We start from the raw sequence: 57,671 nt of genomic DNA, 5'->3' as shown, positions 1-57,671 counted from the left end.
ATATCTTCCTGAAGTTCTAAAGCAATTTCAGCCTTAGCATCAAACTCTAAAGATTTCGAAATATACTTTTCTGCTTCTGGCTTATTACCTCTTTTTTCTGAAAGTTGCGCTAACTTAAGATAAGCTTCTGCCGGTGTTTTAAGATCCAGATAATTAAATCCTTCTAAAAACTTCTGCATTAAATCATCGACCTCTGAAGTTGCAACCTGAAATCTCACGGCTTCCTGAGCAAGCTCAAAATATAGATAGTTACGTATAATTAATTGAGGACTTTCTTTAGATTCCTTTATTGCCTGTTTGATAATTTTCCCTGAAACATCATCTTTCTCTTTATACGAAAAAACAAAAGCCATAGCAATACGATAATCAAGCTTGCTTAATTCTTCCAGTTTCTTTGCATGAATAAGAGATTTATCCAAACCTCCTCCCAAAACCGATGGTAATTCTAAATAAAGTTGAGCCAAAGCTCTACGACTTTCTATATGCCCAGGATCTATAGTTACCGCTTTCTCTAAATGTTCCTTAATATCTGGAATTAGAAAAGCCGCCTGAAATTTACTAATTTCCATAGCTTTCATCCCTAAGGCGCCGCCTAATTTAAAATTGTATAAAGCAGAATTAGGTTTTAAGTTCACCAAATCTTCATAGTAGGCTATTGCTTTATCCCACTTCTTGAAGTGACTATTAATATCTCCCAGATAAAGTTGTCCCAGCTCAGATTTCTTATAATTTTCTTCTAATATTCGCTGTGCTTTTACCAGTTCATAAGAATCCAGAAGAGCCTCCACTTTTTTAAAATTTTGCTGCCCCACAGCAGTTAAATTCATACTTAAAATAGCGACTAAAAAGAGTGATTTTATATCCAAACGTTAATTTTTTTAAGAAACCTGATAGTATTTTTAAGAAATCTTTCCAAAGGATTTTAACACAAAACCCACAATTAGGGGAAAAATACTAATAATTAGTAAATACAGGTCATTTTACAACGTACATATTAAAAATTATTATAATATTTGTGCTACAAACAATTTAAACTTTATTATTTATTATTCGAATTTAACACCTAGCCTATGCAAAATTTTACTTTGAGGATTAGGGGAACCAAATTGTTCCTTCTGTCCTTTGTACTATTTATGGGAGGTTTGTCGATGTATGGTCAAAGTGATTGCCCAACGCCGACAGGCACCCAAGACACTCAGTCTTTCTGCTATCTGCAAACTGTTGATGCAATTGTAACTGATGGTACAACAATTTACCGATCGGAAGACGGAACAACCCCTGTTCCAGATAACGAACTACTGGAGGATGGATTCACCTATTATGTAGGTAACGCTGACGGAACTTGTACAACAAGACTTCCCGTTACTGTTACAGTAACTTCTTCTCCAGCCCCAGTAACTGGATACGGAACTACTTTTTCTCCTGCTTTAGGATCTACTGCAGATTCTTATGATGTAGATGATTTAATCGCTACTTTACAAGATGATAACCCAGGGCAAACTCTTATTGTTTTTCAAGGACAGTTTGATGAAACTCCTTTAGCTGGAAACACCGAATTAATTGCAGAAAACTCTTACTTTGTCGGAATCGACAATGGAGGCTGTCCATCTGAAAGATTAGCAATGCGTTACGATCCTATCGTTGCAGTTGCTCCTACCGGAGATGCTGCACAAACTTTCTGTGACGGTGCTACTGTTGCAGATTTAGTTGCTCAGGGAACAAGCGAAAATACTACAGCTATCCGTTGGTATAGTACAGAAACTTCAAACCCTAATTTGGGTGATGATGTTGTATTAGTGGACGGAGAAACTTACTATGCTACCCAGATTATAAACAATGTTGGTTCAGCTTTACCTCCAACAGAAAGTGAAGAGAGATTTGAAGTTACCGTTACCGTTATCCCTCCTGTAAATGCTGGTGATGACGCTAGTACTGAGTTATGCTCAAATGACGCTTCTCTAGATCTATTTACTCTTCTTTCTGGAGATGCCGATACAGATGGTACATTTACTCTAGACGGCGCTGATATTAATGGTCAATTTGATCCTGCAAACTATACTGCTGGAACATATACAATTACATACACTGTAGCAGATGATTGTACTACAGATGATGCTACATTTACAATAACACTTACAGATCAACCAGAAGCTCCGGTTGTTGCAGACCAAGAGTTTTGTGAAACTGAAAATCCAACAGTTGCTGACTTAGCAGTTGATGCTGGTATTCTTATCTATGATGATGCTTCTTTAGCAACAGAACTGGACCCAACTACAGCTTTAGCAACTGGTACTTATTATGCAGTGGCTACTAATGGGCCTTGTGCTTCTGTTTCAACTGCATTTGAAGTTACAATTTCTGAGCAACCAGATGCGCCAGTTATCGCTGACATGGAATTTTGTGAAACAGATAATGCTACTGTTGCAGATTTAGGCTTAACAGATGTAATGATTTACGATGATGCTTCATTAACTACTGAACTTGATCCAACCACAGCTTTAGCAACTGGAACTTACTATGCAGTGGCTACTAATGGTTCTTGTGTTTCTGATACAACTGAATTCGAAATTACAATTTCTGAACAACCAGATGCACCTGTAATTACAGGAGCTGAATTCTGTGAAACAGATAATGCTACTGTTGCAGACTTAGGCTTAACAGATGTAATGATTTACGATGATGCTTCATTAACTACTGAACTTGATCCAACCACAGCTTTAGCAGAAGGCACTTATTATGCAGTTGCTACCAATGGGTCTTGTACTTCTGAAGCTACAGAATTTGAGGTAACTATTACTCCTGCTGTAGCAGCTGAAGCTGGTGATGATATGGCATTTGATGCTTGTATCAATGATACTGTAGATTTAACTGCATATTTAAGTGAAGATGCTTTAACAACTGGTGAATTTACCGGAACAGGCGTTACAGGTACTACTTTCACTGCTACTACTGCAGATACATATACCATAACTTACACGGTAGATGAAACAAACAGCTGTGTTACCACAGGTTCTTCAGACACTGCTACTTTTACAATTACCGTAAATTCACCTGTAGACGCTGATGCTGGAGAAGATATGGATTTTGACGCATGTGTTAATGAAACTGTAGACTTACTTTCATACTTAGCAGATAGCACAAATGATTCTGGTGAGTTTACAGGTGACGGTGTTACCGGTTCTTCTTTTACTGCAACATCTGCAGGAACTTATACGGTAACTTATACTGTAAATGATCAGGATAACTGTGTTACTCCAGGAACTTCAGATTCAGCTATATTTACTATCACTGTAAATACTCCATCTGATGCTGAGGCTGGTGATGATACAGAAATCGCAGCTTGTCTTAATGAAACTATCATTCTTGCTGATTATTTAAGCGATGATGCTATTACTTCTGGTGAATTTACAGGAGATATGGTAACAGACGGTATATTTACTGCAACTACTGAGGGAACTTATACTATTACTTATACGGTAGACGAAGATGATGCATGTGTTAACGGAGGCACTTCAGACACTGCAACATTCACAATCAATGTAAATGCTCCAACAGCTGCTGAAGCTGGTGATGATGCAGAAATCACGGCTTGTGTTAATGAAACTATCGATCTAATAACTTACTTAAGTGGTGACGCTAATACAACCGGTGAATTTACTGGTGATGGTGTTACAGGTACTAGTTTTACTTCTGCAACAGCAGGAACATATACAGTAACTTATTCAGTTGACGATCAAGATTACTGTGTTACTCCAGGAACTTCAGACACTGCTACATTTACAATTACTGTAAACGAGCCATCTGAAGCTGAAGCTGGAGATGATGCTGCATTTACTTTATGTGTAAATGAAAGTGTTGATTTATTTGAATACTTAAGTGACGATGCTATTACCTCTGGTGAGTTTACTGGAGATATGGTTACAGATGGTATATTCATGGCAACAACAGCTGGCACTTATACTATCACATATACAATAGATGAAGACGACACTTGTGTTACTGCTGGAACATCAGATACAGCTACTTTCACAATTACTGTAAACGCTGATGCTAATGCAGGTGATGATGTTACTGAAAATATTTGTGCAGCCGATACTACGGTAGACCTAAATACATTATTAATTGGAGCAGACGAAAACGGAGTTTTCTCACTTGAAGAAAACGACCTAACTGACGCTAACTTTGATATTAGTACTGTTGGTACATACGAGTTCACTTATACGGTAACTAATGATTGTGGAACAGATTCTTCTAGTTTAACAATTACAGTAAATGAAATTCCTGAAGCTCCTGCTACAACTGACGCAGAGTTTTGTGAAATCGAAGGTGCTACTTTTGCTGATCTTGACATCACTGGAGACAACATAGCTTTCTATTCAAGTGCAGATGCTAATCCAGATAACATGATCCCTGCAACTGATATCTTAACTTCAGGTACTTACTATGTAACTCAGATGAGTGCTGCTGGTTGTGAGTCTGAAACAGCAGCTATTACAATCACTGTTAACGATCCAGGAACTCCAACAATCGATCCTAGTGAATTCCAGATTTGTGAGTACGACGAAAGAACTGTTGCTTACTTAACTGATGGAATTACAAGTAGTGGAGATATCACTTGGTATGATGCTGCTGAAGGTGGAAGTGCTATAAGCGAGAGCGCTCTATTAGTAGACGGCATGACATATTATGCTAGTGCTTACAATAGCACTACAGGATGTGAGAGTGCTGAAAGATTAGCTTATACTGTAAACTTTACAGAATGTGCACTTGTATTCCAGGAAGGTATTTCTCCTAATGGTGATGGTCTAAACGACACTTTCGATATCCAATATCTAGAAGATGAATATCCAAATTACGAGATAGAAATCTATAATAGATGGGGTAATATGGTTTACAAAGGAAATGCTAGTACTCCAAACTGGGATGGTACTCCAACTGAATCTTCTCTTGGAGATGATGTACTACCTGTGGGAGTATACTTCTACGTGATTGAGTTTAATGACGGATCAACTCCTGCTAGACAAGGAAAAGTATACTTAAGCAGATAATCAGGATAAACACTAGAAAGAAATGAAAAATACAATCACAAAATATCTAATATTTATAGGCATTATCCTTTTTTCTGTAAAAGGTATGTCTCAACAAGATCCAGTGTTCACACAATACATGTATAACATGAGCGTAGTGAACCCTGCATATGCGACAGATGATCCTGGGATGTTAAATCTTGGGGGAATTTATAGAGCTCAGTGGGTAAATGTTGACGGTGCACCTCGCACCGCCAACTTCTTCGCTCACACTCCAATTAGTGAACGAATTGAACTTGGTTTAACAGTAGTTCATGACGAAGTGGGAGACTGGGTAAAAGAAAACAACATCACAGCAGATTTCGCCTATGTTTTACCAATAAGCCAAAACAGTAAATTATCTTTTGGTGCTAAAGCAGGGGTTACAACTTTCGATTCTAACACAAACGGAATTGTACTCCCTAATCCAGTAGATCCTGCTTTTGAAAATTACAGTGAAGCATTTCCTGTATTTGGTGTTGGTGCATTCTGGTTTAGTGACAACTATTATTTAGGTGTTTCTGCTCCTAACCTATTCACTGCTACTCACCTTGAAAATTCACAAGGTATTCAGGGAATTGGCGAAGAAGAAATTCACTATTATATTACTGGGGGTTACGTATTTGATCTTAGTCAAAATGTGAAGTTAAAACCTGCATTTATGGCTAGAGGGGTACAAGACTCTCCTTTATCTGTAGATGTAACAGCAAATGTTCTTTTATACAATCGCTTAGAAGCTGGTCTTGGTTATAGATTCGACGAATCTGTTACTGGATTAGTGAACTTTAAGATCACTCCTCAACTTCGTGTAGGATATGCTTACGATTATACTACTACGAATTTTGGGAACTACAACGACGGTACTCATGAGATCATGTTATTGTTCGATATAGATTTATTTGGTTTAAACAAAGGATACGACAAGTCTCCTAGATTCTTCTAAAAAAGATTAATATGAAAAACATTTATAGCACATTAATAATACTTCTTGTAAGCATCGCAGCTTTCGGTCAAAAGGCCGAAATTAGGAAAGCAGACAAGCTTTTCTCTCAGCGTGCTTACATAGATGCTGCCTCTGCCTATGAAGGCGTGGTAGACAAGAACCAGGAAGTTCTTCAGAATCTTGGAGACTCTTATTTCTACACGAATCAAATGCAAAATGCAGCTGAAGTTTACGGAACCTTGTTTTCTAGACATGAAGCTACTGTAGAACCTGAATATGAATTCAGATATGCTCACTCTCTTCGTGCAGCCGGCCAGGATGACGAAGCAGATAAGTACTTTGCTTCTTACTATGATAAGGATATTGATATTACAGAATTCGAGGAAAGTATTGTAGATTCTAGTAATCTTTATATCTACGAGCCTGAAATGTTACCAGCAGAAAATGCAGCATCTTCAGATTTCGGAATCTCTTATTTTGGAGAAGATAAAATCACTTTTGCTTCAACAAGAAATACTGCTCGTCCTATTTATCCTTGGAACAAGAAACCTGCATTAGATTTATATACAGGTGAAATTTCTGAAGAAGGTGAGATTAGCAATATTGTTCTTTTCTCTGATGCTATTAATACAGATGAGCACGAAAGTTCAGCGGTATTTAACGAAGAAGGAACTGTAATGTATTTTGACAGAACTAACGAAAAGCGTTTTAAAACTGAAGAAGGCCTAAGAGTAGCGAACATCAGAATTTATAAAGCTGAATTAGTTGATGGAGCATGGACAAATGTTGAAGCACTTCCTTTTACAAGTGAAGAGTTTTCTACAGAGCATCCTGCACTTAGCCCAGATGGTTCTACACTTTTCTTTGCTAGTGACATGCCAGGAGGGCAAGGATCTTTTGACCTTTACAAAGTGGCTATCAACGAAGATGGATCTTACGGAACTCCAGAAAACTTAGGACCTGGGATTAACACTGAGCATAGAGAGCAATTTCCTTTTGTTAGTGAAGACAACGTTCTTTACTTCTCATCAGACGGTCACTTAGGATTTGGTAACCTAGACGTTTACAAATCTGAAGGAGATTATACTGAAGCTGAAAACTTAGGAAGTTCTATCAACAGTCCTTATGATGATTTTGCTTTCATCATTAACGAAGGAGAGAAAAAAGGTTTCTTATCTTCTAACAGAAGTGGTAACGATAATCTTTATTCTTTCACAAGAACTAAGTATGTTAAGAAAACAAGACAAATTGATATTCCTCACGAAAATAGAATTTACTTCGCATTCGATAAATCTGAGGTTACTGAAGAATATCAGGAAGTTTTAGATAAAGTAATCGACATTCTTAAAGGTAGCGATGCAACTGAAATTAGAATCGCTTCTCATGCCGATGCTAGAGGTACTGAAGAGTACAACCTTAAATTGTCACAAAGAAGAGCTGATGCTACAAAAGACTACTTAGTAGCTCATGGTATTTCTTCTAATAATATTACGACTAAAGGTTACGGTGAGTCTCAACCAGTAAATGATTGTACTGAAGAGAGAGGATGTTCTGAAGAAGAATATGCTAAAAACCGTAGAAGTGTGATTACATTTACTACAATGGAAGTTGTAGAAGACTAATTACATTCCTAAGAACAAATTGAAAGCTCCGGTAAACCCGGAGCTTTTTTTATTTACAGACTTTTCGTAAACTAGCTCAAGGCAAGTCCTTGAGGAATTTATTAGAAAATATTTTAACTTAGAGACAAATCTCAGAGTATTTAATCTCGATTATCGAGTAAATTACAATAGACCTCCCTACGCGTCATCAACAAATCATCTATCATGAAAAAAGTTATCGCGTTTCTCATCCTTTCGATTATTAGTCTATGGAATATAACTGCACAGAAATTTTACGAAAATCAGTGGAACAAAGTTGAAGAACAGGAAATATTAGGGAATACCAAAACAGCAAACGACCTGGTTGAGAAAATTGCGACAAAGGCGAAAATCGATAAAAATGACGCTCAATCTATAAAAAGCCTTTTCTATCTTTCAAAATTTGCAATAGACTTACAAGAAAAATCGGCTACTGCAATAACCTCTGAAATCCAGAAAAGAATAGAAAATGTGGACTCGATTTCTAAACTCATCCTGTATTCTATTTTAGCCGATTTTCAATCGCAATATCTTCAGAAGAACGCTTACAGAATTCAGGATAGAACTAGTGTTGAAAATGACACTGCTAACTTTCAGTTTTGGAGTACAGAAAAATTTAATTCAGAAATAATAGAAAATTATCGAAAATCGATCTCAGAAAAAGAAAGCCTGGAAACCACCAATATCGATAAATATTCCTACTTACTAGACACGCTCCATGAGCCAACAATACACTTCAACAATATTTACCAATTGCTCATTAACCGAGCATTAAATTACGGAAAAAGGAACAACCGTTATCTTTCCAAAAATCCACTATCGTTTAAGATCACTAAACATCATTTAGTTTCAAGTGATAGATTTATAAAAACCGACTTAAAAACTTCAGAAGAAACAGATAAAGACTATTTCACTTTGAAATGCTATCAGGAACTTGAAAAATCTCTTCTAAAAAATAACGAAAATCAACTTCTAGCTTATTTTACTCTAGATCGCTATAAGTACATTAAATCGAAAATCGCTATTTCAGAAAGTGATTTTTTAAAAGCATTGAACGATCTATATCCTAAATTTGAAGATAAACTCACAAAAGATCTAATCGCTCTCGAAAAGGCACTTATACTAAAACAAAGAGCAAGCAAACAAGATTTTCCAGAAGATAACATCAATGCGATTTCACTCTCAGAAGAAATTCTCAAACATGGTTTCAATTCGTATTTAAAGAACAATGCACAGAATATTATTACAGGCATTAAGAAAAAAGAATTTAGCGTTCAGGTTAATCCTTATCAAAGTCCGCAGAAAAACTTTCCAATTTTTATTTCATATACTAATCTGGACTCCCTGCAATTCCAGATTTACAAATTGAATAAAACAGATTTCAATTTTTTGGATAAGCAAAATTTTTATGCTGAAGAACAAAAAATTAAACTCAAAAAACTATTAAAGAAACTCGATTCTGAAACTAAAGAGTTTTCAAATTGGATCAAGCTACCTAACAAAAGTCAGCACTTTAAAAGAACTACAGAAGCAATTGCACCTAAACTTGAAATTGGCAAATATGTAATCCTTCTTAAAGATAAAAGCCTCGACAATCTATATGCGTTAAAAACGATTCAGGTAAGTGAACTAAGTTTAATTTCCAATCAGAATGAAAATATAGATCTTAAAGTAGTTAATCGCGAAACTGGTGAACCAATCGAAAACGCAACGGTAAAAGCTATTCTTCATTCTAACAACAATACAAATTCTTATGAGCGAACTTCAGATAAAAACGGAAATTTAAGCTTCTCACCAGAAGTAGACCATCTAAGAAATATCGAATATCACATTACAAAGGATCAGGATGAAATCATTTTGGAAAATCGGAATTCTTACTACAGAAATACTTACGAAAACGAAGATGAAGAACGCGGATTCTTATTCACAGATCGAAGTATTTACAGACCCGGCCAGCAGATTTATTATAAAGGTGTATTAGTTTCTAAAAAAGGTGATTCAAGCAAAGTACTTTCCGGCAAAAAAATAGTGATTCGTTTTTTAGATGCTAACCGAAACGAAATTGAAAAAAGACAGGCGAAAACAAACAATTTTGGTAGTGTATCCGGAAACTTTGAAATTCCAACAGGCTTAAAAACCGGACAGTTTACAATCCAAATTCAAGAAGATAGCGATAAAGAAAGACCAAAATTTTATGCCACGAAAAGAGTTTCTGTGGAAGAATACAAACGACCTAAATTTAAAATAGCATTTAAACCTGTCACTCAATCCTTCGCTTTAAATGATTCTGTTAAGATTAATGGATATGCTGAAAGTTTCTCTGGAGCGCGCTTAAGTCATGCTAATGCAACTTATCGAATTCTTAGATTTGAGAATTACGGTTATACTTTTAGATACAGAAAAATTCATCCCCAAGAAATTGCCAACGGAGAATTAAAAACAGACGAAAATGGTGATTTTCAGATTAATTTTTTACCGAAAGCTGAAGCCTCCGAAATTCAAAACCCAGACCAGGTCTACACGTATAGTATTGAAGTTTCAGTAACCGATATTAATGGTGAAACACAATCTGAAGAAACCACAGTAAATGCCGGAAGCAAACTAAACATTCTTAGTATTTTGGATAATGGTATATCCTATAAAAAAAATGGAATAAATTTCATCCCAAAAGTCACCAATCTTAATTATGAAGATGTTGATTTGCCCGTGACTGTTGAGATTTACAAATTACAAGCTCCTGAAAGAATCTTAAACTTTGGTAATGACCTACCTAAACCAGACACTTTAAATATTAGCAAAAACGAGTATAAAAACCTTTTACCACATACTGCATATTTGAATGAAGGTGAAAAATCGAACTGGAAAAATGGCAAACTATGGTATGAAGCAACAGCAAGTTCTAATAAAAAAATTAAGCTCAAAAACACCAAAAAATGGCCTACAGGAAGCTATAGAATCATCCTAAAAACCAAAGACAAAAAAGACAATAAGATCGTTCAGGAAAAAATTATCGATCTAAAAGACAGGCGTTCAAAAAAGGCTTCAGATAATCAACTTTTTGAATACATAATCGCAAATAAAGATTTTACCGAAGATGGCTTTATTGAAATTTCTTTACTCACCGCTGCTAAAGATTTATATTTAAATCTGGAAGCTTACGTTGAAGGCAAGGCTATTTTTCAGCAATACGTCGATCTAAAAAAAGGAGCTAAAAACATCAAAATTCCGGTTAAAGATTATGTTGGGAAAGAAGTCAGCTTAAGATTCAGCAGTATTAAATATAATTCGACTTTTACAAGTACCGAGCGCATTCAGCTAAAAGACAAGAAATCGGAACCTGAAATTATTCTAAGCACTTTTAGAGATAAGATCGAACCAGGAAACAAAGAAAAATGGAGTTTAAAAATTATACAAAAAAACAACAATCAATTTGAAGTTCTTGCTGGGATGTACGATGCTTCACTAGATCAATTTAAAGAACATTCCTGGCCAGAGCACATTAATGTTGGTGGTAAGTATTACAGGCTTCCTAATTTAGATTTTCTGGAATTTTCTCCTGCAGATTTCAGTTTGCATAACCGCAACTATTTCTATTTTTCCTACGAACAACCAAGATTGCCCAAACTAGATTATTTTGGATTTAGCTACAATAACGCTCGAAAAGAAAATCGTGAATACCTGCTAAAATTATTGTTTAGAGGTAAGGATTTTACCACAGATTATTTTTCTAAAGGCGGAATTATAAAAGGCAAGGTTATCGCCATTTCAGATCGAAAACCATTGCCAGGAGTAACGATCACTATCGAAGGTTCAAACACTGGGACGCAAGCTAATTATGACGGCGAGTTTGAAATTAAAACCAAAAAAGAAGATCAATTAAAAGCATCGTTTATTGGATTTCAAGACGCATATTTCATAGAAAATAAAGATAAAAGCATCACTATTTTAATGGCCGAATCTACAGAAGCTTTAAATGAAGTGGTAACTGTTGGAAATTCTGTAAAGATTAGAGGTGTGGGTTCCGCAGCGGTAGAAGAAGTTGCTATGGACATTTCTAGAGATCAGGTTTTGGGCTATTCAACGCTGGATTCCATATCTGAAAATCAGAAAGAGCTTTCGGTTAAAGCCAGACAAAATTTGAATGAAACCGCCTTTTTCTATCCAAATCTAAAAACCGATAAAGAAGGAAATATCAATTTAGAGTTTACTTCTCCTGAAGCTCTAACCCAATGGCGACTAATGCTATTTGGACATAACAAAGAAGCTGAATCTGCCTATAAAGAAGCTTTTACTGTTACCCAGAAAGAATTGATGCTTACGCCAAATGCACCACGATTTTTAAGGGAAAAAGATAGCATCACTATTTCAGCTAAGATTAGCAATTTGAGTGACGAATTTTTAAAAGGAAAAGCGCAATTAAAATTTTTTAATGCCGAAGATGAATCGAGAATTGATACTAACCTCAGCAATACAAATGCTATTCAGGAATTTAATGTAGCAGAAAACGGAAATACGCAGCTAAGCTGGAAACTTTACATTCCGGAAGATTTCAACTTAATTCGCTATGAAATTGTGGCAAAAACTGATGAATTTGAAGATGGGGAAACCAATTTATTACCGGTGCTTAAAAATAGAATACTGGTGACCGAAACCATCTCAATTTGGCTTCAGGAACAGGAAGAAAAAGAATTCAGTTTAATAAAAAATGAATCTCAAACTTTACAAAATCATCAAATTACTTTAGAATATACTGCCAATCCGGCTTGGACGGTGCTTCAGTCGCTACCCTATCTTATCGATTATCCTTACGATTGTAGCGAGCAGACCTTCTCTAAATATTTCGCAAAGGCTATTTCAGAAAAAATACTGAAAGAAAATCCGGAGATCGCTGAAGTCTTGAAAAAATGGAATGAAAATTCAGCAACAAGCAATTTAGAGAAAAACGAAGAACTAAAAAGCATTCTTTTACAGGAAACGCCCTGGGTAAATGATGCTAAATCTGAGACCGAAAACATCCAAAACCTATCAAAATTATTAGACTCCAAAAACCTGCAATCTTACCTTTTAAAATTGCAGAATATGCAAAATGGCGATGGTGGTTTCCCATGGTTTAAAGATGGGCGATCTAGCTTTTATATTACCAGCCATATTCTTGGAGGTTTTGCGAATTTGCTTCAGAATAATTCGATAGAATTAAATAAAACTTCCGAAGAAATTATCGAAAATGGACTCGTTTTCCTTAAAAATTACATGTTAGAGCATCACGCTAATAAGTTTGATAATAACATTACCGGTACGCGATTCTCTCCAAACGAAATTCTATATCTCTACACCAAAACTATCCTGGCAGATGAATTTTACTTCGAGGAAAAAGAAGAAGATTTTATCGATAAAATGATACAAAATCTGAAACAAAACTGGCTTGATCTCAATCTACAAACTAAAGCTATGCTAGCCGTAAGTTTCAACAATTACTATGAAGAAGAGGAAGCTACAAAAATTGTCAACTGGTTTAAACAAAACAGTATCGAAGATGATAAGGGCGGTATGTATTTTAAAAATAATGCTGCAGGAAAGTTTTGGTATCATCATCCTATAGAAACACAGGCAAAGATCATCGAAGCTTTGGCAGCCTTAAATCCTGAAGATAAGGATATCGATAAACTGAAAAACTGGTTATTGCAACATAAACGTAAAAATAGTTGGGCAACTACAAAATCGACTACGATGGCGGTAAACGCATTTCTTTCCTACGGAAAAAACTGGCTTAAGGAAAGTAGCCAACCTGAGATTAAAATGAATAATGAATCGGTTAAACTGGATTCCATATTTAAAGAGAAAAGCGATTTAGGTTATGTAAAGAAAACCTGGAATGATGAAAAAGAACTTCAAAAAATAGCGAATTTCAGTATAAAAAATAACAACGATGCCCCTGCCTACGGCGGTATTTATCATCAATACTTCGAGGATTTAGATAAGATCGAGCGATCTAAAGGCGAAGAGATCATTATCAACAAAGCTTTATTTCTGAAGGAAAACACCAGCGAAGGCCCACAATTAAAATCGCTACCAGAAGTGCTAAAAGTTGGCGAATTAGTTACGGTGAGAGTCACCATCGATGTAAAATCTGATTTTAAATTTGTGCATCTAAAAGATATGCGTGCCAGCGGACTGGAACCTACAAGCGTACTTTCCAGGCATAAATATCAAGACGGGCTCCGCTATTATCAAAGTACAAAAGATGCGGCTACACATTTCTTCTTTGATTATTTACCTAAAGGAACTTATGTTTTTGAATATGATCTAAGAGTAAATAACGCCGGGGAATTTTCTAACGGAATTACACAAATTGAAAGTATGTATGCACCAGAGTTTTCCAGCTTTTCTAAAGGTACAAGGATTAAAATTGAAAATTAATCCTGTGGAGGGTATGCTTCTAAAGCTTTAGCAAAAACTTTATCGAACAATGCCTGACGTTGATCTGGAGTTGCGTTGTAATTAAACTTTACCTCAACTTCAGCTTTCCAGACTAAGGCATCTTTTTCGACATCGATAAAATCGATAATAAACCGAACGTAATCTTTTGGACCACCAAGCGGGATTCCGCCAGAAACCCCTACTCCAACATTTCCGCCGCCACTACCTACACCAACGCCAAGCGTGTTATTGCTTTGTTCCTGAAATTTTTCAGTATACACATTTACGTAAAGATCTGGATTTTCTTCAGCTAAAGCTATGTTTTCCTGGCGCATAAAATGATCTAAGCTGCTAATGATCCTTTTCTCGTCGAGCTGACTCATTTCAGTTCGAAAATCTGGAAATAGCTGATAGGTTTTATATTGATCGAAATTAGTTTGCGCATCATAATCGAAAGTGGTTCTTGGCGTATTGCAAGAAACCAGCAACAAACAGAAAAAAACAAGCTTAGCTACTAACTTCATATTGGATAATTTTAAACTACTTTTTAAAATTAAGCAAAAATCATCCCACTTCTTAGTTTGCAATAGATTTTACAAAAAGAAGCTTTAAAAATCAACAATATCGACAAAAGCAGTTTACTCGATAATCGAGATTAAATGCTCTTAGGTTGTTTACTTATTGTCCTCTGGATCTTTATTTAGCATTTCCCAAAGCTTGTCTTTAAGCTCGGTTAATCCTTGTTGCGCTACTGAAGATATAAACAGATATGGCACCGGTAGATTCTCGTCCAACTCGGCTTTCAATTCGGCTTTTAGTTCCTCATCCAGCATATCGGTTTTAGAAACAGCTACTAAACGATCTTTATCCAGCATTTCTGGATTGTAGCGACGTAATTCGTCAACTAAAATTTCATACTGCTTCGCAACATCATCTGCATCTGAAGGAATTAAAAACAAAAGTGTAGAGTTTCGCTCGATGTGTCTTAAGAAACGGTAACCAAGTCCTTTTCCTTCCGCAGCACCTTCAATAATTCCGGGAATATCGGCAACTACAAAAGATTTGAAGTCACGATATTTTACGATCCCAAGATTAGGTTTTAGTGTAGTAAATTCATAATCGGCAATTTTGGGCTTTGCCGAAGTAATCACCGATAGTAAAGTAGATTTTCCTGCATTAGGAAAACCTACCAAACCTACATCGGCTAAAACTTTAAGCTCTAAAGTAATATCTAATTCCTGCCCATCGATACCCGGTTGCGAGTAACGTGGTGTTTGATTGGTAGATGATTTAAAATGCCAGTTCCCACGGCCACCCATACCGCCTTCTGCGATAATGATCTCCTGGCCATCTTCGGTAACTTCATCTATAATTTCCTGGGTTTCGGTATCTCTAATTACCGTTCCCAAAGGCACATCTACAATTTCGTCCTGCCCATCGGCACCAGAGCTTCTTTGCTTACCTCCGTTACCACCATGCTCAGCACGAATATGTCTTCTAAAACTAAATTCGAATAAGGTCCAAAGATTTTTATTTCCACGTAAGATCACGTGACCACCACGACCTCCATCTCCTCCATCTGGGCCACCTTTTGCTACATATTTTTCACGATGTAAATGCGAAGATCCAGATCCTCCATTTCCTGAAGATACATGCAGCTTTACGTAGTCTATAAAATTCCCTTCTCTCATTATCTAATTTCGAATTATAATTTATCGATTACGTTGCTAATTCTTTCGGTAATTTCTTCTACAGAACCTACGCCATCAACACCGTAATATTTGTCTTGTTTTTTGTAATACTCTTTTAAGATGGCAGTTTCGTCGTAATACACTGTAATTCTGTTTCTAATCACAGCTTCGTCTGCATCATCTTTTCTTCCAGAGGTTTTTCCTCTTTCTAACAAACGCTTTACCAATACTTCATCTTCTACTTCTAAAGCGATCATTGCTTTAACTTCAGTACCTTTTCCTTTAAGAAATTCAGCTAAAGCATCAGCCTGATTTTCTGTTCTAGGAAAACCGTCAAAAATAAAGCCTTTAGCTTCAGGATTTTTATCAACTTCAGCATTAAGCATATTAATCGTTACCTCATCTGGCACTAACTGACCTTTATCGATAAACGATTTTGCGGTTAAACCTAATTCTGTTTGATTTTTGATGTTGTATCTAAAAACATCTCCGGTAGAAATATGTACTAACTGATATTTCTCTTTAAGAATATCTGCCTGAGTTCCTTTGCCCGCTCCCGGAGGGCCAAAGAGTACCAAATTTGTCATGTGTATTTATTTACGATTTACGTTTGTATACAGAAGTAAGATTACGGCCAAGACCATCATAGTCTAATCCATAACCTACTATAAATTCATTCGGAATTTCGATTCCTGTATAATCTAATTTGAATTTTTCGCGATACATGGAAGGTTTATGAAAAAGCGTTGCAACTTTATAATCTGCCACATTCTTTTCATTTAAAATCTGATCGAGTTCTTTAAGCGTGCCTCCAGTATCCACAATATCTTCTAAAATTACCACTTTCTTACCGGCTAAAGATTTAGTAAGCCCAATTAAGGTTTTTACATCTCCGGTAGATTCGGTTCCTTTATAAGATCCCAGCTTCACAAACTGAATATCACATTCTCCTTTATATTTCTTCATAATTTCAGAAGAAAACATAAAAGAACCATTTAAAACACTAAGAAAAACAGGTCGCTCGTCTTTATAATCTGCATTTAGTTTATCAGCGATTTTATTGATTGCTTCATTGATTTCTTCCTCACTTACATAAGGTTCAAAAACAAGATCGTGTAGTTTTACCAAAACTTCAATTTTTTAAAGAAGCAAAGATAAGGAATCTCATTTACACCACTCTACCAATTTCTATAAGAATAAATAGGGCAATCTGATGTAAAAATTTATTTTTGCACAAACATCGCAAATATGATTAATTACTTTTCTTCAGATTTTAAACTAGGAATTCTTGGTGGTGGCCAGTTGGGTAAAATGATGCTTTACGATACTCGTAAGTACGATATCCAAACATACGTTTTAGATCCTAGCGACGAAGCTCCATGCAAAATTGCCTGCAATTATTTTGAACAGGGTGATCTTATGGATTATGAAACGGTTTTAAACTTCGGAAGAAAAGTTGATGTGCTTACTTTTGAGATTGAAGGTGTTAATATTGAAGCTTTAAAAGCATTAGAAGCAGAAGGAATTAAAACCTTCCCAAGTGCTGCAACCTTAGAAAAAATTCAGAATAAAGCCGTACAAAAACAGTTTTATACTGAAAAAGAAATTCCTACCGCGCCATTTAAAACCTATCAAAAAATAGAGAATCTTATCGCAGATGTTGAATCTGGTGCCAGATCTTTACCTTTTGTTTGGAAAAGTGCAACAGGCGGTTACGACGGAAAAGGTGTTTCTATGATCAAAGAAGCTGAAGCTTTAAAAGATTTACCGGATGCCGAGTGTATTGCTGAAGAAATGATTCCTTTTAAAAATGAGCTTGCGGTGATCGTTGCCAGAACACCAAGTGGCGAGGTTAAAACCTATCCTGTGGTAGAAATGGAATTTCATCCAACTGCCAACCAGGTAGAATATGTAATTTGCCCTGCAAGGATCGAAGATCATGTTGCCGAAAAAGCAAGAGCGGTAGCGCAAAAAGTATCTGAATCTTTTGAGCATGTTGGCCTTTTAGCAGTTGAAATGTTCCAAACAAAAGAAGATGAAATCCTGGTAAACGAAGTTGCTCCACGACCTCACAACAGTGGTCACTATAGCATTGAAGCTAGTTACACCAACCAATTTGAACAACATTTACGAGCTATTTTAGATTTACCATTAGGAAATACCGATAGTAAAGTAGGCGGAATTATGGTGAATCTTGTTGGCGATAAAGATCACGAAGGCGAAGTAGTTTACGAGAATATCGATAAGATCATGAAAATGGACGGCGTTACTCCGCATATCTACGGAAAAAAGATCACTCGTCCTTTTAGAAAAATGGGACATGTCACCATTGTAAACGAAAATATTGACGAAGCTAGAAAAGTGGCCGAACAGGTTAAAGGAGAAATTAAAGTAATTAGTAGAAGTTAGAAAGATATCAAATCGATTTTTGCCTCAATTTCTTATCCCTCTAACTTACAAACAAACTAACCTTAACAATAAATTACACGTCACCCTGAACTTGTTTCAGGGTCTCAATCGATTTTCTAATCAGGATGAGATTCCGTGTCAGGCACGGAATGACGAAAATAAAAGATACTATAAATTAAAAGATTAGTAGCTAAAATATAAACACTATGAGTAAAGTAGGAATAATAATGGGAAGCACCAGCGACCTGCCGGTAATGCAGGAAGCAGTAGATATTTTACAAGGATTTGATATCGAAGTTGAAGTAGATATTGTTTCAGCACATCGAACTCCGGAGAAATTATTTGACTACGGAAAAAATGCTCATACTCGCGGAATTAGCGTAATTATCGCTGGCGCCGGTGGAGCCGCTCACCTACCAGGAATGATCGCTTCTCTTTCTCCACTACCTGTAATTGGAGTACCAGTAAAATCTAGAAACTCCATCGATGGATGGGATTCTGTTTTATCAATCCTTCAAATGCCAGGCGGAGTACCGGTTGCAACCGTTGCCTTAGACGGAGCCAAAAACGCCGGAATCTTAGCCGCGCAAATCATTGGTGCTGCAGATAAATGTGTTCAGGATAAAGTGTTGGTTTACAAAGAAGGCCTTAAAGAAAAAGTGATCAAAGGCGCTGAAGAGGTTAAGAAGAAGTAGTTTCTAGATCGCTTCGCTTTTAGATCTTAGATCGCGTTGCTGTTAGTATTTAGAATTGAGACGATTCGCTCTTAGATTTTGAGAGACGGTAAATTTATGTTGAATTTTAAATGCTGAATTTTGAATGAGATTTCAGCATTTTTTCAGAACTAATCTGTAATGAAATTTGCTAAAAGCTGAAAGCTGCCTGCTAATTGACATCCTGCCAATTCGTCCGAAAAAGTAGGCTCAAAATCGATAATTCTGGCAATCAATCTTTAAAACCTGAAATAACATACCTTTTCAAACTTATGGCTTAGGCTTTGCTCATTTTATTTTCGAAAAAAATTGAAGGTATTATGAGTACAAATAACCCGCTATTGCAGGATTTTAAATTTGCTCCGTTTTCTAAGATTGAAACTGAACATTTTAAGCCTGCAATTACCGAAGCCATACAATTAGCAAAATCTGAGATCGAAAATATTGCTTCAGCTGAAACTGAACCAACTTTCGAAAATACTATAGAGGAATTAGAATTTTCAGGAGAAAAACTGGATCGTGTGACCAGTATTTTCTTCAACCTTAATTCCGCTGAAACTAATGCTGAAATCCAAAAGATTGCACAGGAAGTTTCTCCCCTTTTATCAGAATTCAGAAATGATATTATTTTAAATGAAGCTCTTTTTAAACGCGTTAAAGCGGTTTACGATCAAAAAGATCAGTTAGATCTTACGACAGAGCAAAAGACGCTTTTAGATAAAAAATACAAGGCTTTTTCTAGAAATGGCGCTAATCTTCCGAAGGAAAAACAGGAAGAATTACGAGAGATCGACAAGCAACTTTCTGCTTTAAGCCTAAATTTTGGTGAAAATGTTTTAGCTGAAACCAACAAATTTGAGCTACAGATCACCAACGAAGAAGATCTTGACGGATTACCAGAAAGTTTTAAAGAGGAAGCTAAAGCTGTGGCTGAATCCAAAGATAAAGAAGGCTGGATCTTCACCTTAGATTATCCAAGTTACATCCCGTTTATGAAGTATGCGAAAAATCGTGAGCTTCGTAAGAAAATGGCGATTGCTTTTGGTGCTAAGGGATTTCATGGTGATGAATTAGACAATCAAGAAAATGTGCTTAAAATCGCTAAACTTAGGTATCAGCGAGCACAACTTTTAGGTTTCGAAACGCATGCGCATTTTGTATTGCAGGAACGCATGGCCGAAACTCCCGAAAAAGTGGATAGCTTCTTAAATGAACTTTTGGAAAAGGCTAAACCTGCTGCGGAAAAAGAATTTGCAACACTTGAAGAATTCGCGAAAGAATTAGATAATATCGACCGACTGGAAAAATGGGACTCGGCTTATTACAGCGAAAAATTGAAGCAAAAATTATTCAATTTAGATGATGAGAAGCTGAAGCCTTATTTCAAATTAGAAAATGTGATCGATGGTGTTTTTACGGTTGCAGGCAAGTTATACGGACTTCAGTTCAACGAAACCAGCGAGGTTGAAAAGTATCATCCAGATGTAAAAACATATAATGTTACCGATGAAAATGGTAAAGATGTAGCCTTATTTTATGCCGATTTTCACCCAAGACCGGGAAAACGTGGAGGCGCCTGGATGACCGAGTATAAATCTCAGTATGTAAAAAACGAAAAAGAAGAGCGCCCACATGTTTCGATCGTTTGTAATTTCACGAAACCAACTAAATCTGAACCTTCATTATTAACTTTTAATGAAGTGACCACGCTTTTCCACGAATTTGGTCATGCGTTGCACGGAATGTTAGCCAATACGGTTTATCCAAGTTTATCCGGACCTAATGTGTATTGGGATTTTGTTGAATTACCAAGTCAGGTTTTAGAAAACTGGTGCTACGAGAAAGAAGCACTTCAATTATTTGCAAAGCACTACAAAACCGGCGAAGCCATCCCGATGGAATTAGTAGAGAAGATCAAAGAATCTTCGAATTTTCAGGAAGGTATGCAAACCGTTCGCCAGTTGAGTTTTGGAATGCTGGATCTAAGCTGGCACGCTATTGATCCTACTGAGGTAAATGATGTAAAAGCACACGAAAACAAAGCTTTCGAGCCTACAAAATTATATCCAGACGTTCCTGAAAATTGTATGAGTACCGCATTTTCTCATATTTTCCAGGGAGGATATTCGGCAGGATATTATTCTTATAAATGGGCAGAAGTTTTAGATGCCGATGCTTTTGAATACTTCAGCGAAAAAGGAATTTTCAGCAAAGAAGTGGCCGACAAATTCAAAAACAATATTCTTTCTATGGGGGGAACAGAGCATCCAATGACGCTTTACAAACGCTTCCGTGGAAAAGAACCTCAGCCAGAGGCTTTGTTAAAAAGAGCTGGATTGATCGAGAAGTAATTTTTCAATCATAGTCATCCTGAATTTATTTGGCATCAAGGTCGGATTGATTCAGGATGACTACACTTCAAATCCGAAAAATTTCATTGCATATAAACCATTATTCAGAGTAAATAAGTTTTCTTATTTTTGACTGATAATCTCACGACAAAAACAATGTCAACGCATACCATAGATCCTACAAAGTGGGTAGACAAATACTCAGATTATCTCTTCAATTATACGATTGTAAGAGTAAATGATCGTGAGATTGCCAACGATCTTATTTCAGAAACTTTTCTTGCCGGTCTTAAATCGATGGAAAATTTTAAGGGAGAAGCCAGTGAACGAACCTGGTTAATTTCGATCCTTAAAAGAAAGATCATCGACCATTACCGCAAGATGAATTCGAAAAAAGGTCAGGCCGAAGTTCATATAAATTATCGCGACGGTGAAAATGACGGTGACTGGCTGGAAGAGCAGGTTGCCGATCAATTTGATAAAACCGCCGAAGAAGATATGGAAAATACCGAACTTGGGATGGCGATTTTAGATTGTTTAGAAAAAATAAATTCTAAACACGCTGAAATCTTTAAGATGAAAACGATAGATGGTGTAGATACCGAAGTTATTTGTAAAGAATTCGACATTACTCCGTCTAACCTTTGGGTGATAATCCACAGAGCCAGAACGGCATTAGCTGCCTGTCTGGAACAAAATTGGTTTTAATTATGCAGGAAGAAAAGAAATATATTGATTGTGATAAGGCTGAATGCTGTTGTGACAAAGGCCAGTATAAAGAAGCTGATAAAATTGAAAAAGTTCAATTGCTAGAGCATTTGGCAGAATGCCCTCGTTGTAGAGAGTACAGTGAGAAGAACACCAGACTTACAGAACTTATCGAGAAAGCAAAACTAAAGTGTTGCAGCGAAGAAGAAAAAGAATGCTGGCGCAATGCTATAGAAGAAGAGCTTAAAAAATCACATTCAGAATAACTAAAATAAGCACCCAGAAAATGGGCGCTGCTTCTACCCAAAAAGCAGCATAAAAAGGCTTTTGCTTTATTCTTGAAGCCAAAAGCATCCCAATTACTACCACAGAAAAAGCACACAAACCGGTAAAGCTTTGGTTTCCGATATTTGTTCTAAAAATCGAAATACCTACCGCAATTAGCATTAAAACACTTCCAAAAATCTTGGTATTTTTTACGCCAAACAACTGCGGAATAGTTTTAAGGGAAGGATCATCGAACTTAAGATCCCGAATCTCGAATGGAAGCATCAGCACTATATGAATCAAGATTCGTTGAAAAACGACTAAAATTTTATCCTGAAGCGAGATCTCATATTGGTGAAGTAAAGGCAATAAAACTCCGGTTCCCGTTGCTGTTATAGCAATTACAAAAACCTTAATCCCGGCGATATTCCTTAAATTTTGATGTCCTTTTAAAACCGGCGTTGCATACAACAGGGTGAGCATTCCTAAAATTGAAGACACAAACAAAGTTTTGTAATCCTGCTTCAGCGTAAACCATAAAAGCGCTATAAAACAGAAAAAAGAAAAAACCTGTATAATTTTAAGGTTTTCAGCTAAACTAGAATGATGTAATCTGGCTACACTAGCATATTTTACAAAATTATAGCTGCTAATTGTTCCGAAGAAAATAAAACCCAGCAGATTTTGGTCGATTTCTATTCCAAATTCCAAAAAAGTGACCAGCGTAAAACAAAGCACCGCAATCCCGGTGTGGATACTAGAATTTATATAAAGTTTAAAGAGATTTTTAAGCCATTTCACACGGCTAAAATAGCGATTTAAAAATTCAGTCTAATATTCGCTAAAATCAGATTCAATTTTATTAAAAATCAACAGTTTAGTTAAGGTTAAAAAATCTTTAAAAGTGTATCGCCTAATCATTAAATATTTACGTTGAAATTATGTAATTTCGCGCCATCAAAAACACAACTATTTTATTTAATGAGAACAGATTCTTTTGCCCTTCGACACATTGGTCCTAAAGAAGAAAATCTTAAAGAGATGCTTCAAACTATTGGTGCAGATAGTTTAGAGCAGCTTATCTACGAAACAATCCCAGACGATATTCGTTTAAAACAGCCCCTAAATTTACCAAAAGCGCTTAGTGAAAATCAATACGCAGAGCATATTGGGAAACTGGCGGCTAAGAACAAGGTTTTTAAATCTTACATTGGCCTAGGTTACCACCAGGGAATTTTACCGGCGGTAATACAACGTAATATTTTAGAAAATCCAGGATGGTATACGGCTTATACGCCATACCAGGCAGAAATCGCACAAGGAAGATTAGAAGCTTTATTGAATTTCCAAACCATGGTTAGCGACCTTACCGGGATGGAAATTGCCAACGCTTCTCTTTTAGATGAATCTACTGCAGCAGCCGAAGCTATGGCATTGTTATTTGCGGTTAGAGATCGTAAACAGAAGAAAGACGATGTAAATAAGTTTTTTGTTTCTGAAGAGGTTTTACCACAAACCATCTCATTAATTAAAACTCGTGCAGAATTTTTAGGTATCGAGATTGTACTTGGCGATCATGCTGAATTTGATTTTTCAGCTGAATTTTTTGGAGCTTTAATTCAGTATCCAGGAAAATATGGCCAGGTTTTCGATTATGCCGATTTTGTAAATAATTGTAACGAAAACTCTATAAAAGTAGCAGTAGCTGCAGATATTTTAAGTTTATTAAAACTACAGGCTCCTGGTGAATTGGGTGTAGATGTAGTTGTAGGAACTACGCAACGTTTTGGAATTCCGTTAGGTTACGGCGGGCCACACGCTGCCTATTTCGCCACTAAAGAAGCTTATAAAAGAAACCTTCCTGGTCGTATTATTGGAGTAACAAAAGACACCGATGGCAACCATGCTTTAAGAATGGCATTACAAACCAGGGAACAACATATTAAGCGAGACAAAGCAACTTCTAACATTTGTACTGCACAGGTTTTACTTGCGGTAATGGCAGGAATGTATGCTGTTTATCATGGGCCAAAAGGATTAAAATATATCGCTGATACCGTTCATTATTCTACTACTAATTTAGCTTCTCAACTAGAGAAGTTAGGCTTTGAACAGGTAAATTCAGCTTATTTTGATACCCTTCAGGTTAAAGCAGATGCTGAAAAAATTAAAGCTGCTGCGGAAGCTAAAGAATATAACTTCTATTATCCAGATGCAGAAACTGTTGTTATTGCTTTAAACGAAACAACAACTACAGAAGATGTAAATACGGTAGCTTCAATTTTTGCTGAAGTAGCCGACAAAGAAACTGAAGCACTTTCAGCATTAGAAGAAATCAACGCTATTCCTGAAGCTGTTTCGAGAAAAACAGATTTCTTAACTCACGAAGTTTTTAACGCATACCATTCAGAAACTGAATTAATGCGTTATATCAAAAAATTAGAGCGTAAAGATCTTTCATTAAATCATTCGATGATCTCTTTAGGTTCTTGTACTATGAAGCTAAATGCAGCTTCAGAAATGTTACCACTTAGTAACCCACAATGGGGAAATATTCACCCATTTGCTCCTGTAGAACAAGCTGAAGGTTACCAGATAGTTCTTAAAGAATTAGAAGATCAATTAACCGAAATTACAGGTTTTTCAGCTACTTCTTTACAGCCAAACTCTGGTGCACAGGGAGAGTATGCAGGATTAATGGTAATTAGAGCTTACCACGAATCTCGTGGCGAAGGACATCGTAATGTTTGTTTAATTCCTTCTTCTGCACACGGTACTAACCCAGCGTCTGCGGTAATGGCAGGAATGAAAGTGGTGGTAACAAAAGCAACAGAAAACGGAAACATCGATATTGAAGATCTAAGAGAAAAAGCGATTGAGCACAAAGACAATCTTTCTGCTTTAATGGTAACTTATCCTTCAACTCACGGTGTATTTGAATCTGCTATTCGCGAGATCACTCAGATTATTCATGATAATGGCGGGCAGGTTTATATGGATGGTGCAAATATGAACGCTCAGGTTGGTTTAACCAATCCAGGAAATATTGGCGCAGACGTTTGCCACCTAAACCTTCATAAAACTTTTGCTATTCCTCACGGTGGTGGTGGCCCAGGTGTTGGCCCTATCTGTGTTGCAAAACAATTAGTTCCGTTTTTACCAGGAAACCCAGTAATTAAAACTGGAGGAGAACAAGCAATTGGAGCTATATCTTCAGCGCCATGGGGATCTTCTTTGGTATGCTTAATTTCTTACGGATATATAAAAATGTTAGGAAGTGGCGGATTACAAAAAGCTACTGAATACGCTATTCTTAACGCAAACTATATTAAAGAAAGACTTTCTGGCCATTATAAAACCTTATACTCTGGAGAAAGAGGACGTGCTGCACACGAGATGATCTTAGACTGTCGCCCATTTAAAGAAAATGGAATCGAAGTTACAGATATTGCAAAACGCCTTATAGATTATGGTTTCCATGCGCCAACGGTATCATTCCCGGTTGCTGGAACCGTAATGATCGAACCTACAGAAAGTGAAAGCAAAGCTGAATTAGATCGTTTTTGTGATGCCTTAATCTCTATTAGAAAAGAGATCGAAGAATCTACTGCAGACGAGCCTAATAACGTGCTTAAAAATGCTCCGCATACTATTAAAATGCTTACCGCTACAGAATGGAATTTACCATACAGCAGAGAAAAAGCTGCGTTCCCATTAGAATATATTGCAGAGAATAAATTTTGGCCAAGTGTACGCCGAGTAGATGAAGCTTTTGGTGATAGAAATTTAATGTGTACATGTCCTCCGATAGAGGAATATATGGAAGCATAATAAACAAAACTTTTATATCGTTAAAAGGCTATCAAATTTGATAGCCTTTTTTTATGAATTATAGAAAAACGCATTAACATTTTATTAGGAATGCCATATATAATTCTTATCTTCCCTTAATAATCGAAAATGAAAGATGAATATTAAGATCTCAGGAACGGGAAGCTATATCCCAAATGTTATTACGAAAAATGCCGATTTCCAATTACATGAATTCAAGAATTTAGACGGTAGTAAGTTTCCTCATTCCAACGAAGAAACCATTCAAAAGTTTAAAGACATTACCGGTATCGAAGAACGCCGATATCTAGACGATACTTTAAACGCATCAGACATTGCTTTTCTTGCTGCACAAAAGGCAATTGAAGCCGCAGATATAGATATTGAAACCTTAGATTACATCATTGTAGCAACTAACTATGGTGATGTTAAAAAAGGATCTATACAAAGTGATACGGTGCCTAGCATGGCTACGCGAGTTAAATATCATCTTCGCATTAAAAACCCAAAATGTGTATGTTACGACGTACTTTTTGGTTGCCCTGGCTGGATAGAAGGTATGATACAGGCACAAGCTTTTATTAAATGCGGAATGGCAAAAAAATGCCTGGTAATAGGCTCTGAATCTTTATCCCGAGTAGTAGACAAACACGACCGTGACTGCATGATTTTTTCTGATGGTGCCGGAGCAGCGATTCTTGAAGCCAGTGAAGATGGTGGCGGAATTTTAGCACACGAATCGGCTACCTATTCTTATAACGAAGCCAATTACATTTATTTTGGCAAATCTAATTCTCAAGATTCAGATCCTAATGTGCGTTACATAAAAATGAATGGACGCAAAATTTATGAATTTGCACTAATTAATGTACCTAAGGCCATGAAATCCTGCCTTGAGAAAAGCGGTAAAAGCATTAAAGACTTAAAAAAGGTATTTATTCATCAGGCTAACGAGAAGATGGACGAAGCCATCTTAAAGCGTTTTTATAAACTTTTTGGCGAGAAAGTTCCAGATGGCGTGATGCCAATGACTATTCAGGAATTAGGAAACAGCAGTGTTGCTACGGTTCCTACCCTACTGGATTTAGTGATCAACAAACAAATCGATAATCAGGAATTGCAAAAAGGCGATATTATCATGCTTGCCAGCGTAGGTGCGGGTATGAATATTAACGCCATAGTTTACGAATATTAAGATGTACGAAAACACCTATCCCGGAAAAAGATTTCAAAAAACACTAGAATTTTTAAACAAACATGTCTCTGCACCTTCTAATATTTTAGATTTAGGAGTAAAAAATCCTTTTTCTGAAATTATGCTGAAAGAAGGTTTTAAGGTTACCAATACTGGCGGAGAAGATCTGGATGAGAAATTCGAAATTGTAAAACAAGATTTTGAAGTTGTTACCGCTTTTGAAATTTTCGAACATTTACTCAATCCTTATACGATCTTAAAGAATATAAAAGCTGAAAAGTTAGTTGCCAGCGTACCGCTTAAATTATGGTTTTCTGAAGCTTATCGAAGTAAAACAGATATGCGAGATCGCCATTATCATGAATTTGAAGATTGGCAATTCGATTGGCTTTTAGAAAAATCTGGCTGGGAAATAAAAGACCGCTTAAAATGGACCAATCCCGTAAATAAAATCGGAATAAGACCAATTTTACGGCGCTTTACTCCGCGTTATTATGCCGTTTATGCTGAACGAAAATAGAAGTTTTTAAATGAATTTTGAGCTTCAGGAACATTACCAAAATATTCATGCTAACGGAGTAAAATTAGTTAAAAACGGAAGCTATTTTATAGATAAAGATATTTTTAACCCTGAAGATCTGCGTCGCGGCATCACCTTACTCGCCCGCCCCAACGCAACTACTTGTTTCAAGATAAACGAAATCCTTCAGGAAATTTCAAGCTTCGAACCTCATCAATATTTTTATCCACAACAAGATTTTCACATTACAATAATGTCGATTATCTCCTGCTACTCTGGTTTCAGTTTAAACAAAATCTGTATTGAAGATTACATTAAGCTCATTAAAAAAAGTATATCCAAAATCGATAATTTCAGCATTCATTTTAAAGGAATTTCCCTAAATCCAAGCGGAATTTTAGTAAACGGCTATCCAAAAGACAACAACTTAAATAACATACGAAACTCACTTCGCAAAAATTTTAGACAAACCGATTTAGAACAGAGTTTAGACCAGCGATATGCTTTAAAAACAGCCCATAGCACCATTTTACGATTTCAGCACCGCTTAAAACAACCAGAAAATTTAATTGAGTTTACAGAACAACATCTCGCAACCGATTTTGGAACTTTTGAAGTGAAAAATTTAGAATTAGTTTTTAATGACTGGTATCAAAAAGCTGAAAACACCATTTTACTAGAGAACTTCAGTTTATAAAATTTATACTGAAATTATAGAATATCGTAAGTTTACGCTAAACTTTAGCTTTTGAGAATTTATATCGTCATCCCGGCACATAACGAGGCAGATTTTATTGGTTTAACGCTTCAGTCTTTGATAAATCAAACATTTTTACCTTCAAAAATTGTGGTGGTAAACGACCAAAGCACAGATGAAACTCCAAAAATTGTTCAGGAATTTATCGAAAATCATCCTTTTATTCAGCTAAAAAACACAACCTCATCTGAAGCGCATCAACCGGGAAGTAAAGTGATCAATGCTTTTAATGCCGGCTTAGCAGATCTTGATGATCATTATGATTTGATATGTAAATTTGATGCCGACCTGATTTTCCCAGAAAATTACCTGGAAACAATTATTGACATCTTTAGAAAAGATCCAAAAATAGGTATGGCCGCAGGGCATTGTACCATCGAGAAAAATGGGGAATGGATTATCGAAAATCTAACCGATAAAGACCATATTAGAGGAGCTTTAAAAGCCTATCGTAAGGATTGTTTTAAAGCTATTGGCGGATTAAAAGCTGCTATGGGCTGGGATACTGTAGATGAACTTTTAGCCCAGTTTCACGGTTGGACAATTAAAACCACTGAAAAATTACACGTAAAACATCTAAAACCTACCGGAGCGAATTACAACACAAAAGCTTCGCGATATAAACAAGGAAAAGCTTTTTATCGCTTAGGTTACGGTTTTTTGATTACAACAATTGCTTCAGCTAAATTAGCGACTTTAAAAAATGACCTTAGCTTATTCCCGGCGTATTTAAAAGGTTATTTTCAGGCGAAAAAAGAAAATGAAAATTTATTGGTTTCCGAAGAAGAAGCAAAATTCATTAGAACCTTGCGCTGGAAAAAAATGAAGGCTAAAATCTTCAAATAACGAGATAAAAAAAGCTCCTGAAATTCGATAATTTCAGGAGCTTTTTTTTATTTGACTATCATTTCAGAAAAAATTATTCTGAAGCTTTATCTAACATAATTGCTAATGGTTTACCGCTTGTTCCGTTAGGATATTCTATTCCTAACAAAGCTGCCATTGTTGGCGCGATATCTACAATTTCTGAACGCTCAAAAGTTTCTCCATGTGGCACTCTGGCTCCAAAAAACAATAATGGCGTATGTGTATCGTAATTAAAAACACTACCATGCGTAGAACCTCTACCGTAACCACTACCAGGATGCTCTACAATCATAATATCGCCGCTTCGTTTTTGGTTGAATCCATTTTGAATTAAGTAACCAATCCCGTTAGAAAAATTATTCGATTGCAATTCTGTACGCGTATATACTTTATAAACTCCCGGCTGCTGAATTAAGAAATGTTCGATCTTGGTTTCTACATCTGCAGGATTTAGATCTTCATTGGCCATGAATTCATAATCAAGGAAAATTTGATCGTTAGACACGTTTTTAATAAGACCTTCACCAAATTGCTGGTTCGCAAAATCTGTAAATTCTTTTTTCAATTTTCCGTAATCTAAGTTCCCTGTTGGGATTTTTACTGAATTTAAATAACCGCCTACGTGACCACCAGCGTGATCTGCAGTTAAGAAAATAGTATATTCTCCTTCTCCAACATTCTTATCTAGATAGGTTAAAAGATCTGAAAGATTTTTATCTAATCTTAGGTAAGTATCTTCTACTTCTTTAGAATTCACCCCAAAGTTATGCCCTACTTTATCTGTACTTGAAAAACTAAGAGCTAGAATATCTGTATCTTCATCCTGGCCTAATTCTTCAGCTTCTATTGCTGCAAGTGCAAAATCTAGAGTAATATCATCACCAAAAGGAGTTTGCGGGATAATACTGTAATTTCCGTTTTCTTTACTCAATTTTTTAATGTCGTAAGGAAAAGTTGCTGTTTCTTTTCCGCGGAAACCTCCTTCAAAAGTATTTTCATCTACACCACTTTCAGTATAAGTTTCAATATCATAAAGGGTATTCCATTCTTTTAAATAGGAATCTGCTTTACCAGATTTATTAAATTTCTGAACCCATTTTGGCAACTCTTCCATGTAATAGGTACTGGAAATAAATTTCCCATCGTTACCACCAGAATACCAATAGGCAGCATTAGCTGTGTGTCCCGCCGGTAAAATAGCTCCACGATCTTTTATAGAAACGCCAATTGTTTTACCTCTAAACTGCGTATGTAATCTATTTTGATCTGTCAAAGTTGTGGTTTGCATGCGGTTAGGAGACATTTTCCCTGCATTTGTTGTAGTTCCTACTGAAGCTACATTATCATCTTGCGCACAGTACACCATTTCTCCGGTAAACTTATCAAACCAATCGTTACCAATAATCCCATGATTCATTGGGCTGGTTCCTGTCCAAACCGAAGTATGTCCTGGCCCGGTATAGGTTGGCGCATAGTTGTAATGGTTATTTTTAAAGTTAAATCCGTTTTGGATTATTCTTTTAAATCCGCCTTCTTCATACTTATCCCAAAATTTGTTTAGATAATCATAGCGCATTTGATCGACTACAATTCCAACCACAAGTTTGGGTTTATCTGCATTAGTGTTAGGGCTTTGTGCTTTAGATGAAAAAGCAATTAGCAGCATAAACGCTGCTGAAAATATCCGTTTCATAATTATTTGTTTGAAGAACACTTCAAAAGTACTAAACTTAAGACGTTAAAGTTTAATTCTACGTTAAATACTTTCGAAGTAAAATTTAGTATTTTAGCTTTACAAAAATTGTTGAATGACCTATCTACACTCCATCGGTGAATATTTTTTAATGCTGAAAGGTGTCTTTGGCAGAATGACTAAACGATCGGTTTTAAAAGATCTTATTTTTAAGGAAATAGACGAACTAATTATTGGATCTTTAGGGATTGTTTGTTTTCTATCATTTTTTATTGGAGCGGTGGTAGCCATCCAAACTGCATTAAATTTAAACAACCCGCTTATTCCTAAAAGTCTGGTAGCATTTGCAGCAAGGCAATCGGTAATACTGGAGTTTTCGCCAACCTTTATTTCTATAATTATGGCAGGAAAAGTAGGTTCATTTATTACTTCCAGCATTGGCTCTATGCGTGTAACCGAACAAATTGATGCATTAGAGGTTATGGGAATTAATTCAAAAAACTACCTGATCTTTCCAAAGATCATCGCTATGTTAACTTATCCTTTTGTAATAGCGATTTCTATGTTCTTAGGAATTTTAGGAGCTTATGTGGCCGCTGTTTTAGGAGGATTTGTAAAGCCAGATGCTTTTATAACGGGGCTTCAGGACGATTTTGTTACGTTTCATCTTGTTTACGCATTTATAAAAACCTTTTTATTTTCCTTTATTCTGGCTACCGTCCCCGCCTATCACGGATATTATATGAAAGGTGGAGCTTTAGAAGTAGGACAGGCCAGCACCACTGCTTTTGTATGGACTAGCGTGGTTTTAATTATCACTAATTATGCAACCACTCAATTACTATTAAGTTAATTATGATAGAAGTAAAAGATTTACATAAGTCATTTAGCGGTGAAGAAGTTTTAAAAGGACTTAATTTTGTTTTTGAACGCGGAAAAACAAATCTTATTATTGGCCAATCTGGATCTGGAAAGAGTGTGTTTTTAAAAAATATGCTCGGAATTTTTACTCCGGAAAAAGGAATCATAGAATACGACGGAAAACCATACAGCGAATTTACTGATGAAGAGCGACGTGAATTACGGAAAGAAATAGGAATGGTATTTCAGGGCGGTGCGTTATTTGATTCGATGACCGTAAAAGAAAATGTGATGTTCCCATTAAAGATGTTCACCAAAATGAAAAAGTCTGAAATGGAAGAACGTGTAAAAATAGTTCTGGAACGTGTAAACCTTGTGGGAGCAGACGATAAAATGCCTTCAGAAATTAGTGGTGGGATGCAAAAGCGGGTATCTATCGCTCGTGCAATCGTGAACAGACCAAAATACCTTTTTTGTGACGAACCTAACTCTGGTCTAGATCCAACTACAGCAACGGTAATTGATAATCTAATTCAGGAAATCACTCACGAATTTGATATTACAACTATCATAATTACCCACGATATGAATTCGGTTTTAGAAATTGGTGAAAAAATCGCTTTCCTTAAAGATGGCGTTTTAGCCTGGACAGGAACCAAAGACGAGATTTTTAGAACAGAAGATAAAACAGTAACCGATTTTGTATATTCTTCAGACCTTTTTAAAAAGGTAAGAGATGCACAATTAAAAGGTTATTAATTAACCGATTTTACTGTTAGCGTGTCCAAGGCTAATCTAACATTCAGCCATTTTTCAAACTTCTGTCTATTTGCTTCTTTTTCTCTGGACGAGATGTTGTTTTTCCAGGTTATCGAAAAGGTAGGAATAGTGTCTGTCTTTTTAAAATCTGTAACGATTTGGTTAGAATAACCAAGATTTTCGATCTCTTCATAATTGGCCTGCGCCTCTTTGCTTAAGCTATTAAAATCGAATAGAGAACTTCTAAAGCTATTAATACGATCCTCCAGCAGTTTTATTCTCGAATCTTTATCCTCAATCACTTCCTGATTTTTAAGATATAGATCTTCCAAAATTCCGCTTCTAACCTGGGTTGAAAGTTCATCTAAATTACCGCCTTCTTCAGCACTTTGATGCACAATTAATTTTGATTCTTTTAGTGCTTCAATCTCAGCTAATCTGGCTCTCCAGGTTGCCACAGTAGTTTCAGGAACACGTTTACCAATCAAATAAATATCGATTGTTTTATCATCAAAATCAGCTTCCTGTTTTAAAACCTCTGTCCCCAGATAGCGCACATCATTAGACACAAAGTCTTTTGCTTTAGTTTCGAACAAAGTTTTATTCAGCAGATTTATAAAAAGAATAATACTTGGAATCATCACAATAACTGCAACGGCCGATGCTACCTGTGCTGTTCTTCTTCTACGCTTACTATTAGCATAACGCACCAAAGGAAAACCAAGTAATTTAGTTACCGCAAAAGTAGATAGTGCGATAAATACCGCATTTATCGAAAATAGGTAAAAAGCACCCCCGGCATTTTGCCATTGTGAATTTGCCAGACCAAAACCAACGGTACAAAGTGGCGGCATTAAAGCAGTAGCAATCGCTACTCCCATAATCACACTGGCAATTGTTCCTTTTTTTGATTTCCCAACGATTAGCGCCAAACCACCAAAAATAGCGACTAAAACGTCTAATATCGTTGGATAGGTTCTAGCTTCTAACTCTGGAGTGATCTCGGTAACCGGAGAAATTTTGAAATATACAAAAGCTGTAAGCACACTTAAAACCACCATAATCCCTAGGTTTTTAAGCGACTTTCTTAAAGTATCAACATCATTTATTGCCACAGACATGCCAATCCCAACAATTGGTCCCATTAGGGGCGAAATAAGCATGGCACCAATAACCACTGCTGTACTACTTACATTTAGCCCAATGGAAGCTACAAAAATGGAGAAAATAAGAATCCAGGCGTTATGCCCTTTAAAGGAAATATCTTTTCGTACCGCCTCTAATGTCGACTCTCGATCACTATCTGTACGTATATCTAAAAGATCATTTACAAAGACCTTTGTACTTTGCAAAAAGCCTTTTGCCTGTACGCGGTATTCTTCTTTCTTCTCTAAATTCTCATTCTCGTTTTCCATAGCTTCAGAAAAATATCAAATACTAAGCTTTTAAAAGTTCTACTTCAGCATTAGGCTGAAATAAATAAATCTTCCCGGTACTTACTTCCAGACATTCATATCGCTTAATTCGTTTTGGACCTTTTTTGAAAACCTTCCCGTTATAAATTCGAAATAAAGCTCCTGCCGGAACTTCAAAAATATAGTTTTTATCGTTTGGCTGATCAAAACTTTTTAACGCGATAGATAAGCGGGCATCTGTATCACTACTTGCTGTAGGATTTCTAAAATGACTTGCAATAATAGGAAGTAACTTTGACGGAAATATCTCTGGACGAATAAATGGTAACATTAGATTTCTGAAGGTAAATTTCCATTCCTGCCCGTGTGGTTTTATTCTTCGGCCATATTTCTCGAAAGCCAGTAAATGGGCAATTTCGTGTACCAAAGTAATTAAAAACCGATATTTATTCAGGTTGGCATTAACCGTGATTTGCTGAGTACCATCTGGCATTCTGCGGTAATCGCCATGTCGCGTTCTACGCTCGTCTACCACTTTTAAATGCACATTATTATCTTTAATAAGCATAAAAGCCGGCTCTACCGCATGGCTTGGTAAATATCTGGATAACACCTGATTCATTTTAAAGTCTTACGGCGTACTATTTGAAACCTGAAGCAGCTTCCCGTTATAAAATTTGCTTCCTGTAATACTGAAATTCTTAATATATGAAGCCATTTCTGCTGCTGAAAGTGGCGCTTCTAATCCCGGAAATGCTGCAGCCAACATTTCGGTTTGCACAGCCCCTAAGGCCAAAACATTAAAAACAGGCCCCTTTTCTTTATATTCTTCGGCAAGCAATTCGGTTAATGTGATAATTGCGGCTTTGCTTGAAGAATATGCCGATAAACCAGCGAATTTCATACTTCCCTGAACACCGCCCATACTACTAATGCTAACAATATGAGATGCAGACGTCATAAATGGTATTAATTGCTGAGTTAAGCCTATTAAACCGAATACATTTACCTCGTAAATAGCTCTAAATTCTTCTAATTTGGTTTCCTGAAATGCTTTATTCAGAAAAGCACCCGCGTTATGAATAAGAATATCAACTTTACCATTCCATTCATTTTGCACAAATTCTGAAGCTTTTTTTAAATCGGTTTCCTGTCCAAGATCAAAAGAAAAGCTGCTAATATTATCGAATTTCAGCTTGGCTACTGGCGCATCATTTCTAGACAGCGCCAGCACATTATAATTTTCTTCAGCAAAAAGTTTCACCAGTTCAAAGCCAATTCCTCGGCTTGTTCCAGTAATTACAACATTCTTCATTCTAATTCATTTTTATCTCTTTCTCTGGAGTATTCAGGATTTGGTGAATACCAGGAATAATTGCTTCAACAACATTAGCCATATGCTCTGGATTCATTTCTGAAACCTCATCTTTTACGTGATGGTAATATGAATAATTAGTGAAATCGAAAGTACAAATGGTTTGGGAAGGCACATTAAATTCAGCATAAAAAGGATAGTTATCGCTTCTTTTAAAAAGATTCATCTGTTTTGCTCCTTCAAAAAAACCTAAAGTTTTCTCGCCTGTGTACTGGTTAAATTTCTCAGCAAGATTGGTTTCTTCAAAACCGGTGACATAAGCAAGATAATCTTTCCCCGTCATTGGCACACCTATCATTTCAAGATTAATCATAGTATAAAGATCCAACCCAGCTTCTTTAAGCTTTTTAGCACTATGAAAAGAACCTTTTAAGCCCATTTCTTCACCGCTAAAAAGAATGAATAAAATACTGCGTTTATTATCTTTAATCTCAGAAAAATATTTCGCCAACTCTACAACAGCTGTGGTACCGGCAGCATTATCGTTAGCGCCATTTGCAATGCTATCTCCATCTACTTCCTTACCAACACCAATATGATCGTAATGCGCACCAATAACTACAAATTCATCTTTTAGCTCAGCATCATTACCTTCTAAATAACCAACGATATTAAAAGCCTCTACGTCCCCAATTTTAAAATGATCACGATAAGTCTCGTAATAAGGTTTTACTCCGTTTTCTTCGAAAATATTCGTGATAAAACTGGCTGCTTTTTCGATTCCTTCAGTCCCTGTTTTACGCCCCATTAGATCATCTGAAGCCAAATACTCCAAATTAGCTTTCATATCTTCCGCAGAAATATCTATTGCTGCATTCTCCTGTGCATTACAGGAAAGCATCCCAGCTAAACCTATAGCTAGAATTCCTAAGTTTTTAAGTGGTTTTCTCATAATAGCTAAAATAAAAAAATCCCGCGAGTAAACGCGGGATTCCATAATATTCTAAAATTACCAGCTTGATTAAGCAAGCATAGTAACTGGATTCTCGATATAAGTTTTAAGATCCTGTAAGAAAGCAGCACCAGTAGCACCGTCTACAGTTCTATGATCACAAGCTAAAGTAAGCTTCATTGTATGACCAACTACAATCTCTCCATTTTTAACTACAGGCTTCTCTACAATTGTTCCTACTGAAAGAATTGCTGAGTTAGGCTGGTTGATGATACTAGTAAATTCAGTAATACCAAACATTCCCAAGTTAGATACGGTAAACGTACTTCCTTCCATTTCTTTTGGCTGAAGTTTTTTGTTACGCGCTTTACCTGCAAGATCTTTTACGTTTCCTCCAATTTGCGTCATAGACATTTGATCTGCAAATTTAAGTACAGGTACCACAAGACCTTCTTCTACAGCAACAGCAACTCCCATATGGATGTGTTTAGCAATTTTCATTGCATCACCTGTCCATTGGCTATTTACCTGAGGATGCTTACGAAGTGCCATTGCACTTGCTTTAATTACCATATCGTTGAAAGAAACTTTTACATCTGGCATTGCATTGATTTGCTTTCTAGATGCCATTGCATTTTCCATATCAACCTCTATAGTAAGGTAGTAATGAGGAGCACTAAATTTAGATTCTCCAAGACGTTTAGCAATCGTCTTTCTCATTTGAGAATTCTTAATTTCCTCGAAACTTTCTTCACCAGCAGGAACATAAGGAGCAGCTACAGAAGTTTCTGCTTCTTTTTTAGTTTCTTTAGGAGCAGGAGCTTCAGATGGTTTGTAAGATTCGATATCTTTTTTAACGATTCTTCCGTTTTCTCCTGAACCTTCTACTTTAGAAAGATCGATTCCTTTATCTTCAGCCATTTTCTTAGCTAAAGGAGAAGCAAAGATTCTACCTCCTTCTGAAGATGAATCTGATGAAGTTGAAGTTGATTCTTCTTTCTTCTCTTCTTTTGCTTCAGATTTTTTCTCTTTTTTAGGAGCAGCTTTTTTACCAGCAGAATCTCCAGTTACATTAGAAACATCTGTTCCTTCAGGACCAATGATTGCTAATAAACTATCTACAGGAGCAGTTTCTCCCTCAGGAATACCAATCTTAAGAAGTGTTCCTTCATAGAAAGATTCGAATTCCATAGTTGCTTTATCAGTTTCGATTTCAGCAAGAATATCTCCTTCTACAACCTTATCACCTTCTTGCTTTAACCAGGTAGCAACCGTTCCCTCTTCCATAGTATCACTAAGTCGAGGCATTTTTACGATTTCTACACCTTCTGGAATTTCACCAGCTTCAGAAGAATCTTCATCTTCAGCCTCTTCTTCGCTATCATCATCATTATTTGACGAAGTCTCTTCAGAAGAACCACCATTACCATCAATTAATGAAGAAATATCTTCACCTTCTTCACCAATAATAGCTAGCAATGTATCTACAGGAGCAGTTTCTCCTTCTTCGATTCCTATATATAAAAGTGTTCCTTCGTGGAATGATTCAAATTCCATCGTTGCTTTATCTGTCTCGATTTCAGCAAGGATATCACCTTCAGCTACTTTATCTCCTTTTTGTTTTAACCACTTTGCCACAACACCTTCTTCCATGGTGTCGCTTAATCGAGGCATATTAATTACTTCTGCCATAATTATTATAGTTTATGTGGTAAGAACGGATAATCTTCTTGTTCGTAAACCACATCGTACATTACATTCTTTTCTGGGAAATCTGACTCGTCTGCGAATTGCTCACATTCTTTCACCTTATCCTTAACTCGCTTGTCGATTTTCTTTATATCATCTTCAGTTGCATATTTCTTTTCGATAAGAATATCTCTAACCTTAGTGATAGGATCTATCTTTTGGTATTCTGCAACTTCTTCTTTAGTTCTGTAATGCTGAGCATCACTCATAGAGTGACCTCTATAACGATATGTTTTTAACTCTAAGAAAGTAGGCCCTTCTCCTTTTCTTGCACGAGTAATTGCTTCATCTAAAGCTTCAGCAACTTTTTCAGGATCCATAGCATCTACAGGCGCACATGGCATTTCGTAACCATTACCTAATTTATATATATCTGTACTTCTAGCTGTTCTAGCTACCGAAGTTCCCATTGCATATCCATTATTCTCTACACAGAAAACTACAGGAAGATTCCAATTTACAGCCATCGTTAAGGTTTCATGTAATGATCCCTGACGAGTAGCTCCATCACCCATAAAAGTTAAGGTAACCGCATCTCTTTTAAAATATTTATCTGCAAAAGCAAGCCCTGCACCTAGAGGAATCTGTCCCCCAACGATACCGTGACCACCATAAAAACGATGTTCTTTAGAGAAAATATGCATAGAACCTCCAAGACCTTGTGACGTTCCAGTTCCTTTACCATACAGCTCGGCCATTACTTTCTTAGGATCTACACCTAATCCAATTGGCTGAACGTGGTTACGATAAGCTGTAATCATACGATCTTTATCGGTATCCATCGCATGTAAAGCACCTGCCAGGATAGCCTCTTGTCCGTTATACAAATGTAAAAAACCTCTTACTTTTTGCTGAATATAAACCTGCGCAAGTTTATCTTCGAACTTACGCCAAAACAGCATATCCTCATACCACTTTAAATACGTGGCTTTTGTTATTTTCTTCATTTAATTTAAATATTTTTATGGCTTTACAGATAGATTTCGCCAAGCGAATAACAAAAATACTATTTATAATAAGAATGGAAAACAGTTTTAGCGCAAAAATCTTGAATAAACTAAAGATTAAATTTATCGAATATAAACGGCAATAATTCCTTTATCGATTTCGCCAGATAAACCTTTCCTTTTTCTCCCATAAAATATATAGGAATTCCTTTTTCCTGATTCACTTCGTATTCAGAAATAGCCTGACGGCAAGCTCCGCATGGAGGCACCGGGGCAGTAATTTCTTTATTTAGTGATTTTGCTGAAATTGCCATTGCTTTTATTGGCATTTTAGGATATTTTGCACCAGCATAATAAATCGCAGTACGCTCTGCACATAATCCCGAGGGATATGAGGCATTTTCCTGATTACTACCTATCACAACCTCATTATTCTCCATCAAAAGAGCTGCTCCTACCTTAAAAGAGGAATATGGCGCATACGCATTATCTCTGGTTTCTATCGCCTGAACCATTAATTGCTGAATTTCTTGCGGCAATTGTGACTTGTCTTCAAAAACATCTAATTCAGCTGAAAATCTAATTTTTTCCATAACATTAATTTCGGGATAACAAAATAAACAAAAAAAGCACCAATATGGTATTGATGCTTTTACAAAGATTTATCTATTATTTTATCTAAAATCAATTTAAATATTCATCTCCAAAATTAAAGGTTAACCCAAATCGTAATGTTCCTTCCAAAGGACTAGGAAATTTAGAAGTTGAAAACAAATAGGATATATCGATAATTACGAATTCTTCGTATTTAAATCCCCCTCCCAAAGAGACAAACTTTCGATATCCTTTTTCATCACTTTCGTTAAAATAACCAGCTCTTAGTTTAATAGCATCCCTAAAAGTATACTCGGTTCCTAAGGCCCAGGTTACCTCTTTTAATTCTTCACTTAAACCATCTGGAGCGTCTGTAAAAGATTCAAAAATCCCTCCAATCGCACTAGTACTATTATAAACATCATCATCTTCCTGATCTATCACTCCATCTCCATTAAAATCCTGAGGAGTTGGCACTAAGAGCTTATTAAATTCTAAATAGACGCCTAATTTATTATCTGGATCAAAAATAAAATCGAAGCCTCCACCAAGTCTTAAATTAGTAGGAATAAAGTTTTCCTGGCCAGCATCGTCGTATTTCATTTTAGGCCCTATATTACTAACATTAATCCCAAATCGCCATAATCCATCGAAATTATTATAGACGATTTCTTCACTTTGATAAAATGCCGCAACGTCTACACCAAAACTTCCTGCTGCCCCTAAATCCTGACTATCACTTAAACCAAGATCAGACCTAAGATATCTACCAGCTACAGCCATAGAAAAAGTCTCACTTAATTTTAAAGAATAAGAAGCATCAAAGGTTAATTCGTTAGGATTAACCAACAAAGGAATTTGATCCTGAGTTATACGAGTCTCTATAGATCCCAAACTAAAATATCGTAAACTGGCAGCAAAAGCACTACGATCATCTATTTTACGATGATAACTTAAACCTCCTAAAAATATATCGCTTACGATATCACTTAAATAAGGTGTATAGGAAATCGCAATCCCATGTTCTGATTCTGCAAAAGCAAACTTTGCCGGATTCCATTGCTGAGAATATGCATCAACCGAGGTAGCTACACCCTGATCTCCCATTCCTGCAGCCCTGGCATCTGCCGCCACAAGAAGAAAAGGAACACCTGTTGTTATTACACGATCTCCCATATCCTGAGCCTGCAACCAACCCGAAGTAAGTATTGAGCCTAATAATAAAATCGTTGAAATTTTCTTCATCTCTTAAACTAAATGATAAACAAATATATACTAATATTATTAGAAGCTAAATGGCTCAATTTTAAAATTCGTTTAAAACAACCTATCCATCGTTTACCTGGGGAGATTGAAGGACGAATAGAAAAATAATCATTAAATCTTAATATTGCAGATTTATTTTTCCCATAAACACTATAAAAAAATATTAATTTTGCAGCTATAGACATTAATTTGTGCATATTTGCCTAACTTTTAAAAGAACAGGAAGATAGAAAAACCAACTTGTTATATATTAATACAATGGGGTTTAGAACAAAATATTCTTGTACTTTTATCGTTAATTATTATATTGCAGAGCCTAAATTCTACCTAAAGAGAACATGAGAATGAGAAAGAAAACTGCTTTTAGAGCAATTTTTACCATCGCTTTAGGCGTTGGTCTAGTAGGATGTAACAATTCCAAAAATTACAAAAACAGCTCAAGAGCTACCGGATGGGATATTAACTCGAAAGACGGTGGATTTCAATACGATACAGACTACGAAGAGCAAGAACCAGCACCAGGACTGGTATTCGTAGAGGGAGGAACTTTTACCATGGGACAGGTTCAGGACGATGTTATGCACGACTGGAACAACACTCCTACCCAACAACACATACAGTCTTTTTATATGGACGAAACCGAGGTTACCAACCAAATGTACCTTGAATATCTAGACTGGCTAAAAAGGGTTTTCCCTCCTACAGAACAGAATTATAGAAATATTTACTACGGCGCAGTTCCAGATACATTAGTTTGGAGAAATAGACTTGGTTATAACGAAACCATGGTTAATAACTATCTTAGACATCCTGCCTATGCTCAATATCCTGTTGTTGGTGTTAGCTGGGTACAAGCTGTAGAATTTAGTAAATGGAGAACAGATCGTGTAAACGAAAAGCAATTAGTAGAATCTGGCTATATTTCTGAAGAAACTTTATACAAAACAGAAGCAGGAGCTACTTTTAACACTGAGACCTATATCAATGCGCCTAGCAGAGTTTATGGTGGAAATACGGAAATGACTCAGAGTGGTAAGAAATCGCAAAAACTAACGCAATCTACAGATAGCTTAGGGAACTCCACAAGTAAACAATACGTGCAACGCAAAGACGGAGTTCTTTATCCAGAATACAGACTTCCTACCGAAGCAGAATGGGAATATGCCGCACTAGGTTTAGTGGGAATTCGTGACTACAACATTTATCGTGGTCGTAAAAAATATCCATGGGACGGAAGATACACTCGTAGTGGAGATTTAAGAAAACAAGGTGATCAGCTAGCAAACTTTAAGCAGGGCGCAGGAGATTACGGCGGAATTGCCGGTTGGAGTGATGACGGTGCAGATATCACAGCTCCTGTTATGAGTTACGAAGCAAACGACTTTGGATTGTATGATATGGCAGGAAACGTTGCTGAATGGGTTGCAGATGTTTACCGCCCAATTGTGGACGACGAGTTTAACGACTTCAACTATTACCGCGGAAACGTTTATACTGAAAATGCTATCAATGAAGACGGAACTGTACAGATCGTTGGAGCAGATGGTATTAAATACGACACCTTAAGCACAGGTAGAGTCGTTGCAAGAAACCTACCTGGTGAAATTGTACAAAAACCAATTACCGAAGATGAAACTTATATGAGAACAAACTTCTCTAAAAGTGACAACAGAGATTTTAGAGATGGAGACAAAAGTTCTAGCAGATACTATCAGCCATTTCAGGATATCGATGATTCTTCTAAAAGAATGTACAACTCTCCTAATTTCGACAGAATTGCAATTGGAGACACTACCCAGGCAAAACCTAAATACGACGACAAAGAAAGAACTACTTTAATAAGTGACGATGTAAGAGTTTATAAAGGTGGATCCTGGAGAGACAGAGCTTACTGGCTAGATCCTGCACAAAGAAGATTCTTCCCACAGGATATGGCTACAGACTATATTGGATTTAGAAATGCAATGTCTAAAGTAGGATCTAAATCTATGGATAATGTAAAACGCGCTAGAAGCAATTAATAAGCAAAGCAAGTTTTAGAGAAATATTCACAAAAAAGGCCCTAATTTTTTAGGGCTTTTTTTATACCTTAAAACTATGAATATAGCCAAAATACACCGTCGATTTCTTACAAGCTCTGGAGTAAGTACAGATACCAGAAACATAAAACCAAACAGCTTATTTTTTGCTCTTAAAGGCGCAAACTTTAATGGAAATGAATTTGCTGAAAATGCCCTACAAAAAGGAGCTGAAGTAGCCATAGTAGACGAAGCTGCTTACGCTAAAGACCAAGACAATTACATTTTGGTAGAGGACTGCCTGAGTGCCTTGCAGCAACTGGCCACCTTTCACCGTCATTTCTTAGGCATCCCCATTATCTCAATCACCGGAAGCAACGGAAAAACAACCACTAAAGAATTAATACACGCAGTACTTAGTAAAAAATATAAAACCATTGCTACTATCGGAAATCTAAACAATCATATCGGAGTTCCTCTTACACTTTTAAGAATGGACGAAACCACAGAAGTTGGTGTAGTAGAAATGGGAGCGAATCACCAGGGAGAAATCGAGTTTCTAACAGAAATCGCATTACCTGATTATGGATATATCACAAATTTTGGCAAAGCACATCTTAAAGGTTTTGGTGGTATAGAAGGAGTTATTAAAGGTAAAAGTGAACTTTATACTCATCTTAAAAATCATAAGAAATTACTATTCTTAAATCTGGATGATGAGATTCAAAAAAGACAGGATAGCTATTCCCATATTTTTACATTTTCCAGCACACAAAATGCTGCAGTAAGCATAGATTACACAAACACACAAAACGGTTCTGAATACGCTTCTTTCAGTTATAACAATGCTATTTTCGAAACACAGTTAACAGGGCAATACAACGCTTTTAATGCCGCTGCAGCATTAACAATTGGCTTATACTTTAAGGTTCCTTTTAAAGCCATAAAAGAAGCTATAAAAGAATATACACCAAGCAACAATAGATCGCAAATACAAAAGACGGAAAAGAACACACTCTTATTGGACGCCTATAATGCCAATCCAACAAGCATGACTTCCTCTTTAACAAACTTCGGAAATCTTACCACCAATCTACCTAAAATTGTAATTATTGGCGACATGTTAGAACTTGGTGAGTACAGCAAAGAAGAACATCAGACTATAGTAGACCTATGTATTGGCAAAGAATTTAAAAATGTCTATTTAGTGGGTAAATTTTTTAAAGCAACATCTGCTCCAGAAAGTTTTATGAAATTTGACACTACTGCGGAATTAAAAGTATTCTTAACAGCACATCCTATTACCAATGCATACATTCTTATAAAAGGATCTAGAGGAATTGCTTTAGAAAAAATTGTAGATATTCTCTAAGAAATACAAAAGCCATTAAACAAAAAAAGCTTCCTCTATCAGGAAGCTTTTTGTTTATGTGGGCGCGAAGGGATTCGAACCCCTGACCCCTTGGGTGTAAACCAAGTGCTCTGAACCAACTGAGCTACGCGCCCTAATGAATGTTTAGCTAAAAAAAGCTCCCTTTTGGAAGCTTTTGAATGGTTGTGGGCGCGAAGGGATTCGAACCCCTGACCCCTTGGGTGTAAACCAAGTGCTCTGAACCAACTGAGCTACGCGCCCCATTCATTATTGCGAGTGCAAATATAGACTAGTTTTTCTTCTACACAAAGAAAAAAATTAAAAATTTTAAATAATTTCAGCTACCGTAAAATTACTACCTCCACAAAAAATAAGATCCTTTTCTCCGGCAGCTTTCAAGACTTCAGCATAAGCCTCTGACACACTATTAAATACCTTTCCCACAAGCCCAAATTCGATAGATTTAGCCATTAATTTTTCAGCTTCCAGTCCTCTTGGAACATCTGGCTTACAGAAATAATAAGTCGCATTTTTTGGAAAAAGCGGCAATACCTCATCTAAATCTTTATCGCTAACAACACCTAAAACAAAATGCAATCGCTCATAAACTTCATCCTTTAGCTGCTGGAACACATATTTGAGTCCATCACTATTATGAGCCGTATCACAAATTACTTTTGGAGCTTCCTGAAGTATATCCCAACGCCCCTTAAGATTGGTGTTTTTTCTAACATTTTTTAATCCTTCTCTAAGATGCTCTTCAGAAATTATCCAATCTTGAGAAATAAGCTGATTAATAACTGCAGCGACTCCTTTTATATTCTTTTGCTGATAGCTTCCCAGTAAATCTGTACTTAGATCTTCTAAAGTTTCACATTCTTCAGCAAAAATAATTTCAGCAGTTCTTTCCTGGGCTGTTTTTCTAAAAACCGGTGCTGTTTCAGGATGCTTTTCAGAAATAATTACAGGAACATTAGGTTTTATAATACCTGCTTTTTCGCTGGCAATTTCAGGAAGTGTAGTTCCTAAAAATTGTATGTGATCTTTACCAATATTGGTAATTAAACTTACTTCAGGAATAATAATATTGGTAGAATCTAACCGACCTCCCATTCCAACTTCAATCACAGCAATATCTACTTTTTCTTCAGCAAAATACCAAAAAGCCATTCCTACGCTCATCTCGAAAAAGGAAAGAGTTTCAGCTTCAAAAAAAGGCTTATTATTTTGTATAAAATCGACTACAGCTTCTTCAGAAATATACTCACCATTAATTCTAATCCGTTCTCTATATTCTTTTAAATGTGGCGAAGTATACAATCCAACTTTATAGCCAGCTTCCTGCAAAACCGAAGCGATCATGTGGCTACTAGAACCTTTTCCATTAGTCCCTGCTACATGCACACTTTTAAAATCTAGCTCGGGATTACCCAAATGCGTTGCTAATTTTAAAGTGTTGGTAAGATCTTTTTTAAATGCTGAACTTCCCACGCGTTGATACATAGGTAACTGCTGAAACATCCATTCAACAGTTTGTTGATACGTCATCAATTATTCAGATAATTTGAAGTTATAAACAATGGTTCCAACCTGGCGTGAAGGCGCATCAGAGTCACTGTTAAAACGTGTAGCCAATGCTGCTTTTCTAGCAGGTTCTGTTAAACAGGATGCGTTATTTGTAGTTCCTTTTACTCCAGGAGTTGCAGCAATTACCTGCCCCTGGCGATTTACTTCTATACGCACCACAACAATACCAGATTCGTTACAATCCTGAACAAATTTTTCTTTATTGAGGGCACGGCGACCACCAAGACGATAATTTCCGTCACCATCTAAACCGGCGCCATTACCATAGTAACTTTTAGCATTTGGATCTCCATCTGGAGAACCTTTATCTCCTGCTGCATTATCATCACCTTCTCCTCCACTTTCTTCACCGCTTCTCTCTGGCCCATTTAAAATACTACTCATAGCATCTGTAGTAGATTTATCTGGTTTTGGATCTGGCTTTTTAGCCGGCTCTTCTTTTTTAGGCTCCACCTTTTTAGGCTTTTCAGTCTCAACAGGCTTTTTAACCTCTTTCTTTTCTTCGATTACTGGAGCTTCTTCTACTTCCTGAGTTACAACCTGCTCTTCAACGATGGGCTCTGGCTCTGGTGGAGTGACTTCCGGACTCGTATTTTTGGGAGCAGACTCGATAGGTTTTGTTGGTTGTTGATCTCCTGAGCCAACTTCTGAAGTCCCAAAATTTACAGCAATACCATCTTCTGGCGGCGGATCTAGATACGTAAAACCAAAAAAGAATAAAATAATCAACAAGAGTACATGTAGTACTACTGTGATTGTGAATGATTTTCTCTCGTGATTGGTTTCTAAGAAAGCCATGATTATTCCGGTTTAACCGCTAATACTATTTTATATCTATTTCGATTAGCAATATCCATTACGTTTACTGCTTTTTCGATAGGCACACCTTCTTCAGCACGTAAAATTATTGTTGGATTTTCTATTCCTGCCAATTTACTTTTTAGAGTACTTTCTAATGCTGAATTACTTATGCGCTCGTCATTTATATAAACCTGCAGTTCTTTTGTTATACTTACTGAAACATTTTGCTGGTTTGTGGTCTTCCCTTTGGCTTTTGGAAGTATTAGATCCAAAGCCTCTGGAGTAATTACCGGAGAAGTTAACATGAAAAATATCAATAACAGAAATACAATATCTGTCATCGAGCTCATACTAAATTCCGGGCTAACTTTATTTCTACCTCTTAAATTCATATTAAGCAGGCTCGTTTAATAAGTCTAAAAAGTCTACAGCAGTAGCTTCCATCTGGTGCACTACTTTATCTGTTTTTACTACTAAGTGGTTATATCCAATATAAGCAATAATACCCACAATAAGCCCAGCAACCGTAGTTGTCATCGCTGTATAAATACCTTCTGCAAGTAATCCCATTTGCGCCTGCCCACTACTTGTAGCCAACTCATGGAATGCAATCACCATACCAATTACAGTCCCTAAGAAACCAATCATTGGTGCTGCACCGGCAATAGTTGCCAAAATACTTACATTTTTCTCTAGTTTATACACTTCTAATCGTCCCGCATTTTCGATTGCTGTATTAATATCTTCAAGCGGACTACCAATTCTTGAAATTCCTTTTTCAGTTAATCTAGCTACAGGATTATCACTTTGCGCACATCTAATTTTTGCAGATTCGATGTTACCATTTAATACGCTATCCTTAATTTGATGCATAAAGTTTTTATCTACACGACTTGCAGATTTTATCGCAAATAATCTTTCAAAATAGATATATACCGCAGCAAATAACAACACAAACAATACCACTATAATAATCTGCCCGGCAATACCACCGCTTAAAAGCAAATCAAAAATCGAAAGTGTTTTTTCTTCTGAAACCTCTGCAGCATCCTGCGCTGCCTGCGTCACGGCATCCTGCTGAATAAAATATAGCATATTAATTGATTAGGGTTTTTAATGTAACGTGATAAACGGATTAAAATTGTTGCCCAAATTTAGTAAAATAATTATCAGAATAACTCCTTATCTGTATTCATTAAGAAATTACTAACAGATAAGGAGTTTTAACTATTACACCAATTGTTTTAAAGCAACCTCGAAGGCAGTTTTACTAATATTGGTTTTACTACTATTATTATTAAAGGTATTCTGGATAGCATTTTTAATCGTCATGGAAGTATCATTAAAAATAGCCTCATCGGTCATTTGCACACGACGCTCCATAAAATATGCAAAAACCCGTGCCATCCCACAATTAGAAATAAAATCTGGAATTAGGCTTACGCGCTCATCTGTAAACTCCATTATAGGACCAAAGAAAATTTCTTTATCTGCAAAAGGAACATTTGCTCCACAAGAAATCACTTCCAGCTTATTTTCTATTAAACTTGAAATTTGCTCTTTAGCAACCAATCTTGAAGCTGCACATGGCGTAAATATTTCAGCATCAAGATTCCATATTTTTTGATTGATTTCTTCAAACGAAATTAAATTTTTAGCATTTAAAGTATTTCCGTGCTTATTAAGGAAAAGATCTTTTATTTCTTCAAAAGAAAAACCTTCCTCATTGATCAAACCACCTACGCGATCGATAATCCCAACAACTTTCGCTCCCATCTGTGCCAGATAATAAGCCGCTGCAGAACCTACATTACCAAACCCCTGTACAATCGCTTTTTTTCCTTTTATATTACCACCATAAATTTGATAGTATTGATTCACGGCTTCAGCAACACCAAAACCGGTAATCATATCGGCCACGGTATATTTTCTAGAGATATCTGGAGAATAACCGGTATTTTCTAAAACTTTAATTACCCCCTGACGAAGTTGCCCTATTCTATTAATCTTATCTGCTTCGGTTGGCTGAAAATGTCCATTAAAAACACCTTCCTGCGGATGCCAAACTCCGCAATCTTCAGTAATTGGAATCACTTCATGAATTTCATCTACATTTAGATCTCCACCGGTACCGTAATAACTTTTTAGTAAAGGAGAAACCGCTTTATACCAACGTTCTAAAACGCCTTTTTTTCGAGGATCTTTGGGGTCAAAATTTATTCCCGATTTTGCTCCTCCAATCGCAGGCCCAGAAACGGTAAATTTTACTTCCATTGTTTTTGCTAAAGAAAGTACTTCATTTTTATCCAATCCTTCTCTCATTCGAGTTCCGCCACCGGCAGCACCACCTCTAAGCGAATTAATCACCGTCCAACCTTCAGCTTCAGTTTCAGGATCATTCCAATGAAAAACAATTTCAGGTTCTTTATTCTCGTATACTTTTAATAATTCTTTCATATTATGTGTGGAAATAAATTTTGTACCAAATATAACTAATCACAGTTTTAAGCTATGCCGGTAAAAAAATCTTACCAGAAGAATGATCTTTACTGGCGCCGGTAACCGAACTTAAAACATTTATTTTTTCTTCTAATCTTAACACGCCTAACAAACCAAAAATTAAAGCCTCCTTAAAATCGATAATTTTAGCTTCAGGAATTACAAACTCGCAATTTGAATAGCTTTTGAATTTTTCGATCAAAAAATCATTAAAAGCTCCGCCGCCTGTTACTAAAACTTTAGATTGCTGCTGATTATCGAGCACTTTTGAGACTTGTTGTGCTACATGAATAACATACGTATGTAAAACATCAGGAATAGAGATTTCTTCGGAAGTAATTATTGGTAAAACTTCAGCTTTCACCCATTCAATACCCAATGATTTTGGCGGATTTTGATTATAAAAGCTAAGATTGTTTAATTTCTGAAGTAATTTTTCATTTAGTTTTCCTTCTGAAGCCATCTTTCCTTTATCATCATACTCCTTTCCTATTCGCCTGGTAAAATAATTGACTACGGTATTCACCGCACAAATATCGTAGGCCAGCATTTCACCATTTTGCTCTTCAGAAATATTTGCAAAACCACCTAAATTTAAACAGTATCGATATTTATTAAAAAGAATCTTATCGCCTATCGGCACCAAAGGCGCCCCCTGCCCACCAAGCTCTACATCCTGGACTCTAAAATCACATACTACCTTATAGTTTAGATATTGGGCAATTTCAGGAAGATTTCCTATCTGTAATGTAAAAGCATTCTGTGGCTCGTGCTTTATGGTATGCCCGTGCGAACATACAGCATCTACATTTCGAATATCATTTTCAGCAATAAAGCTAAGAATTACTCCTGCCAGATATTTAGTATATTCTTTATTTAAATCCTGAAGCTGATTTTCCTCTAAATCGATAGCCGAATTGAGTTTTTCGCGCCATTCTGCTGAATAACCTACCGTATCGGCTTTTAAAATTTCAAAATTATAGTTATTTTCAACAGAGAAATGAATATAAGCTAAATCGATTCCGTCTAAGCTGGTTCCAGACATCACCCCAATTACAAAATAGTCTGATTTTTTCATATTCTCAAAATTAACTAATTATTATTGAAAAATACATATCAAAAATTTATATTTGGTAGCGAAAATTACTTTTTTCTAAATTTATAATCCAATGAATTTCGAATTAACTGAAGAACATATAATGATTCGCGATGCTGCTCGCGATTTTGCAAAAACCGAATTATTACCTGGGGTAATCGAAAGAGACGAAAAACAGGAATTTCCTGCAGCACAAGTTAAGAAAATGGGCGAACTTGGCTTTTTAGGCATGATGGCGTCTCCAGAATATGGTGGTGGCGGTATGGATACCATAAGCTATGTTTTAGCGATGGAAGAAATCTCGAAGATAGATGCATCAGCCTCAGTTGTGATGTCTGTAAACAATTCGTTAGTTTGCTGGGGGCTGGACACTTATGGCACACATGAGCAAAAAGAGAAATATCTCTCTAAACTTACTACCGGAGAAAAATTAGGTGCATTTTGCCTTTCTGAACCCGAAGCTGGTAGCGATGCTACTTCTCAACGAACTAGCGCAATCGATAAAGGAGATTATTATCTTTTAAACGGAACCAAAAACTGGATCACTAATGGCGGCACTGCAGATTATTATTTAGTGATCGCACAAACCGATAGAGAGAAAAAGCATCATGGAATAAATGCTTTTATTGTTGAAAAAGGATGGGAAGGTTTTGAAGTTGGCCCTAAAGAAAATAAATTGGGAATTAGGGGAAGTGACACACATTCTCTAAACTTCAATGATGTAAAAGTTCCAAAAGAAAACAGAATTGGCGAGGACGGATTTGGTTTTAAATTTGCTATGAAAACATTAGCCGGAGGTAGAATTGGAATTGCTGCGCAAGCGTTGGGAATTGCCTCTGGTGCATTCGAACTTGCAAGAGATTACTCTAAACAGCGAAAAGCTTTTGGAACTGAAATTAGCAATCACCAGGCAATTGCTTTTAAATTGGCAGATATGTATACTTCTATAGAAAGTTCAAGACATTTAGTAATGAAAGCTGCCTGGGATAAAGATCAAAAGCAAAATTATGATCTTAGTGGTGCAATGGCAAAATTAAGCGCTTCACAAACCGCTATGGATGTAACAGTTGAAGCAGTTCAGGTTCACGGAGGGAATGGTTTTGTAAAAGAATATCACGTAGAACGTTTAATGCGAGATGCAAAAATCACCCAGATTTACGAAGGAACTTCAGAAATTCAAAAGATCGTAATCTCTAGGAGTATCCTTAAAAAATAAGCCTGAAAACACTCAAAATCAACTCGCTAAATCAAAGCGAGTTTTTTTATATCAAAAACTGATATTCACCATTGCGAAATTCGGAAATTACCCCTTGATTTATTAAACTATTAATAAAAATTAAGATTTTCTTTAGTTTTAGTGGATTTAATACACTCTTTCCTATTATTACTTTCATATTCTTTACTAATTTAGATATTTTTGTAGTAATAATATAAGGAAGATAGGTTATGAGACCAAAAGAGCAGGGGCTTTACTTGCCTGAATTTGAGAGAGATAATTGCGGCGCGGGATTCATTTGTAACTTAAAAGGTAAGCGCACAAACGACATCATTCACAAAGCTTTGGATATTCTAATTCGATTAGAACATCGTGGAGCGGTAAGTGCTGATGGAAAAACTGGAGATGGAGCCGGGATTTTGATTGAAATTCCGCATAATTTCTTCAAGAAAGTTTGTGACTTCGATTTACCTGAATTTGGTGAATATGCAGCAGGAATGGTTTTTCTTCCAAGATCTAAAAATCAATTAAAGATTTGTAAGGAGATTTTTGAAGAAGAGGTTATTAATCAAGGTTTAAATATTATCGGATGGAGAGAAGTTCCGGTAGATAAATCTTGCCTGGGAAGCATTGCATCTTTAAGCGAACCAAATGTACAACAAATCTTTATCGGTAAAGATGAAGATACGACCGACGAGGTTTTTAGAGCAAAATTATTTGCCGCAAGAAAAATTGCAGAGCATAAAATATACAGCTCTAATTTAGGAGAAGCTGAATATTTCTACCTTCCAAGTTTATCTACAAAAACAATTATTTATAAAGGTTTATTGATGCCGCAAGACATCAATATTTACTATAAAGATCTTAATGATCCAGATTTGGTAACTAAACTTGCTTTAGTACACCAGCGTTTCTCTACTAACACATTCCCTACCTGGGATTTGGCTCAGCCATTTAGATATATGTGCCACAATGGAGAAATTAACACTTTAAGAGGAAATCTTAGCCGAATGAAGGCCAGAGAAGAACTTTTTGAAAGTGAGATTTTTGGAGAAGACATCAAAAAGATTTTACCAGTTACCTTAGAAGGAAAATCTGATTCTGCTTCTATGGACATGGTTTTAGAAATGCTTTTACAAACGGGGCGTTCTCTACCAGAAGCTATTATGATGATGGTACCTGAAGCCTGGGAAAAAAACCCTTCTATGGGTGATGGTAAAAAAGCTTTTTACGAATACAACGCCTGCATCATGGAGCCTTGGGATGGTCCTGCTTCAATTCCTTTTACAGACGGGCAATATATTGGTGCACTGCTAGACCGTAATGGATTAAGACCTTCTAGATATACCGTTACAAAAGACGGTTATGTAATTATGTCTTCTGAAACCGGAGTCGTTGATGTAAAGCCTGAAAATGTAGAATTACACGGTCGTCTTGAGCCAGGGAAAATGTTCCTGGTAGATATGGTTGAAGGTCGCATCGTTGGTGATGAAGAAGTTAAAGAACAAATTGTTTCTAAACGTCCTTACCGCAAATGGCTAGACTCAAATTTACTGCCTCTTGCCGATGTTCCTTACACAGGAAACAAAACACCAATAGAGCCAGTAGATTTTAAAACAAGACAAAAAGTATTTGGATACACCATAGAAGATATTAAAACTATCATTAGCCCAATGGCCACCCAGGGTAAAGAGGCTATTGGTTCTATGGGAACAGATATTCCATTAGCTGTTCTTTCAGATAAACCACAACTTTTATTCAACTACTTTAAACAACTTTTCGCACAGGTAACCAACCCACCATTAGATGGAATTCGCGAAGAGATTGTAACAGATATTAGCTTATCAATTGGTGAAGACAAGAATATCTTCGATATCACCCCAGAGCACGCTAAGAAATTAAGAATTCAGAATCCGGTGATTTCTAACGAAGATCTGGATAAAATAAAATATATAGATCATCCAGATTTCCGTGCAAAATCAATTTCGATATTGTACGAAATTGACAAAGGTTTAAATGGTCTTGAAGAACGACTTGAAGAAATTGTACAGGAAATTAGAAAGGCTGTTGATGAAGACAGAAACATCATTATCCTTTCAGATAGAAACGTAAGTGATAAACTTGCTCCTATCCCTTCACTTCTAGCATGCTCTTTTGTTCATCACGAACTTAAAAAACATAAAAGAAGATCTGCTTTTGGTATTGTAATAGAATCTGCTGAACCAAGAGAGCCACATCATTTTGCATTACTATTTGGTTATGGTGCCTGCGCTATTAATCCATATATGGTAAACGAAATTATCTACAAGCTTTCTGAAGATGGTGATATTGATGAAAAAGATCCAGATGTTGCAGTTAAAAACTTCAACAAAGCGATTGGAAAAGGAATCGTAAAAATCATGAATAAGATTGGTATTTCAACCTTACATTCTTATCGTGGTTCACAGATTTTCGAAATTCTTGGACTAAACAAAAAGTTTACTAATAAGTATTTCACAAATACACCTTCTAGAATTGAAGGAATTGGACTTTATGAGATCGAAAAAGAAATTCAAAAACGTTATAAAACTGCATTTACTCCACCAGAAACCGATACTGGATTAGATCTGGAAATTGGTGGTGATTATCGTTGGAGAAGAAATGGTGAACGCCATATGCTTAATCCTGCTTCAGTAGCAAAATTACAGCAGGCGGTTAAGCAAAATAGTTATAAAACATATCAGGAATACTCGAATTTTATTAATAATCAGACTAAAAACCTGATGACACTTCGAGGAATGTTTAAGTTTAAAGAACTTAACCCTATTTCTATAGATGAAGTTGAGCCATGGACAGAAATCGTAAAAAGGTTTAAGACCGGAGCGATGTCGTTTGGTTCGATTAGTAAAGAAGCACACGAGAATCTTGCTATTGCCATGAACCGCCTACAAGGAAAAAGTAATAGTGGTGAAGGTGGTGAAGATGCTAACAGATTTACCAGAGATGCTAACGGAAACTGGAGAAACAGTGCTATTAAACAGGTAGCTTCAGGAAGATTTGGGGTATCCATAAATTATCTTTCTAACGCAAAAGAAATTCAGATTAAAATGGCTCAGGGAGCTAAGCCTGGAGAAGGTGGACAATTACCTGGACCAAAAGTAAATCCTTCTATCGCAAAAACAAGAAATTCCACTCCATACGTTGGATTAATTTCCCCTCCTCCTCACCATGATATTTATTCTATTGAGGATTTGGCGCAATTAATTTTTGATCTTAAAAACGCGAATAGAGAAGCACGTATCAACGTAAAACTTGTTTCTAAAGTTGGTGTAGGTACTATCGCAGCTGGTGTGGCAAAAGCTAAAGCAGACGTTGTTCTTATTTCTGGTTACGATGGTGGTACAGGAGCTTCTCCTCTCACCTCATTAAGACATGCAGGTTTACCTTGGGAACTAGGCATTGCTGAAGCGCAACAAACTTTGCTATTAAATAATTTAAGAAGCAGAATTACGGTTGAATGTGACGGACAGTTAAAAACAGGACGTGATGTTGCGATAGCTTGTTTACTGGGAGCTGAAGAATTTGGTTTCTCTACTGCCCCACTTGTTGCTTCTGGATGTATTATGATGCGCGCATGTCATCTAAATACATGTCCTGTAGGAATCGCTACTCAGGATCCAGAATTAAGAAAGAACTTTAAAGGAACTCCTGAAAATGTAATTAATTTCATGTATTTCGTAGCCCAGGAATTACGCGAAATTATGGCTAGTCTTGGATTTAGAACACTTAATGAAATGGTGGGACAAAGTCAGAAATTAGACATGGATCGTGCTATAGAACATTACAAAGCACAGGGAATAGATTTATCAAATATTCTTTATAGACCAAATATAGACAAGGATCTTCCGCTTTATAAAACTCAGGATCAAAATCACGGTCTAGAAAATGCATTAGATTTTGATATTCTTAGCAAAGCCCACCCGGCGATTTATCGTAAAGAAAAAATGAGCCTAGATTTCAATATTTCTAATATTAACAGAACTACTGGTGCTATTTTGAGTAACGAAATATCTAAAATTCATGGAGAAGGCGGATTACCAGAGCACACTCTAGATCTAAACTTTAAAGGATCTGCAGGGCAAAGTTTTGGTGCTTTCGCTACACGCGGACTTACGATGAATGTTACCGGAAACACTAATGATTACTTCGGAAAAGGACTTAGTGGCGCTACCCTTACAGTAAAAAAGCCAGAAGAAGCTACTTTTAAATCCAATGAGAACGTCATTATTGGAAACGTTGCTTTATACGGAGCTATTAACGGAGAAGCCTATATCAACGGAATTGGAGGAGAACGCTTCTGTGTAAGAAACTCTGGTGCCAAAGCCGTAATTGAAGGAATCGGAGATCATGGCTGTGAATATATGACGGGCGGTAGAGCAGTAATATTAGGTAAAATAGGACGTAATTTTGCAGCAGGAATGAGCGGCGGAATTGCATATATCTATAATCCAGAAAACAATTTAGATAATAACAATTTTAATATGGAGATGATCGAATTAGAGCATGTATCTAATGATGACGCTTCAGAATTAAAAGAATTAATACAAAATCACTACTATCACACCGATAGTGAAGTTGCAGGCCACATATTAGAAAATTGGGAAGAAAACCTTTCCAAATTCATCAAAGTAATGCCTATAGAATACAAAAAAGCATTACAAAGAATGGAAGAAGAAAAAAAGAATGAAGAAAACCTGGAACTTAAAACGGCGTAATAATGGGAAAACTTAGAGGATTTTTAGAATACGAAAGAAAAGAAGAAACAACAGAAGCCGTAGAGCTAAGAGTTAAGAATTATAAAGAATTTACAAAAGATTTAGATACTGAAGAGCTTAATCATCAGGGAGCTCGTTGTATGGACTGCGGAATACCGTTTTGCCATAGTGGTTGCCCACTAGGTAACCTAATACCAGATTTTAATCATGCTGTTTATCAAAACGATTGGAAAAAAGCATTACAAATTTTACATTCTACAAATAATTTCCCTGAATTTACAGGACGTCTATGCCCCGCTCCTTGCGAATCTGCCTGTGTATTAGGAATTATAGAACCTCCTGTTTCAATAGAACTTATTGAAAAGTATATTGTAGAAAGAGGGTTCAAAGAAGGCTGGATTGTTCCTAATCCACCAAAAACAAGAACTGGCAAAAAAGTTGCTGTTGTTGGATCTGGCCCTGCAGGGATGGCTGCAGCACAACAATTAAATAGAGCAGGCCACGATGTAACTTTATTTGAAAGGGATGCGAAATTAGGCGGCTTACTCCGCTATGGTATTCCTGATTTTAAATTAGACAAATCGGTTATTGATCGCAGATTAGAGATCATGGAAGCAGAAGGAATCACCTTTAAACCCAATACTCATGTTGGTGTAAATTATGATGTTGAAGAATTAAAAGCATTCGATTCTGTAGTTCTTACTGGTGGAGCTACAAAACGAAGAGGATTACCAATCCCGGGAGCAGATGCTAAAGGTGTTGTGCAAGCAATGGAATTTCTTAAAAACAACAACCAGGTAGTCGATAACCTAAAGCAATTATCCCCTGAACTTTCTGCGGAAGGTAAAAACGTAATTGTAATTGGTGGCGGTGACACAGGATCTGATTGCGTTGGAACCTCAAATAGACACGGTGCTGAATCGGTTACTAATTTTGAAATTATGCCAATGCCATCAGACAGTAGAACTAAACAGAATCCTTGGCCATATTGGCCTTTCACTTTAAAGACCAGTAGCTCTCACGAGGAAGGTGTTAATAGAAATTGGAGTATTAGCACTAAAGAGTTTATTAAAGATAAAGAAGGCAATTTAAAAGGCCTTAAAACTGTTCAAATCGAATGGGTGAAAGGTAAAAAAGGAGAAAGACCACAACTTAAAGAAGTGGAAGGTAGTGAAAAAGAATGGCCATGTGAACTAGCTTTGTTAGCATTAGGCTTTACAGGACCAGAAGCCAGTTTAAGTCAGCAATTAGGATTAGACCTAGACAATAGAACTAACATAAAAGCCGATAATGACTACCAAACTAATGTACCACACATATTCGCTGCAGGTGATATGCGTCGTGGTCAATCATTAATAGTTTGGGCAATTTCAGAGGGTCGTGAAGCTGCTTACCACGTGGA

Annotated in this window: 42 protein-coding genes and 2 tRNA genes (1 of these 44 running past the window's edge); 21 read left to right on the top strand and 23 right to left on the bottom strand. The window is 36.4% G+C overall.

Annotated elements, in window-relative coordinates; genetic code table 11:
- On the bottom strand, positions 1 to 866 hold the 5' portion of the coding sequence (locus tag IIF7_RS08650; protein ID WP_139801298.1) for a tetratricopeptide repeat protein. It extends 13 nt beyond the left edge of the window; the window shows 866 of its 879 coding nt (coding positions 1–866); its start codon is at positions 864 to 866; the stop codon falls past the left edge of the window.
- A gap of 204 nt (positions 867 to 1,070) precedes the next feature.
- Here IIF7_RS08650 and IIF7_RS08645 point away from each other — a divergent pair, with 204 nt between their 5' ends.
- The 4 genes from IIF7_RS08645 to IIF7_RS08630 all read left to right on the top strand — a co-directional run bounded on the left by IIF7_RS08645 (position 1,071) and on the right by IIF7_RS08630 (position 14,066).
- Positions 1,071 to 5,048, top strand: coding sequence for a gliding motility-associated C-terminal domain-containing protein (locus IIF7_RS08645; RefSeq protein ID WP_084841290.1), 3,978 nt, complete (start codon positions 1,071 to 1,073; stop codon positions 5,046 to 5,048).
- Positions 5,049 to 5,070: 22 nt separating this feature from the next.
- Positions 5,071 to 6,009, top strand: a complete 939-nt coding sequence (locus IIF7_RS08640) for a PorP/SprF family type IX secretion system membrane protein (protein WP_084841289.1) — start codon at positions 5,071 to 5,073, stop codon at positions 6,007 to 6,009.
- 11 nt (positions 6,010 to 6,020) lie between these two features.
- Positions 6,021 to 7,631 (top strand): OmpA family protein, encoded by a 1,611-nt coding sequence (locus IIF7_RS08635; protein ID WP_084841288.1) that lies wholly within the window; start codon positions 6,021 to 6,023, stop codon positions 7,629 to 7,631.
- A 204-nt stretch (positions 7,632 to 7,835) separates the two neighbouring features.
- Positions 7,836 to 14,066, top strand: a complete 6,231-nt coding sequence (locus IIF7_RS08630; RefSeq protein ID WP_084841287.1) for an alpha-2-macroglobulin family protein — start codon at positions 7,836 to 7,838, stop codon at positions 14,064 to 14,066.
- Here IIF7_RS08630 and IIF7_RS08625 read toward each other — a convergent pair.
- The 4 genes from IIF7_RS08625 to hpt form a co-directional block, all read right to left on the bottom strand.
- A complete protein-coding gene (locus tag IIF7_RS08625) occupies positions 14,063 to 14,590 on the bottom strand; it encodes a DUF4136 domain-containing protein (protein ID WP_084841286.1) in 528 nt (175 codons plus the stop codon). The two genes, IIF7_RS08630 and IIF7_RS08625, sit on opposite strands and share 4 nt — an antisense overlap.
- A gap of 150 nt (positions 14,591 to 14,740) precedes the next feature.
- Positions 14,741 to 15,757 carry a GTPase ObgE gene (gene obgE / locus IIF7_RS08620; RefSeq protein WP_084841285.1) on the bottom strand — a complete coding sequence of 339 codons (1,017 nt, stop codon included), beginning with the start codon at positions 15,755 to 15,757 and terminating at the stop codon, positions 14,741 to 14,743.
- A gap of 14 nt (positions 15,758 to 15,771) precedes the next feature.
- A complete protein-coding gene (locus tag IIF7_RS21180; RefSeq protein ID WP_084841284.1) occupies positions 15,772 to 16,344 on the bottom strand; it encodes an adenylate kinase in 573 nt (190 codons plus the stop codon).
- Positions 16,345 to 16,354: 10 nt separating this feature from the next.
- Positions 16,355 to 16,885 (bottom strand): hypoxanthine phosphoribosyltransferase, encoded by a 531-nt coding sequence (gene hpt, locus IIF7_RS21175; protein WP_084841283.1) that lies wholly within the window; start codon positions 16,883 to 16,885, stop codon positions 16,355 to 16,357.
- Positions 16,886 to 17,005: 120 nt separating this feature from the next.
- On the opposite strand from hpt, the gene IIF7_RS08605 reads away from it, so the two are divergent.
- The 5 genes from IIF7_RS08605 (at position 17,006) to IIF7_RS08585 (ending at position 22,204) form a co-directional block, all read left to right on the top strand.
- The gene (locus IIF7_RS08605; RefSeq protein ID WP_084841282.1) at positions 17,006 to 18,166 is read left to right on the top strand and encodes a 5-(carboxyamino)imidazole ribonucleotide synthase; all 1,161 of its coding nucleotides are present in this window, start codon (positions 17,006 to 17,008) and stop codon (positions 18,164 to 18,166) included.
- Positions 18,167 to 18,372: 206 nt separating this feature from the next.
- Positions 18,373 to 18,861, top strand: a complete 489-nt coding sequence (gene purE, locus IIF7_RS08600) for a 5-(carboxyamino)imidazole ribonucleotide mutase (protein ID WP_013073294.1) — start codon at positions 18,373 to 18,375, stop codon at positions 18,859 to 18,861.
- Positions 18,862 to 19,199: 338 nt separating this feature from the next.
- Entirely contained in the window at positions 19,200 to 21,230 is a 2,031-nt protein-coding gene (locus IIF7_RS08595; RefSeq protein WP_084841281.1) for a M3 family metallopeptidase, read from the top strand.
- 156 nt (positions 21,231 to 21,386) lie between these two features.
- Positions 21,387 to 21,938 carry a sigma-70 family RNA polymerase sigma factor gene (locus IIF7_RS08590; RefSeq protein ID WP_084841280.1) on the top strand — a complete coding sequence of 184 codons (552 nt, stop codon included), beginning with the start codon at positions 21,387 to 21,389 and terminating at the stop codon, positions 21,936 to 21,938.
- A 2-nt stretch (positions 21,939 to 21,940) separates the two neighbouring features.
- Positions 21,941 to 22,204: a zf-HC2 domain-containing protein gene (locus IIF7_RS08585; protein WP_084841279.1), complete on the top strand. Its 264-nt coding sequence runs from the start codon at positions 21,941 to 21,943 to the stop codon at positions 22,202 to 22,204.
- On the opposite strand, the gene IIF7_RS08580 is transcribed toward IIF7_RS08585, so the two are convergent.
- Positions 22,182 to 23,006 (bottom strand): UbiA prenyltransferase family protein, encoded by an 825-nt coding sequence (locus IIF7_RS08580; RefSeq protein ID WP_084841278.1) that lies wholly within the window; start codon positions 23,004 to 23,006, stop codon positions 22,182 to 22,184. The genes IIF7_RS08585 and IIF7_RS08580 overlap by 23 nt on opposite strands.
- A 180-nt stretch (positions 23,007 to 23,186) precedes the next feature.
- On the opposite strand from IIF7_RS08580, the gene gcvP reads away from it, so the two are divergent.
- From gcvP to IIF7_RS08555, 5 genes are all read left to right on the top strand, one after another.
- On the top strand, positions 23,187 to 26,036 hold the full coding sequence (gene gcvP / locus IIF7_RS08575; protein ID WP_084841277.1) for an aminomethyl-transferring glycine dehydrogenase: 2,850 nt from the start codon (positions 23,187 to 23,189) through the stop codon (positions 26,034 to 26,036).
- 136 nt (positions 26,037 to 26,172) lie between these two features.
- The gene (locus IIF7_RS08570) at positions 26,173 to 27,231 is read left to right on the top strand and encodes a 3-oxoacyl-ACP synthase III family protein (protein WP_084841276.1); all 1,059 of its coding nucleotides are present in this window, start codon (positions 26,173 to 26,175) and stop codon (positions 27,229 to 27,231) included.
- A 1-nt stretch (position 27,232) separates the two neighbouring features.
- Positions 27,233 to 27,751, top strand: coding sequence for a class I SAM-dependent methyltransferase (locus IIF7_RS08565; protein WP_084841275.1), 519 nt, complete (start codon positions 27,233 to 27,235; stop codon positions 27,749 to 27,751).
- Positions 27,752 to 27,761: 10 nt separating this feature from the next.
- Entirely contained in the window at positions 27,762 to 28,448 is a 687-nt protein-coding gene (locus IIF7_RS08560) for a 2'-5' RNA ligase family protein (protein WP_084841274.1), read from the top strand.
- A gap of 51 nt (positions 28,449 to 28,499) precedes the next feature.
- Positions 28,500 to 29,354, top strand: coding sequence for a glycosyltransferase family 2 protein (locus tag IIF7_RS08555; RefSeq protein ID WP_084841273.1), 855 nt, complete (start codon positions 28,500 to 28,502; stop codon positions 29,352 to 29,354).
- Between the two features lie 73 nt (positions 29,355 to 29,427).
- On the opposite strand, the gene pafA is transcribed toward IIF7_RS08555, so the two are convergent.
- Positions 29,428 to 31,068, bottom strand: a complete 1,641-nt coding sequence (gene pafA / locus IIF7_RS08550) for an alkaline phosphatase PafA (protein ID WP_245801593.1) — start codon at positions 31,066 to 31,068, stop codon at positions 29,428 to 29,430.
- A gap of 115 nt (positions 31,069 to 31,183) precedes the next feature.
- Between pafA and IIF7_RS08545 the strand changes: the two genes are divergently transcribed.
- Both IIF7_RS08545 and IIF7_RS08540 read left to right on the top strand, forming a co-directional pair.
- Positions 31,184 to 31,921 carry an MlaE family ABC transporter permease gene (locus IIF7_RS08545; protein ID WP_084841272.1) on the top strand — a complete coding sequence of 246 codons (738 nt, stop codon included), beginning with the start codon at positions 31,184 to 31,186 and terminating at the stop codon, positions 31,919 to 31,921.
- Positions 31,922 to 31,923: 2 nt separating this feature from the next.
- Positions 31,924 to 32,688, top strand: a complete 765-nt coding sequence (locus tag IIF7_RS08540) for an ABC transporter ATP-binding protein (RefSeq protein WP_084841271.1) — start codon at positions 31,924 to 31,926, stop codon at positions 32,686 to 32,688.
- Here IIF7_RS08540 and IIF7_RS08535 read toward each other — a convergent pair.
- The 8 genes from IIF7_RS08535 to porV all read right to left on the bottom strand — a co-directional run bounded on the left by IIF7_RS08535 (position 32,685) and on the right by porV (position 40,905).
- The gene (locus IIF7_RS08535; RefSeq protein ID WP_084841270.1) at positions 32,685 to 34,103 is read right to left on the bottom strand and encodes a DUF389 domain-containing protein; all 1,419 of its coding nucleotides are present in this window, start codon (positions 34,101 to 34,103) and stop codon (positions 32,685 to 32,687) included. The two genes, IIF7_RS08540 and IIF7_RS08535, sit on opposite strands and share 4 nt — an antisense overlap.
- Positions 34,104 to 34,125: 22 nt before the next feature.
- The gene (locus IIF7_RS08530; protein ID WP_084841269.1) at positions 34,126 to 34,725 is read right to left on the bottom strand and encodes a SprT-like domain-containing protein; all 600 of its coding nucleotides are present in this window, start codon (positions 34,723 to 34,725) and stop codon (positions 34,126 to 34,128) included.
- A 9-nt stretch (positions 34,726 to 34,734) separates the two neighbouring features.
- Complete coding sequence (locus IIF7_RS08525; protein ID WP_084841268.1) at positions 34,735 to 35,418, bottom strand: SDR family NAD(P)-dependent oxidoreductase; 684 nt, start codon at positions 35,416 to 35,418, stop codon at positions 34,735 to 34,737.
- Position 35,419: 1 nt separating this feature from the next.
- Entirely contained in the window at positions 35,420 to 36,370 is a 951-nt protein-coding gene (locus tag IIF7_RS08520) for a M28 family peptidase (protein ID WP_084841469.1), read from the bottom strand.
- 69 nt (positions 36,371 to 36,439) lie between these two features.
- Positions 36,440 to 38,062: a pyruvate dehydrogenase complex dihydrolipoamide acetyltransferase gene (locus IIF7_RS08515; RefSeq protein ID WP_084841267.1), complete on the bottom strand. Its 1,623-nt coding sequence runs from the start codon at positions 38,060 to 38,062 to the stop codon at positions 36,440 to 36,442.
- Positions 38,063 to 38,067: 5 nt separating this feature from the next.
- Positions 38,068 to 39,066, bottom strand: a complete 999-nt coding sequence (gene pdhA / locus IIF7_RS08510; protein ID WP_084841266.1) for a pyruvate dehydrogenase (acetyl-transferring) E1 component subunit alpha — start codon at positions 39,064 to 39,066, stop codon at positions 38,068 to 38,070.
- A gap of 110 nt (positions 39,067 to 39,176) precedes the next feature.
- Positions 39,177 to 39,659 carry a cytidine deaminase gene (gene cdd / locus IIF7_RS08505; RefSeq protein WP_084841265.1) on the bottom strand — a complete coding sequence of 161 codons (483 nt, stop codon included), beginning with the start codon at positions 39,657 to 39,659 and terminating at the stop codon, positions 39,177 to 39,179.
- A gap of 91 nt (positions 39,660 to 39,750) precedes the next feature.
- Positions 39,751 to 40,905 (bottom strand): type IX secretion system outer membrane channel protein PorV, encoded by a 1,155-nt coding sequence (gene porV / locus IIF7_RS08500; protein WP_084841264.1) that lies wholly within the window; start codon positions 40,903 to 40,905, stop codon positions 39,751 to 39,753.
- 359 nt (positions 40,906 to 41,264) lie between these two features.
- On the opposite strand from porV, the gene gldJ reads away from it, so the two are divergent.
- Together gldJ and IIF7_RS08490 are read left to right on the top strand one after the other, a co-directional pair.
- Positions 41,265 to 42,947: a gliding motility lipoprotein GldJ gene (gldJ, locus tag IIF7_RS08495; protein ID WP_176218926.1), complete on the top strand. Its 1,683-nt coding sequence runs from the start codon at positions 41,265 to 41,267 to the stop codon at positions 42,945 to 42,947.
- Positions 42,948 to 43,023: 76 nt separating this feature from the next.
- Complete coding sequence (locus IIF7_RS08490) at positions 43,024 to 44,316, top strand: UDP-N-acetylmuramoyl-tripeptide--D-alanyl-D-alanine ligase (protein ID WP_084841262.1); 1,293 nt, start codon at positions 43,024 to 43,026, stop codon at positions 44,314 to 44,316.
- A 59-nt stretch (positions 44,317 to 44,375) separates the two neighbouring features.
- Here the strand turns inward: IIF7_RS08490 and IIF7_RS08485 are convergent.
- From IIF7_RS08485 to IIF7_RS08450, 8 genes are all read right to left on the bottom strand, one after another.
- A tRNA-Val gene (locus tag IIF7_RS08485) sits at positions 44,376 to 44,450 on the bottom strand.
- A 52-nt stretch (positions 44,451 to 44,502) separates the two neighbouring features.
- Positions 44,503 to 44,577: transfer RNA gene (locus tag IIF7_RS08480), tRNA-Val, on the bottom strand.
- Positions 44,578 to 44,643: 66 nt separating this feature from the next.
- The gene (locus tag IIF7_RS08475; protein ID WP_084841261.1) at positions 44,644 to 45,864 is read right to left on the bottom strand and encodes a bifunctional folylpolyglutamate synthase/dihydrofolate synthase; all 1,221 of its coding nucleotides are present in this window, start codon (positions 45,862 to 45,864) and stop codon (positions 44,644 to 44,646) included.
- Between the two features lie 3 nt (positions 45,865 to 45,867).
- Entirely contained in the window at positions 45,868 to 46,701 is an 834-nt protein-coding gene (locus IIF7_RS08470) for an energy transducer TonB (RefSeq protein WP_084841260.1), read from the bottom strand.
- Positions 46,702 to 46,703: 2 nt separating this feature from the next.
- Entirely contained in the window at positions 46,704 to 47,096 is a 393-nt protein-coding gene (locus IIF7_RS08465; RefSeq protein WP_084841259.1) for an ExbD/TolR family protein, read from the bottom strand.
- 1 nt (position 47,097) lies between these two features.
- Positions 47,098 to 47,799 carry a MotA/TolQ/ExbB proton channel family protein gene (locus tag IIF7_RS08460; protein ID WP_084841258.1) on the bottom strand — a complete coding sequence of 234 codons (702 nt, stop codon included), beginning with the start codon at positions 47,797 to 47,799 and terminating at the stop codon, positions 47,098 to 47,100.
- A 135-nt stretch (positions 47,800 to 47,934) separates the two neighbouring features.
- Positions 47,935 to 49,161 carry a Glu/Leu/Phe/Val dehydrogenase dimerization domain-containing protein gene (locus IIF7_RS08455; protein ID WP_084841257.1) on the bottom strand — a complete coding sequence of 409 codons (1,227 nt, stop codon included), beginning with the start codon at positions 49,159 to 49,161 and terminating at the stop codon, positions 47,935 to 47,937.
- Positions 49,162 to 49,213: 52 nt separating this feature from the next.
- Positions 49,214 to 50,281, bottom strand: a complete 1,068-nt coding sequence (locus tag IIF7_RS08450; protein WP_084841256.1) for an anhydro-N-acetylmuramic acid kinase — start codon at positions 50,279 to 50,281, stop codon at positions 49,214 to 49,216.
- Positions 50,282 to 50,372: 91 nt separating this feature from the next.
- Here IIF7_RS08450 and IIF7_RS08445 point away from each other — a divergent pair, with 91 nt between their 5' ends.
- From IIF7_RS08445 to IIF7_RS08435, 3 genes are all read left to right on the top strand, one after another.
- Positions 50,373 to 51,515 (top strand): acyl-CoA dehydrogenase, encoded by a 1,143-nt coding sequence (locus IIF7_RS08445; RefSeq protein ID WP_084841255.1) that lies wholly within the window; start codon positions 50,373 to 50,375, stop codon positions 51,513 to 51,515.
- 230 nt (positions 51,516 to 51,745) lie between these two features.
- Entirely contained in the window at positions 51,746 to 56,269 is a 4,524-nt protein-coding gene (gltB, locus tag IIF7_RS08440; RefSeq protein WP_084841254.1) for a glutamate synthase large subunit, read from the top strand.
- Positions 56,270 to 56,271: 2 nt separating this feature from the next.
- A partial coding sequence (locus tag IIF7_RS08435; protein WP_139801297.1) for a glutamate synthase subunit beta occupies positions 56,272 to 57,671 on the top strand: 1,400 nt, incomplete at its 3' end.

The sequence above is a fragment of the Zunongwangia atlantica 22II14-10F7 genome (assembly GCF_002094855.1).
GTDB classification, from domain to species: Bacteria; Bacteroidota; Bacteroidia; order Flavobacteriales; family Flavobacteriaceae; genus Zunongwangia; species Zunongwangia atlantica.
Note: the sequence above shows the minus strand (reverse complement) of the source record. Positions and strands in the feature narration are given on the sequence as shown.

Bases quoted from the DNA above. Each gene is read 5' to 3' on its own strand.
- IIF7_RS08645 (WP_084841290.1), top strand. From the start codon at position 1,071: ATGCAAAATTTTACTTTGAGGATTAGGGGAACCAAATTGTTCCTTCTG.
- IIF7_RS08640 (WP_084841289.1), top strand. From the start codon at position 5,071: ATGAAAAATACAATCACAAAATATCTAATATTTATAGGCATTATCCTT.
- IIF7_RS08635 (WP_084841288.1), top strand. From the start codon at position 6,021: ATGAAAAACATTTATAGCACATTAATAATACTTCTTGTAAGCATCGCA.
- IIF7_RS08630 (WP_084841287.1), top strand. From the start codon at position 7,836: ATGAAAAAAGTTATCGCGTTTCTCATCCTTTCGATTATTAGTCTATGG.
- IIF7_RS08625 (WP_084841286.1), bottom strand. From the start codon at position 14,590: ATGAAGTTAGTAGCTAAGCTTGTTTTTTTCTGTTTGTTGCTGGTTTCT.
- obgE (WP_084841285.1), bottom strand. From the start codon at position 15,757: ATGAGAGAAGGGAATTTTATAGACTACGTAAAGCTGCATGTATCTTCA.
- IIF7_RS21180 (WP_084841284.1), bottom strand. From the start codon at position 16,344: ATGACAAATTTGGTACTCTTTGGCCCTCCGGGAGCGGGCAAAGGAACT.
- IIF7_RS08605 (WP_084841282.1), top strand. From the start codon at position 17,006: ATGATTAATTACTTTTCTTCAGATTTTAAACTAGGAATTCTTGGTGGT.
- purE (WP_013073294.1), top strand. From the start codon at position 18,373: ATGAGTAAAGTAGGAATAATAATGGGAAGCACCAGCGACCTGCCGGTA.
- IIF7_RS08595 (WP_084841281.1), top strand. From the start codon at position 19,200: ATGAGTACAAATAACCCGCTATTGCAGGATTTTAAATTTGCTCCGTTT.
- IIF7_RS08590 (WP_084841280.1), top strand. From the start codon at position 21,387: ATGTCAACGCATACCATAGATCCTACAAAGTGGGTAGACAAATACTCA.
- IIF7_RS08585 (WP_084841279.1), top strand. From the start codon at position 21,941: ATGCAGGAAGAAAAGAAATATATTGATTGTGATAAGGCTGAATGCTGT.
- gcvP (WP_084841277.1), top strand. From the start codon at position 23,187: ATGAGAACAGATTCTTTTGCCCTTCGACACATTGGTCCTAAAGAAGAA.
- IIF7_RS08570 (WP_084841276.1), top strand. From the start codon at position 26,173: ATGAATATTAAGATCTCAGGAACGGGAAGCTATATCCCAAATGTTATT.
- IIF7_RS08565 (WP_084841275.1), top strand. From the start codon at position 27,233: ATGTACGAAAACACCTATCCCGGAAAAAGATTTCAAAAAACACTAGAA.
- IIF7_RS08560 (WP_084841274.1), top strand. From the start codon at position 27,762: ATGAATTTTGAGCTTCAGGAACATTACCAAAATATTCATGCTAACGGA.
- pafA (WP_245801593.1), bottom strand. From the start codon at position 31,068: ATGAAACGGATATTTTCAGCAGCGTTTATGCTGCTAATTGCTTTTTCA.
- IIF7_RS08545 (WP_084841272.1), top strand. From the start codon at position 31,184: ATGACCTATCTACACTCCATCGGTGAATATTTTTTAATGCTGAAAGGT.
- IIF7_RS08540 (WP_084841271.1), top strand. From the start codon at position 31,924: ATGATAGAAGTAAAAGATTTACATAAGTCATTTAGCGGTGAAGAAGTT.
- IIF7_RS08535 (WP_084841270.1), bottom strand. From the start codon at position 34,103: ATGGAAAACGAGAATGAGAATTTAGAGAAGAAAGAAGAATACCGCGTA.
- IIF7_RS08530 (WP_084841269.1), bottom strand. From the start codon at position 34,725: ATGAATCAGGTGTTATCCAGATATTTACCAAGCCATGCGGTAGAGCCG.
- IIF7_RS08525 (WP_084841268.1), bottom strand. From the start codon at position 35,418: ATGAAGAATGTTGTAATTACTGGAACAAGCCGAGGAATTGGCTTTGAA.
- IIF7_RS08520 (WP_084841469.1), bottom strand. From the start codon at position 36,370: ATGAGAAAACCACTTAAAAACTTAGGAATTCTAGCTATAGGTTTAGCT.
- IIF7_RS08515 (WP_084841267.1), bottom strand. From the start codon at position 38,062: ATGGCAGAAGTAATTAATATGCCTCGATTAAGCGACACCATGGAAGAA.
- pdhA (WP_084841266.1), bottom strand. From the start codon at position 39,066: ATGAAGAAAATAACAAAAGCCACGTATTTAAAGTGGTATGAGGATATG.
- cdd (WP_084841265.1), bottom strand. From the start codon at position 39,659: ATGGAAAAAATTAGATTTTCAGCTGAATTAGATGTTTTTGAAGACAAG.
- porV (WP_084841264.1), bottom strand. From the start codon at position 40,905: ATGAAGAAAATTTCAACGATTTTATTATTAGGCTCAATACTTACTTCG.
- gldJ (WP_176218926.1), top strand. From the start codon at position 41,265: ATGAGAATGAGAAAGAAAACTGCTTTTAGAGCAATTTTTACCATCGCT.
- IIF7_RS08490 (WP_084841262.1), top strand. From the start codon at position 43,024: ATGAATATAGCCAAAATACACCGTCGATTTCTTACAAGCTCTGGAGTA.
- IIF7_RS08475 (WP_084841261.1), bottom strand. From the start codon at position 45,864: ATGACGTATCAACAAACTGTTGAATGGATGTTTCAGCAGTTACCTATG.
- IIF7_RS08470 (WP_084841260.1), bottom strand. From the start codon at position 46,701: ATGGCTTTCTTAGAAACCAATCACGAGAGAAAATCATTCACAATCACA.
- IIF7_RS08465 (WP_084841259.1), bottom strand. From the start codon at position 47,096: ATGAATTTAAGAGGTAGAAATAAAGTTAGCCCGGAATTTAGTATGAGC.
- IIF7_RS08460 (WP_084841258.1), bottom strand. From the start codon at position 47,799: ATGCTATATTTTATTCAGCAGGATGCCGTGACGCAGGCAGCGCAGGAT.
- IIF7_RS08455 (WP_084841257.1), bottom strand. From the start codon at position 49,161: ATGAAAGAATTATTAAAAGTATACGAGAATAAAGAACCTGAAATTGTT.
- IIF7_RS08450 (WP_084841256.1), bottom strand. From the start codon at position 50,281: ATGAAAAAATCAGACTATTTTGTAATTGGGGTGATGTCTGGAACCAGC.
- IIF7_RS08445 (WP_084841255.1), top strand. From the start codon at position 50,373: ATGAATTTCGAATTAACTGAAGAACATATAATGATTCGCGATGCTGCT.
- gltB (WP_084841254.1), top strand. From the start codon at position 51,746: ATGAGACCAAAAGAGCAGGGGCTTTACTTGCCTGAATTTGAGAGAGAT.